The following is a 57,266-nucleotide window of genomic DNA, read 5'->3' on the forward strand; positions in this document are numbered from 1 at the left end:
AGCACAACCTGACGCCGCTCGTATTGGAATACCGGTATGGACAACTGAACGAGGATTTTGCGCAACGGCTGATTGATCAGGGCTTTTTGCTTTATGTGCGCAGCAACAACAGGGCTTATTTCGGACTGGGATCGCAATATGTATATACACTGAATGCCGTGCGGCTGTCCCGGTTGGAAGATTTTGTCTATTTCCGTGGTGCGCTGGATTTAAGTGGCAATCTATTGGGCTTAGCCAGCCAAGTAATTGATTTTAGGCAGAATGTGGATGGCGAAAAAGAAGTGTTGGGTGTGCCCTACCTACAATATGCCAAAGTGGAAACGGATTTGCGGTATTACCGGTATTTGGGGGGCGATAGGCAACTGATCGTCCGGCTTAATCCGGGAGTAGCGGTGCCTTATGGCAACAATTCCAGCTTATTAATTTTTGAGAAAAGTCTTTTCGGGGGCGGGATGAACGGCATCAGGGCTTGGCAGGCTCGTACGCTGGGGCCGGGCAATTACAATCGCCGGGTGCTCGATCCCGACCTGCGCCTCAACCTGCGCAACCTTGATCAGCTGGGGGAAGTGAAGCTGGAAGGGAACGTGGAATATCGCTTCAGGGTGCTCAACGATGTGTTTGGTGCAAAGCTGAAAGCGGCTACGTTTGCTGATTTCGGCAATGTGTGGCGGATTAGGGAAAATGAATTGAATCCGGAAGGCGAGTTTAAATTTGATAAGTTTTTGGGACAACTGGCGATTGGAACGGGAGTGGGGCTGCGGTTTGACCGGGGCTATTTCGTCATCCGGCTGGATGCTGGAATAAAAGTCCGGGATCCGCAATTCGAGGGGGCGAGCCAGTGGGTAATTACCGAATTTTTCAACAGTAAGGAGTTTAAAGAACAATACCGCATCACCAACGCGCCCGACCGCTACAATTTTGTACAATATAATTTCGGTATTGGGATGCCGTTTTAAGTCGGGTGCACGACAAATTTCCGCTTATATTTTCTGCTTGTTGTTTGCAGGCCTAATGGCGTGAGCGAAGTGAGCGTTATAGCCGAAAAACAACAAGCAGAAAACAAGGTTGATTTCAGAAACCGGAAATTTGTCGTGCACCCTTTTAAGTCGTTACATCCAATCTTTGATGCCGTGTACAATCGTTTCCACGATGTTTTCTACATCTAATCCCTTGCTGTAGTTAAAAATAAACAGGCCTATCAAAATCACGATGGCCAAGATAACCATCCGCTTGAATAGGTAAGCCACCAATAGGATGACTGCTGGAATGAGGATGAGGTAGTACCAGTTGATGGCAATCGGATTGAGCCCTTTGTCGTTTTTCAGCACATAATATAATCGGCCATGGGATCCTTGCTGGTTGCGGTGCTTGATGAATACAAAGGCTGATGATTCAATCGCATGCGGCGTAATGGCTACCCCTTCATTGAAGGATAACTCCTGCTTAAAGCCATTGATGGTGAATTGATAAGTGCCCGAGATGGATTCCTTCGGATTTTCGTCCGCATCGGTGGCAATGATGGCAAGCTTACCGTTTTTTATCAGGTTCTCCTTGATGATAAAATGATCAATATTGCCTTCTTGTTGCGCATGCAGCAGCAATGAAATAGACACGATCATCATGGAGCAAAAGAGTTTTCGCATGCTTTCTGCTGAATATTGGATGGTGCAATGTTAAGGAAAAAACGGAAAAGTTAGGTATTTTTCTATATTTGTGGACACGAATGTACTTTGCTTCATTTTTCCAATTATAGCTTGCAACATTAATGGATTATATCATTGGCGTGGATATCGGCACTTCGGGCACCAAGGCGGTTGCATTCAGCACGGGTGGCGAAGTAATTGCCGAGCACCGTATAACCTATTCCATCTTGAACCCACAACCCGGCTATTTCGAACAGGATCCCGAAACGCTTTTTACGGCCGTCGTGCAATCCATCTCGGGGGTAGTACAGGCGGTAGGCGATGCGTTTGCTGAGAGCCGTGTGTTAGGCGTGGGGTTTAGTAGTGCTATGCATGGCCTTATCGTGATGGATGAGGGGAATAGGCTACTGACAAATTGCATCATCTGGGCCGACACGCGGAGCGAGGCATTTGCAACCCAACTGAAGGCAACAGCTACTGGTCTTGATATTTACCTAAAGACCGGAACACCCATTCACCCGATGGCGCCACTGAGCAAGCTGGGATGGATGCGCGAACACCTTCCTGCCGTCTTTAATCGGGCATCGAAATTTATATCCATCAAGGAATATGTGTTCTTTAAGCTCTTTGGCTGTTATGTGGTGGACGAGTCCATCGCTTCCGCCACGGGCCTCCTCGATATTGAACAGTTGGATTGGTATGCACCGGCTTTAGCGTTGGTGGGTGTTTCCGCGACGCAACTGTCTGCACTTGTGCCTATTACGCATACGTTGGTTGGCTTGGATAAACAAGCCGCTGCGGACATGTGCCTTCCGGTGGATACACCGTTTACCGTGGGCGGAAGTGACGGCTGCCTCGCCAATTTGGGGGCACATGCGGTCATGCCGGGAGATGCGGCAGTGACTATTGGCACGAGCGGTGCTATCCGGATGATGTCCGGCTTGCCTAAAACCGATCGGCAGGCACGCACATTCAGCTACGTGCTGACCAAGGACTTGTTTGTACTGGGAGGTGCAGTAAATAACGGCGGTGTGGTATTGCGCTGGTATAACGACAATTTTGGCTCCACGGGGAAAGCCGAAGAAGAAGGGTATCAACGGCTTGCTGAAGAGGCTGCTACCGTTGCGGCAGGGGCCGAAGGGCTTGTTTTTTTGCCCTACCTGACCGGTGAGCGTGCACCCCATTGGGATGCCAATGCCAAAGGACTGTTTTTCGGGGTACAGCTGCACCACCGCAAAGCCCACTTCACGCGGGCGGTATTTGAGGGGATTGTATATGGCGTCTATAGCGTAGGGAAGGTGCTGGAGGAAATCGCAGGGCCTATCCACGTCATCCATGCCAACGGGGGCTTCGCCCGCTCGTCCTGGTGGGTACAGCTGCTGGCTGATGTGTTTAATAAGCCGGTGCTTGTGAAAGAAAACGTAGAGGGCGCAGCCAAGGGCGCATTTATCGTTGCCCTGAAAGCGCTGGGAATGATTGCCGATTTCAAGGATATCATGGAAGATACGGTCATCGCTAGTTATCAGCCGGACCTTCGTAACCATCAGCGCTACCAGGAAAATTTCAACCTGTTTGAACGACTATACAGCAGGGTCAAAGATGAATTTTTGTCACTCACATAATTAAACCAATTTGAACTATGGTGCCTATTCTTATTGTTGTAGCCGGTGTGTTGTTGCTCTTGTTGCTCGTTATTGTGTTGAAGCTCAGTGCTTTTTTTTCACTTATTATCACGTCATTGGCCGTGGGTATTGCACTGGGGATGCCCATTTCGGATGTGATTGGCTCCATAGAGCGCGGAATGGGAAGCACCTTGGGTTCATTGACGATGATCTTGGGATTCGGGGTGATGCTGGGCAAACTCATCGCAGATGGCGGTGGTGTACATCGGATTTCAACCGGACTGATTCGTACGTTTGGAATGAAAAATGTGCAATGGGCCGTTGTACTTATCGGCTTTGCCGTAGGTATTCCCATGTTTTACAATGTCGGTTTTGTCATTTTGGTGCCCTTTGTTTTTGCGATTGCGGCCCAAACCGGACTGCCGCTTATTTATGTGGGGTTGCCGATGCTGGCCTCGCTATCGGTGACGCATGGTTATTTGCCCCCTCATCCGGGGCCTACGGCTATCGGTACGTTGTATAACGCAGATATGGGGCTTACGCTGATTTATGGAATCGTTGTTGCGATTCCGGCAGTCATCCTTGGGGGGGTACTTTTTTCATGGACATTGAAAGGTATCCGGCCCAATCCGCCTGCGCAGTTTATGCAGGTGGATATGCCGGCAGATGAAGCGGTTCCGGGGTTTTGGGTTAGCCTATTGACCGGGTTGTTGCCGGTATTGCTCATCGCGCTTGCATCAGGCCTGTCATTTGTGCTTCCTGCCGGATCGGATGCAGCTACCGCTGTGACTTTCGTTGGCAATCCCATTATTGCCTTGTTGATTTCGGTATTTGTAGCCATCTTTACAATGGGTATCGCCCGCGGAAAAACCATGAAGGCCGTGATGCTAAGCTTAGAGGATGCAGTGCGTAGCATTGCCATGATTTTGTTTATCATCGGTGCTGCTGGTTCGTTTAAGGAAGTATTGGTAGATAGCGGCGTGGGCGATCATATTGCAACCTGGGCAAGTGATCTTTCCTTTTCGCCTTTGATATTGGTGTGGGCCATTGCGGCAGCCATCCGTGTAGCGCTTGGCTCCGCAACGGTAGCAGGCTTGATGGCCGGAGGCATAGCATTGCCACTCATTGAATCTACGCAGGTGAGCGCTGAATTGATGGTCTTGGCGACAGGTGCAGGCTCGCTGATGTTCTCCCATGTCAATGACACGGGCTTTTGGATGTTTAAAGAATATTTTGGCCTAAGTATCCGTGACACCATCTTATCGTGGTCCTTGATGGAAAGCATTGTCTCCATCGTTGGGCTCATTGGTGTATTGCTGTTAGATATTTATATTTAACCCGATAGCCTGTACAGCCTGTCCATTCCGTAAAAAAAGTGATACAGCTATAAAATACTTAATGTTTGCCGTAGTTTTGACGGATAAAAAGATGTAAATTTATGTCTTTTTGAGGTAGGGCGTGAGCCTACACCAATATTTTCAGATACTAAAATGAAGAAAAAATACCTATATATTGCGATAGCTATCGTTGCTGTGGCCTTTGTAAGTTATCGTTTGACCCGAAGTGACAAAGCAAGGATAGCGCCACCGGAATCGACAGAGGGAGGAAGTCCAATGGAAGTCAATGGCATCATCGTGACACCCCGGGAGTTTGCCAATATCATTACCCTATCGGGATCTATCGAGGCTAACGAACAGGTGCAAATACGCTGTGAAGTACCCGGTATCGTGAGAAACCTAGCCTTCCGTGAAGGGTCGATGGTGCAGAAAGGCCAACTGCTGCTCCGTATAGATGACTCCGAATTGCAGGCACAGCTGACACAGGCGCAGAGCCGTGAAAAGTTGGCTGAAGACAATGAAAACCGTGCCCGTTTGTTATTGGAAAAAGAAGCCATCAGCCAGCAAGAGTATGACGTGGCGCATGCGGATTACGAATCGGCTAAAGCCCAAACTGCGTTAATTCGCGCTCAGATAGCAAAAACAGCCATACATGCCCCCTTCAGTGGTAAGATAGGCCTCCGTTCAATTTCCGAAGGTGAGTACCTTACTCCAACCACTGTGGTGGCCAGTTTAATGAGTATCAATCCGGTTAAGATTTTATTTTCCGTCCCTGAGAAATACAGTAGCCAAATCCATGTAGGCCAAGGATTGAAATTCAGCGTCAGTGGATCAGAAACGATGTATTACGCGGAAATTTATGCCATTGAGCCGGGTGTGGATGCCGCAACGCGGACCATCAGTATTCGGGCGCTGGCCGAAAACCCCAATGAGCAGCTTTTCCCCGGTTCGTTTGCACGCATAGAACTGTCGTTGAGCCGTATGGAAAATGCCGTGTTGATACCTACTGAAGCCATTATACCGATTCAGAATGGCAAACAGGTGTTTTTGTATAAGAATGATACCGCTAGGGCTGCCCAAGTAGAGGCGGAGAACCGTACGCAGAGCGATGTATTGGTAAACAAGGGTGTAGTTGTAGGAGATACCGTACTGATATCGGGTATTATGTCGCTCAAAGACGGTATGCCTGTGCGTGTCAAAATTGTTGAATAAGATTTAAACGGAAAAGAGATGAGCTTGTCCACTACTAGTATCAAAAGGCCGGTTCTTACCATTGTAATGAACTTGATGCTCATTTTGTTTGGTGTAATTGGGTATACCTTTTTGGGTGTTCGTGAATTTCCATCGATAGATCCACCGATTGTATCGGTGCGGACGAGCTACGCCGGAGCAAACCCGGATATCATCGAATCCCAAATCACGGAGCCCTTGGAGCGCGCCATCAATCAGATCGACGGTATACGGAATATTTCTTCGTCGAGCAACCAAGGTTCAAGCAATGTCAACATTGAATTTGTATTGGGAAAGGATTTGGAGGAGGCAGCCAATGATGTGCGAGACAAGGTATCCCAAGCCATGCGTAGCCTGCCCCAGGATATCGATGCACCGCCTGTCGTATCTAAAGCGGATGCGGATTCGGAACCTATTGTGACGCTGACCATGCGAAGCGAAACACGTAATTCGCTGGACTTGAATGATATCGCAGATAATGTGGTGGCTCAGCGGCTACAGACCATTCCGGGTGTCAGCGCAGTGCAGATATGGGGGCAAAAGCGATATGCCATGCGCCTCTGGATAGATCCGATGCGTTTAGCGGCTTATGGTCTTACGCCGCTTGATGTGCGCAATGCACTCAATCGGCAGAATGTAGAACTTCCCTCGGGGAAAATTACCGGGAAGAATACGGAATTGGCTATAAAAACGATTGGTAACTTAACGACGGAAGATGATTTCAATAACCTCATTATCCGCTCGGAAGGCGACCGGATTATCCGTTTCAGCGATGTGGGGCAGGCTGTACTGGCCGCTGAAAATTTGGAAACGGATATCCGGGAATCACTGACGCCGATGGTGGCCCTTGCTGTTATCCCGCAACCGGGAACCAACTACATCGAGATCGCGGAAGCATTCTACGCGCGCGTAGAGCAGCTTCGAAACGAGGTGCCGGCAGACATCGAGTTGAATGTAGCCATCGACAATACACTATTTATCAAGAAGTCGGTCATGGAGGTAGCTGAAACCATCCTGATTGCCTTGGTATTGGTGGTCTTGATCATTTACCTCTTCTTTAGAAACTGGAGCATTGCCTTCAGGCCTTTAATCGATATTCCGGTGTCCCTTATTGCCACCTTCTTCATCATGTATCTATGCGGGTTTTCGATCAACGTGCTCACGTTGCTAGCGATCGTACTGGCTACGGGTTTAGTGGTGGATGACGGCATTGTGGTGACCGAAAATATCTATAAAAAGATTGAGGAGGGCATGTCGCCTATACAGGCGGCCATTAAGGGCGCCAATGAGATTTTCTTTGCCGTCATATCGATTTCTGTCACATTGGCTGCCGTGTTCTTACCGGTGATGTTCATGGAGGGATTTGTGGGGCGCTTATTCCGCGAATTTGGCGTGGTCATTGCTTCGGCTGTATTGATTTCTGCTTTCGTGGCGCTGACGCTAACACCCATGCTCAACGCTTACCTGATGCGCAGTGGTGGGCCAAAGCATTCTAAATTTTATCATTTTACCGAACCGTATTTTGTAAAAATGACTACGGGCTATGCCAATTCCCTGCGCCGTTTCATGCATGCGAAGTGGGTGAGTTTCCCCATCTTGGCGATATGTTTTGGTTTAATCGCATGGTTTTGGACAAATCTCCGGAAGGAGACAGCGCCTTATGAAGATAGGAGTTTGATCAGTGCTAATGTAACGGCACCGGAAGGGAGTTCGTTTGAGTATATGGATCGGTTCATGTTGGAATTGGCTCAGTTGGTGAATGATTCTGTGCCGGAGAAAATGGTGAATATTATAAATACGTCACCAGGATTTGGAGGTAGCGGTGCAACCAACAATGGCCGGATGCGTATCGGGCTGGTTCCACCGGATGAGCGGGAGCGTTCGCAGGAGGAGATTGTCGAAGCCTTGACACGGCAGACCCGGCGCTACACGGAGGCGCGTACCTTTGTATCACAACAACCCACGATTTCGGTAAACCGTCGGGGAGGGATGCCTATTCAATACATTATCCAGGCTGTCAATTTTCAGGCACTTGAAGAAAAAATGCCAGAATTCACGGCGAAAGCGATGGCCGATCCTACGTTTGTTAATGTGGACGTGAACCTAAAATTCAATAGACCAGAACTCAACATCAGCATCGACCGTGAAAAGGCCCAAAGCCTTGGGGTATCGGTACTGGATGTGGCGCAAACCTTGCAATTATCACTCAGTGGCCAACGGTTTGCCTATTTCTTGATGAATGGCAAGCAATATCAGGTCATCGGGCAATTTATGGATCAAGACCGGAGTTCACCATTGGATCTCGCCAGCGTGAGCGTGCGCAGTACAAATGGTGGTTTGGTGCAATTGGATAATTTGGTGACCATGGTGGAGCGCAGTAGCCCGCCACAGTTGTACCACAACAATCGATTTATGTCCGCTACGGTTTCGGCCTCATTGGCGCGGGGAAAAACAATCGATGATGGTATCAATGCTATGGATAGGATTGCCAGTGAAGTTTTAGACGATAGTTTTTCTACGGATTTGGGGGGCGAATCACGCGACTTTAAGGAAAGCAGCTCCAATACAGTGTTTGCTTTTGGCCTTGCGTTGTTATTGGTATACCTGATCTTGGCAGCGCAATTCGAAAGTTTTCTGGATCCATTCATCATTATCCTTACGGTACCGATGGCCGTGGCAGGTGCAATGCTATCACTCTGGATTACCGGCGAATCGTGGAATATTTTCAGCCAAATCGGTACGGTCATGCTCATTGGGCTAGTCACCAAAAATGGTATCCTCATCGTCGAGTTTGCCAACCAATTGAAGGAGCAGGGGAAACCGGTACACCAAGCCATTTTAGAAGCTGCGGAAGCCCGTTTGCGTCCTATTTTGATGACCAGTTTAGCCATCGCATTGGGCGCACTGCCGATTGCAGTTGCATTCGGAGCGGCGGCAACCAGCCGTATCGGGATGGGTGTCGTGATTGTAGGGGGAACGCTTTTCTCCTTGGTACTTACACTGTATATTATTCCCGCAGTGTATGCGATGTGGTCTCGTGAACACAAAGGGAATCCCGAATTGGAAGAAGCCAAACGTATAGAAGAAGAAGTGATGGCTGGCGTGCATTAACGTGGTCGGTGTGCATTAATTATGAAGAAACTTATTTATATTCTATTTGCTGTCATTCCTTATTTCGGAGTCGCTCAACCAGAACTTACCTTAGAAGAGGCCATTGTGCTTGCGTTGAACAACAACTATGATATTCGCTTAGTGGCGAAGGACGTAGCAATTGCAGAAAACAATGTCCATGTTGGAAATGCGGGTATGCTGCCTGTGGTCAGTGGCGACGTGTCGTCGAGCGCGAGTATCCAGAATACCGAGCAGACCTTATTGAGCGGGGAAACCCGATCGTTGCGGGGAGCCAAAAACCGATCCACGGCTTATGGTGCCAGCCTTGACTGGACGATATTTGATGGATTGCAGATGTTTACCCGTTACGAACAGCTGAAGGAGCTGAAGGCATTAGGTGATGCCAACCTGAAGTCCGCCATCTTGACGACGGTATTTGATGTGATGAGTGCCTATTTTGATTTGGTGCAACAACAGCAGCTCATCAATGCTACCCAAACGGCGTTGGAGCTATCGGCCTTTCGCTATCAAACAGCGGAGAACCGGTACCAGATTGGCCGTGCTTCGAAATTGGATGTGCTGGCGGCGAGTGTAGACATGAATACCGACACGACGAACCTATTGAGGCAGCGTGATCAGTACCGGAGCACACAGATCCGGCTTAATGAATTGTTGGCACGTGACGTGAATATCGATTTTGGGGTGACGGATACCATTATCATTGCTCATGATCTGAATTATGAAACGCTCGCGAGATGGGCAAAACAATTGAATCCAACCTTACAATCGGCCATCGTGAGCCATCGAATCAGCGAATTGGAACTGAAACGTGTGAAAGGCGAGCGTTACCCCGTGGTTAGCGTGTCATCGTCCTATACCCGTTCGCAATCCAGGGCGGCGCTTGGCTTTTCAACCCGATCGCGAAACAATGGGTTTAACTACGGCATTGCGGCTTCGATGAATATCTTTAATGGGTTTATGCAACGCCGCAACGAACAAAATGCGGAGTTTTCTATGGAGGCTGCAGAAATAGAGGTGGATAGGATAAGTAAAAATATAGAAGCGCAATTACTTGCTGCGTATCAAACTTATTTGATGAACCTGGAACTCGTGCGGCTTGAGGAAAGGAATAAGCTTATCGCGCAGGAAAACATGGACATCACGCTTGAGAAATTCAAACTGGGTAGCATCGCTCCCTTAGAGTTTCGCGAAGCACAGCGTAATTTTGTGGATGCAAGCACACGGTATAGCACCGCCCAATTTCAAGCAAAACTGGCAGAAATAACACTCAACCAGATTGCGGGGACACTCAAAACGGAGTAATACCTACGAAAATACTTGTAAAAAAAACCAATTTTAGCTAAGTTTGATATCCTGAAGAAAAGGAAGCTAACATATAACGGTTATATGGAATGATATTAGTAGCAGATAGTGGTTCCTCGCAATCGGATTGGATATTGGCACTGCCTGATGGTAAGCGGCTGGCGTTTACAACCAAAGGATTGAATCCTTTTTTTGTGAATGAGAAGGATATCGCTAAAATCATCCAGAACGTGCCGGAAATTTTACCCTATGCAGACCGTGTAAGCGAAGTGTATTTTTTTGGGTCGGGGTGTACGAGCCCAGATAGGCGTGAAATGGTTTCCAATGCGTTGTCGCAACTTTTTCATCACGCGTTCATTTCGGTGGAAACCGATCTGGTCGGCGCAGCATATGCAGCATGTGGCAACCGCAAGGGGTATATCGCTACGCTGGGCACCGGATCCGACATCAGCTTCTTCGATGGGCAGGACGTGCTTCCTACACGACAAGGGATTGGCTATGTGTTGGGTGACGAAGGTTCTGGCGTATGGTTTGGAAAACAGCTTGTGACACAATTTTTATACGGCACCATGCCTGCAGATCTGTCGGATAGGTTTCGATCAAGATATCGGATTAATAAAGAAATCGTCATTAAAAATGTCTATCAACGGGCTTCGCCAAATGCTTATTTAGCTTCCTTTGCTGTTTTCATGGGCGAGCACATCCATCATCCATTTGTGGATGAATTGCTGAAGGACGGATTTAGGGAGTTTATTACGACAAATATCGAGTTGTTTTCCGATTACCGGGATTATGTATGCCACTTTGTGGGATCCATTGCCTTCCATTTCAAGGATCAATTGCGGGAAGTATGCGAACAACAAGGGGTGGAGATTGGTAAAATATTGAGACGACCGATTGAGGAATTGTTTGATTATATCATTCAACGGGAGAAAAATTATGAAATACAGCTCTAGGCCATTACATAACAGTTGAAGTTAAACTTAAAAAAGATAAAAATGAAAACGATGGTATTATTAGTAATTTCGATGATATTGACGTCATCATCCAATGATGTGTATCAGTTTACCTTTACGTCCATAGACGGTAAGCAGGTAAATCTTGCTCAGTTCAAGGGCAAAAAGTTGCTGATTGTGAATACGGCTTCGGAATGTGGGTTTACCAAACAGTATGCCGGCTTGCAAGAATTGGCAGAAAAATATGGGGATAAAGTGGTGGTGATCGGTTTCCCAGCCAATAATTTCGGTGGCCAAGAACCCGGAAGCAATGAAGAAATTAAAGGTTTTTGTGAGAAAAACTTTGGCGTGACGTTTCTGTTGGCCGAGAAAAGCAGTGTGAAAGGCGATGATATCTCACCGCTCTTTAAATACCTGACGGATACTGAAAATGCTGATTTCACTGGAGAGGTTAAATGGAATTTTGAGAAATTTCTTATTGACGAGCAGGGTAATCTGGTCCATCGTTTTCGGTCAAAAGTAGAACCAATGAGCGACGAGCTGCTCAGCAAATTGTAATGCTATTCGTTATTGCGGTAAAAACACGCACGGCACCTGGGTTCATAACTTTCTTTTTCGCCCAATAATAGCTTTTGCTTGTCTTTAGCAATGCGGTACGAATAATTTGCCGGCGCTCCGCAGCGCATACATACCGCATGCACCTTGGTGACATGCTCGGCAATGGCCATTAAAGCAGGAATCGGGCCGAAAGGGCGTCCCTTAAAATCCATGTCCAAGCCAGCGATGATTACCCGGATTCCACGGTTGGCCAGTGTATTGCACGTGTTAGGTAATTCATCATCAAAAAATTGGGCTTCATCGATGCCGACAACACGGGTACTGCTGCTCAATAATAAGATTGCCGAAGAATGGTCAACAGGCGTGGATGGGATGTGGTTGCTATCATGCGATATAATATCCGTCTGATGATAACGTGTATCCATCGTTGGTTTGAAGATTTCCACATCAAGTTTGGCAAATTGAGCTCGCCGCATCCTGCGGATGAGCTCCTCCGTTTTGCCAGAAAACATCGAACCACAAATCACTTCAATGCTCCCGTATGATGCATCGCGCTGCACAAATCGATCTTCTGAAAATAGCATGTTCGTATCGTCTTATTCCACTTGGATCACTTGAATTATCTGCTGCCAAGAAGTGCTAATATCAGAATTTAATGTTAATTTTGACTCATCTTTCGTTTGTAATATAACTCACTTGACGATCAAATGAAGTGGTTGCAACGTAATAAGTAAGCGTTTTTTATCCCAACAGTATGGCGACGAAACAGCAAGTTTTAGCACGAATAACAGCATTACTGAAAGACATCAACGACCAATATGAACAATTGAGCGGTGATGTAACGACAAATCATGCATTAAAAGGAGAACTCTTTGAATCCACTGCGAGCTACTTTGCCGCACTCGCGGCATTATACAACAAATTGCTGAAAACGGATGAGCGCAATTTGCCGGCGGCATCAGCTGTATTGGAGGAACAGCCTGATCAAATTGCATTTGCAGCAGCGCATGAAAAGGATGAGACCCTTGATGAGGAAGTGCTCGCTGAAACGGAATCGCAAGACGAGACTTTTTTCACCCCTACCATTGGTGCAGAGACTGAGCAGGCCATTCATGCGGCACAATTTGAAGATGTACGGGAAAATAAGGAGGCGGACGTGGCCGATGAATCCGAACCAACTGATGAAGGCCAAAACAGCATCACGGAAAAAAGTGATGACGATGAGGTTGCTGAAAACGTGGTCAACGAAGTCACCATCGCGGAAAAAGAGGTAAGTCTGGGCGCTTCCGATCTGCCTGCTGCGCCTGTCAGCGAGCCGGAGAAAGCTGCCCGCCCGCTGACACTGAATGAGCTAATTTCAGCGCAACGGAAGGCAGGGACTACCGGTGCCAATTCGCTCTTTGCAGCGCGCCGGGGAGGGGATAGCGAACGAATTACAGACATTAAATCGGCTATCAGCCTTAATGACAAATTGCTGTTCATTAAGGATCTTTTCAACGGCTATAGCCTGGCATATAGCGAAGCGATCGAATTGCTCAACCGGTATGATGATTTTGCTTCGGCGGATGCTTTCCTGCAAACCAATTATGCGGAGAAGAATAGGTGGTCAGAAAAACAGCCCACGGTGGATAAACTGTATGCCATCCTGAGGAAACGATTTGGCTAAACCCTCATTTCAAACTCACTGCCCCATAGCGTGAACTGATGCTTATTGAGCTATTGACGGCCTTATTCCAATAACCGGTGTAACTCTTTGATGTATTACCCTCGGATTTGCTTTCTATGTTTATGCGGTTGTGATCATAATCAAATCCACCATAACTGATCGCCACGTTAAAGTTGAACGCGGCATCATCTGCGGGCTTGATATGGATACTTGAATAAGAAGCTGCGACATTAGCTTTTTGTATGGCTGGGCCGATCCCCATCTCAAATCCACCACTATAACGCAGGCTGATGTCTGCCTCCCGATTGACTTTGCCAATATAGCCGCCGCTGGAGATATTCATGGCTAAGGAGATCTTTTCGGTTTCAGACAGGGTGAACCCACCATAACGGACGGACACGTCGCCTTCGTTGAGGTATTGTACATCGGCTTTAGAATAGGCCACGGCCAACGAATTATCCGGACCGTTGAGACGACCAGCCTGCAGGCTACCGTAGCTTACCGAGATGGCCACTTTGCCGTCCCTGTCATCCAATTCAATAGCTCCGTAACGATTGGCCAACGCCAATTCATTTTCCTTCGGCATATAGACCTCATAGTCTATCTGCAATGCACGATGTGCGGTACCACTGGTCAATGAAGACCACCAGCCGGATTCGTCCGAAGAAGCAATATTGGTCTTGAAAGATATGCTATTTGCTGATTTTGATTCGTCGATATTTACCCGATCAAAGGCAGATTCAGCCCTCTTTTCTGAATTTTCAGCGGTGCGGATTTTTATCGTCACTTTTATTTCGTTGCGGTTCCAATTGTGGAGTGTGATTTTGCCATACCGGTTGTCAATGCTAACCTTCGTATGATGGTTGATTGGATAAACTTTCTCAATGACCTTCTCCTTTTGAAAGCCCAAAGGGCTAGTCATGTCGTATGGGTTCCCAAATTGCTCCCAATCAATGCCGGCGATTTCTAAGGCAGCTTGCTCGGCTTTTGCTTCCGAAAGCGCAGCAATTTCTTCTATGTCATCAGCCAGGGTCTCAAAATCGATATCTTCCAGGGCGTCCAGCATCTCCAGGCCGATTTTCGAGATCAATTCCCTGATGGTTTCTACCGTTGTATTCAGCGTCGTTTCTTTCTGGATATGCCGATCGGATTGAGCGAATGCTCCCAGGTGAAACAATGAGCATAGGATGAGTAGTAATGTAAATGTATTAAATCTGTTCATTTTTGGTTTGGTTTTTCGTATTGTTGATGTAATTCAGTATTTCCATTTGCTGGCTTAGTACTTCAATTTGTGCTTGAAGATTGCGTATCATGGCCTCCAATGTCAGTTCTTTATTGGGGCTTTTCACAAATTCCTGTTTCAGCATTTCATAATTGGCTTCCATTTGATGGAGCACTTTCGAAAACTCCCCGTACAATGCCGGATCGGATGTTGCGATATATGCAATGGAGTCTTTTTTCTGTGTGACCAACCGAGCATACACCTGTTGTTCTGCGGCGAGATGCGGATTTACCTGGCTGTAATCGTCATAGGCGTGTTTCCTTCCGTAAAAGTAGATAACGATGCCCGCTGTGCCGATCAAAAATGTGATAGCTGCCACTTTCAGTACCTGTATCACCCAGGGTTTGCCGGTCATGGGGCTATCATGACGTGATTGCTCTTGCTGGTCCAAATTGCTGGCTATGCGTTGCCACAGATCTGCGGGCGGATTAGCATCATCAAATGCTGCCTTGTTTTCCGCTATGAATGTTTTTAGATCCTTTTTCATTTCTTCTCCTTTTATAACGCCATCAATTCACTAAATAATCCAATAGTTTACGCTTTCCCCTAAGGAATTGGCTCCGTGAAGTCGCTTCACTGATGCGTAATATATGCGCAATTTCTTCATGGTCATATCCTTCAAGCAAATATAAGGTAAGTACCAATCGATAGCCATCGGGTAATTTACGGATGGCATCTTTAATGGCACCGACTTTCAATTCGATGTCGTTTTCTTCTATCTCCTCTTCGGCGATCTCGTCTCCTTCTTCGAGTGATTGTAACTGTAATTTTCGTTTGCGCAGGGTGGATATGGATTTGTTTATCACGATTTGTTTTATCCAAAGCCCGAAGGTACTTTCCTGACGGAAACTATCCAACCGTGTAAATGCGTCAATAAATGCTTCTTGCAATACATCAGCAGCCTCAGCTTCATCCTGTACGATGCGTAAAGCCGTATTATACATGGCTTTTGCATACAGGTTGTATAATTTAAATTGGGATTGGCGGTCACCTTGTTTACAGGCCACGACCAATTCATAATGCTTATCATTGAATGAGGCTTCCAATTAGTTGCGTGCTATGATTCAAAAAATGTGTTATTACACCGCGTTCTGCTATCATTCCCAACCTGCTTTTGCTTAATAGACGCATATAAGGATACGTGTGTTGCATCCCTTGCATAAAAAAGAACAAGCATGGGGTAAAAGGTGTTTTTCAGGTGTGGTGGATAACTTGTGTATAAACGGCAAGTTAGTTAAGTTTGCGGCAGATGCATATCATTAAACTCAAAAAAGGCAAAGACAAAGCCGCCCGCCAACTACATCCGTGGGTTTTTTCCGGCGCTATAGCAGATGTGGAAAAGAACCTTCATGATGGGGACACCGTGCAGGTGATCGATCAGTCGGGCGAATTTATCGCTTATGGCTTATTCAACAGCCAGTCGCGCGTAGCAATCCGGCTACTAACGTGGGATAGCAAACAGCTTCCGGATGAATCCTGGTGGAGAAACCGGATACAACAATCGATAGCGGCGCGGAAACACCTATTGAATACACGTGATACCGATACATTACGACTTATTTTTGCCGAAGCAGACTTTTTGCCGGGATTGATAGTGGACAAGTATGGCGATTTTCTGGTGATCCAGGTACACGCTGCTGGTATGGAGCGTATAAAACCAATTATCGTAGATGAACTGACCCGTTTGCTGGCTCCGCGCGGTATCTACGAACGCAGCGATGCCAATGCCCGTATGCATGAGGGACTGCCCTTGACCAATGGTGTGCTTGGCGGCATCCATCCACCCGAATGGGTAGAAGTCTCTGAAAACGGTATCCGTTACCGGGTGAATATTGTAGAAGGCCAAAAATCGGGTTTTTACTGTGATCAGCGGGTCAATCGGCTACTTACATCCGAATATGCAGCAGGGAAAAGGGTGTTGGATTGTTTCTGCTATTCAGGTGGATTTTCGTTGAATGTATTGGCTCATGGGGCCAAGGAGGTCGTCAGTGTAGACAGTTCTGCTTTAGCCATCGAAACGTTGAACGCGAATATGATATTGAATGGCTTGAACGGAAGCAAGCAGCAAGCTATCCAAGCCGATGTAAATAAGCAACTTCGGGCATTTGCAGCGAGCGGCGAACGATTTGACTTGATTATCCTCGATCCACCTAAATATGCGCCTTCACGTTCAAGCCTTGACAAAGCAGCCCGGGCATATAAAGATTTGAACCGAAGGGGACTGCTGCTGTTGGAACCTGGAGGTTTGTTAGCTACTTTTTCCTGCTCTGCAGCAATGGATATGGCTACCTTTAAGCAAGTATTAGCCTGGGCAGCTTTGGATGCGGGCAAGGAGATTCAATTTATCCGCCAGTTTACCCAACCCGAAGACCATCCCATACGAGCGTCCTTTCCCGAAGGGGAGTACCTGAAAGGATTGTTGTGCAGGGTTAACTGATTTCGTGTTGTAGCGCATTGAGAATCACTTGGCATGACATTGCTATCTCTTCATCATTGATGGTAAGTGGAGGGGCAATACGCAAGGCTGTTTCGCAATGAAGAAACCAGTCAATAATGACACCGTGTGCTGCGCAGTAGTTGCTGATACGTGCTACCTGACTGAAGCTGTCCATTTGCAGGCACAACATTAGTCCTTTGCCCCGGATTTCACGGATGGCAGGATGTTGGAGATGCCGGCGGAATAGCTGGGCTTTGCGTTCGACGTCTTCCACCAACTGTTCATCCAAGATGACGTTGAGTGATGCCAATGCTGCGGCGGAGCTCACCGGATGCCCACCAAACGTGGTGATGTGCCCTAAGATTGGGTTGTCTTTGATAACATCCATTATCGCTTTGTTGGCTACAAAAGCACCGATGGGCATACCACCGCCCATACCCTTGGCCAGCAAGAGAATATCTGGTTCAATGCCATAATGTTCAAAAGCAAAGAGTTTCCCTGTACGGCCAAAACCGGTTTGTATTTCATCAAAGATAAGTAAGGATCCCGTATCGTCACAGCGCTTGCGGACAGCGCGGATATAACCCACGTCGGGTACGCGGATACCAGCTTCGCCCTGTATGGCTTCTAAGATGACCGCTGCCGTACCTGTGGTGATGTGGTGGAGATCTTCCGGTACGTTATAACGAATAAACTTAATTTCCGGCAGGAGGGGTGCATAGGCCTTATGGTATTCAGGATTGCCAATGAGGCTCAGCGCACCCTGTGTGCTGCCGTGATAGGCGTTATGAGCGGCGATGATTTCACGGCGTCCGGTAAACTTCTTCGCGATTTTCATTGCACCTTCGGTAGCTTCAGCTCCGGAATTGGTAAAATATACCGTATCAAATCGTTTGGGAAGTACAGCCAGGAGTTTAGTAGCCAGTGCTACCTGGGGAGCTTGTACAAACTCGCCATATACCGTCACATGCAAGTATTTACCCAATTGATCGGTGATTGCTTTAAGTACCTTTGGGTGCCGGTGCCCGATATTGCTTACCGCAAAACCGGATACCAAATCGACGTATTTTTCACCATTGGGGCCATACAAATAAATGCCCTCAGCGCGATCAATCTCAATAAGCCGTGGAGAATGAGAGGTTTGGGCTGTATTCAGTAAAAAAAGTTGCCGATTAGTGAGCATGCATTCCCGTATTTACTCGTGTTCTTTATCACGGCGCCGGTATTGTAGCTCACGAAGCAGGTAGTTGCGGAATTCTTCTTCAACTTCAAAAAACCGGGAGGCGCGGGCTTCCCCAACGACGTTGGCAAAACGTTTCCGGTATATTTTCTTTAATTCCAATTCCTTGGCATCAAAGGCAAGGACATCACGGTCGGTGGCTGGATTAAGGGTATTGCCGGGTAATTTTTGGCTTTGTAAATTTGATCGTCCCTGCAAGCCCCCGCCACGCCGCTCGTGCTTTAGCTTCGATATTTCCTTGTAATATTGATTATACACCGGAAAAAATTTTTGGGCCTCTTGCGGGGTGAGGTTGAGTTCCTTGGTGATGAATGCTATTTTCTCCGCTTCGATCCGTTCAAACCGCTGTGCCCTGCTTTCCTGCGCCAATAGGCAAGTGGCGGAAAGCAGCAACATCATTGCGATAAGATTCAACTGTTTTAATACGGCCATTTCTACAGCGTATGATTAAGGTATGCTTCTATATCCTCTTCGCTCAGTCCTTCACCGATATAACCTCCATCGAAATCATCCAAATGTTCCGAAATATAGACCACGTCGCCTGCCGTACCATAAAGTTCGAGGTAATTGAGGATGTCCTGATCAGATACCGAAGCCAATGGGCCGGCGATCGGTTGGCTATCATCAGCCAATCTAAAGAGCCCAGCGATACTTATCATTAAGGCGACACACGCTGCAGCGGCATAAAACATCCATCGCGGTCGGCTGATTTTCCTTATGGGGATTATTTCCTCCCGAGTGGTGGTCTGACGGGATATACTGTTTTGCAGGGTACCAAAATAAGACGAAGGAACGGTAAATCCTGTTTCTGACACGTGTTCATTGAGCTTTTGGGTAGCCAGCAACCGTTCCGTTAAATCGACAAAATAAGCTGGAGGTACTGAAAGGCCGGGATCAGCAACTACGGCCTTCAGTTTTTGCTCGATAAGTTTTGCTACCGTGCTATTTTCCAATTGCTCAAAATAACCTTCAGGAACTACAAATGCCGCTTGGGAATCTTCGATATGGCGGCACCTTTGCAATATACGTTGTTGCAGATCTTCGAAATAACCTTCAGGCAGGATATAGGAATTCACACGCAAGACTTCGGGAAGTGTATCCGATGCGTCTACATGCTTATGAGTGTGTTTATCCTTCATGGTACTCCTTAGATGTTTTTGTTACGTAAAGGTTTAATCGTTCGCCTCGAAAAATTGCGCTATTTTCTTTACGGCCAAGTGATAGGAGGCTTTCAATGCACCTACGCTGGTACCCAATACGTCTGATATCTCCTCGTATTTTAAATCATCAAAGTATTTCATATTGAATACCATCCGCTGCTTGTCGGGCAGCGTCAGCAAAGCCTGTTGCAATTTTAGCTGCGCTTGGTTGCCATTGAAATAAGCTGTTTCTGTGAGCGAATCTGCTAAGTAAGCCGAACTCTCATCATCCAATGAAACGTTTTGCCGTTGTTTTTTCTTATTCAGAAACGTGATGCATTCATTCGTAGCAATGCGATAAAGCCATGTATAAAGCTGGGCATCTTCCCGAAAATTCTCCAGGTTTTTCCAAACTTTGATAAATATGTCCTGTACTAAATCATCTGCGTCATCGTGATCAACAACCAAGCGCCTTACATGCCAATAGATTTTTTGCTGGTATTTTTTTAGCAATAATGCAAACGCCTCGTCCCGCGTACGTTTATCTGCAAATTTTTCCAATATCTGGGCGTCTTCCATCATCTGCTGGCTTATGCCTCACCCTCCGTTATTTGCGTTTGATCACTCGTTGGGCAGCTGCTACAATATTGGCCGCGTTCAATCCATATTTTTCCATCAGCTGCGCTGGGGTACCGCTTTCGCCGAAGCTATCGTCTACTGCTACATATTCCTGTGGAGCTGGGCGGTTTTTTACCAACACTTGCGCAATGCTGTCGCCCAGGCCACCGAGCCGATTATGTTCCTCCGCCGTGACCACACAACCTGTTTTGGCCACTGATTTTAAAACCGCTTCCTCATCCAATGGTTTTATCGTATGGATGTTGATGATTTCGGCATCGATACCCAGTTCGGCCAACTGTTCACCCGCTTGAATAGCTTCCCATACCAGGTGGCCTGTGGCAAAGATGCTGACATCGCTGCCTTCATTAACCATCCATGCTTTGCCAATTTCGAATTTTTGGTCGGCATCGGTAAAAATAGGGACTACCGGACGGCCAAAACGCAGGTATACCGGCCCCTTGTGATCGGCAATTGCAATGGTCGCCGCCTTGGTCTGGTTATAATCGCAGGGATTGATGACGGTCATTCCCGGCAACATTTTCATCAAGCCAATATCTTCCAGGATTTGATGTGTCGCACCGTCTTCTCCCAAGGTAAGGCCAGCGTGGGATGCACATATCTTTACATTTTTCCCGGAATAAGCGATTGACTGCCGGATTTGATCATAAACACGCCCAGTAGAAAAGTTGGCAAATGTGCCTGTATAAGGAATTTTTCCACCTATGGTAAGCCCTGCCGCGATGCCCATCATGTTGGCCTCGGCGATGCCCACTTGGAAAAAACGCTCAGGAAATTCCTTAATAAAATCATTCATTTTCAGCGAACCGACCAAGTCGGCACAAAGCGCCACGATATTATCGTTTTTACGGCCCACTTCCAACAGTCCGGCTCCGAACCCCGAGCGGGTGTCTTTTTTATCTGTATAGGTGTATTTTTTCATTGTTTGTTAAGCTATTAGACATCAGACACTAAACATTAGACGTCAGATTTCAGTCTCGTGTCGGTTGTCTCGTGGTCTATTGTCTATAAACGATTAATAATCCCCGAGTGTTTCCTCCAATTGGGAAAGTGCAGTGGCCAATTGCTCATCATTAGGTGCTACACCATGCCACTTGTGCGATCCCATCATGAAATCCACGCCATTGCCCATCTCTGTTTTCATCAGGATCAGTACCGGCTTGCCTTTCCCTGTGCGCGATTTCGCTTCAGCCAATCCGGCTAATACCTCTTGCATCACATTGCCATTCATTTCGATCACATCCCAGCCAAACGCTTCCCACTTGGCTTTGAGGTTGCCGAGCGACAACACTTCCTCAGTAGCGCCGTCGATTTGCTGGCCATTGTAATCGATGGTGGCTATCAGGTTGTCCACTTTATTGTATGGAGCATACATGGCAGCCTCCCAAATCTGGCCTTCTTGTTGTTCGCCATCACCCATCAGCACGTATACAAGGTGATTGTCTTGGTTAAGCTTTTTTGCGCGGGCTGCACCAATAGCTACCGATAGCCCCTGGCCCAATGATCCGGAAGCTATACGTATACCGGGTAACCCTTCATGGGTAGTTGGGTGCCCTTGGAGACGTGAGTTAATCTTGCGGAACGTGGCTAATTCGCTAACATCGAAATAGCCTGCACGAGCCAGCGTGCTGTAAAATACCGGAGAGATATGCCCATTGGAGAGAAAGAAAATATCTTCTCCGAGGCCATCTATGTCGAATCCGGTTTTTCGCTCCATGGCGTTAAAATACAAGGCTACAAAAAAATCGGTACAACCTAATGATCCGCCGGGGTGACCGGATTGGCACGCATGAACCATCCGCACGATGTCTCGCCTGACCTGGGATGCAATGCGCTCTAATTTGTTGATGTCTTCACTCATTACAATGTTGGTTACTATTGATTTGGTGCTAAAGTTAAGGATTTTACTGATGATAATTGAACGTTGGTCTGGAAAGTTGCGCTGATCAAAGCAGCGGCAGCAATACCTTCCATACATTTTCAGCTAGTATACGGTGGCCTTCTTCGGTGGGATGGATCCCGTCCCGTTGATTTAACTCGCTTTCACCGGCTACTCCTTCCAATAAGAAAGGGACATAAGCCATATCATTTTCTTTGGCTAAAGCCGGGAAAATAGCCATGAATGCACTGCCGTAGTTGCCGCCCATATTTGGTGGCACCATCATTCCCGTAAGTACCAGTTTACAGTCGGGGTATTTAGCGGTGACTTTGTCGATGATACGCTGTAGATTTTTGTGAGTTTCTTCGGTAGGTATTCCCCGTAGGCCATCATTTGCACCCAATTCCAGTACAAATAGGTCTATCTTTTCATTGAGTAGCCAATCGATGCGCTCGTTGCCAGCGGCCGTTGTTTCGCCACTTAGCCCGGCGTTGATAACACGGTAGGGAAGGGCTAACGAATCGATGCGCTGTTGGATAAGGCCCGGAAAGGCGAGCTCTTGACCTTCCAATCCATAACCTGCCGTGAGGCTATTCCCAAAGAATAGAATGGTTTTCGTCTCCGCTAAGGCAGACGCTGTATCCTGTTGTTGGTTTTCCGAATCGCCCCCTTCCGCGCCGCCCGGTGAATTGCTGCAAGCAACGGCAAAGAATAATCCGAGTATGGGGATAAAAAAACGGTTGAAAAACATAGCTGAGCTTACATTGCTTCGGCTACCACTTCCTGTACTTCAGGTACCATCCGCTTAAGCAAGCCTTCGATGCCCGCTTTGAGTGTGATGGTAGAAGATGGGCAGCCACTGCATGATCCACGCAATTCAACGAATACCGTCCCTTCTTCAAATGATCGGTAGTTGATGGCCCCGCCGTCTTGTTCAACTGCCGGGCGAACGTAATCATGTAAGATTTGTTGTATTTTGATTTCAGTCTCCGAACCTTCAAAGGTTACGTCTTCGTCTTTTGCAATTTCCTGTATCTTGAGTTCGGATTCTACGGCACCTTTTACAAAGTCCTTCAGAATCGCTTCAATGTCTTCCCATTCCGCATCTTCGCTTTTGGTAATGGTCACAAAATTACTGGCGAAGAACACCCCGTTTACGAAGTTGAACTTGAAGAGTTCACGGGCAAATGGCGAAGCTTGTGCCTTTTCCCTGTCGGGGAAATCCAAGCTTCCATTAACGAGCAACTTATTGACCAGAAATTTCATGGTCGCGGGGTTGGGTGTATATTCGGTATAGACGTTTATCGTTGCCATTTCTTTGTCATTTTCTGCAAAGGTATTAATATTCCCCTAAAATTAGGGTCAATGTATCGTCAGATTACACGCCCGTGTAATTCCAAGGCGTGATGGCTTTCAATTCTGCTTTCACCGTAGCGCTGACATTAAGGGTATCTACAAAAGCTGCAATGGTGGCTTGCGTGATGGCTTCATTGGTACGGGTCAATTCTTTGAGCGCTTCGTAAGGTTTTGGATAGCCTTCGCGCCGCAAGATGGTTTGGATGGCTTCTGCCACCACGGCCCAATTTTGTTCCAAATCAGCTTTTAGGGCAGCCTCATTCAAGATGAGTTTGTTTAGTCCTTTTAGCGTAGATTTAGCAGCAATGAGCGTATGTGCCAGGGGCATTCCAATATTGCGGAGTACGGTAGAATCTGTCAGATCACGTTGGAGACGCGATATTGGCAGTTTCGCCGCCAAGTGTTCGAAGAGTGCATTGGCTATGCCCAGGTTGCCTTCGGCATTTTCAAAGTCTATGGGATTAACTTTATGGGGCATGGCAGACGACCCAATCTGGCCCTTGGTGATTTTCTGCTTAAAGTAATCCATGGAAATATATGTCCAGACGTCCCGGCATAAGTCAATCAAAATGTTGTTGATGCGTTTCAACGCATCGCATTGTGCGGCAAACTGATCATAGTGCTCAATTTGTGTCGTGGTTTGCGAACGATGTAGCCCCAAGGTTTCATTCACGAACCTATTGCCAAAGGCGACCCAATCCATTTGGGGGTAAGCCACTTTATGCGCATTGAAATTGCCCGTGGCCCCGCCGAATTTTGCCGCGTAGGGTATGGATTCGAGGAGTTGCAACTGATTGGACAATCGTTCGACAAATACGTGAATTTCCTTGCCCAAGCGGGTAGGGGAAGCCGGCTGTCCATGTGTGCGGGCAAGCATCGGTATGGCGGCCCATTCCGTGGCCAGTTGTTGCAGCGTACTGATGAGGGTATTGAGCTGGGGAATGTAAACATTCGTCAACGCCTCCTTCCATGAATAGGGAATGGCGGTATTGTTAATGTCTTGTGAGGTGAGGCCGAAGTGGATAAATTCCAGCGAGTCTACCAATCCCAATGTCTCAAACTGATCTTTTAAGAAATATTCAACCGCCTTTACATCGTGGTTAGTTTCTTTTTCCTTGTCTTTAATCCATTGGGCATTCTCCAAGGAGAAGTGCCTATAAATATCCCTTAGCTTATCATTAAGGGTGCCATCGAAGTGTTGCAACTGCGGTATGCCAAATCCGCATAAACTAATAAAGTATTCAACCTCCACAAATACACGGTATTTAATAAGGGCATATTCGGAGAAAAAAGCTGACAACTCATGAGTCACGTGATGATAACGGCCATCTACAGGGGACACAGCCGTAAGTGGTGATAACGCCATATTAAAATCTAGTTTCCCGCAAAAGTAGGGATTTTTAGGGAAAAGAAGGGCTTGCTAGCGAATCAGACGTGGCGGTGGTATCTCCCCAAGTTGCTGAATCGTTTGCCGCCGAATCAATGAACAGGGAGTCTGCCCCATCCGTGTCATTCTCGTTTTCTCTCGGATTTCCGCATGAAGCTATACCTATCAGTAAGCCACATGCCAATAATAATCTAAACATTTTCATGCGTATGGTTTTAACGTAAAAAAATCAGATGGTAATGCGCCCGCCGGTGACCGGAAGTGTAGCACCAGAGATATAGTTGGCTTCATCGGAAGCTAAGAATACATATGCAGGAGCCACCTCTACGGGTTGGCCGGGGCGCTCAAACGGTGTGTTTTCACCAAAATGCTCATGATCCGGGATAGTAGAGGGGATAAGCGGCGTCCATATTGGCCCCGGAGCTACCGCATTTACGCGGATTCCTTTGCCCTGTTCCAGCAAGATTTGGCTCAGATTGGCCGTGAAATTCTGGATAGCCGCCTTGGTAGCCGCATAAGGAAGCAAGGTGGGATTGGGTTCATATGCATTGACCGATGTGGTGTTGATGATACTTGAACCAGGGGGCATATGCGGTTCGGCTGCCTTGCAGAGGTAAAACATGCTGTGTATATTGACCGCAAACGTTTTTTCCCATTCCCATGCGGGAATATCCTGCAAAGTCTCCCTGGACATTTGATAGGCAGCATTGTTGACCAAGATATCGATTTTGCCAAATTCCTTTATTGCGGTTTCCACGATTTTCCAGCAGTGTTGCTCAGCGCTGATGTCCCCTTTTACTTGGACGGCTTTCCTGCCGGCTTCTTCGATATACTTGATCGTATCCTCGGCATCCCGTTCTTCGACGTCATCCAAATAACTGATTAATACATCTGCGCCTTCCCTTGCAAAAGCAATGGCTACCGCCTTTCCTATGCCCGAGTCGCCGCCCGTGATGATCGCCGCTTTGCCTACCAACCTGCCTTTTCCACGATACGATTGTTCGCCGTGGTCGGCCTGTGGATCCATGGCACTTTCTGTACCGGGCACTTCCTGTGGCTTTTTTGGGAAGGGCGGCTTCGGATACTTGTTGGCTGGGTCTTCATGCGATTGCGATTCCTGATCAACATGTTTGCGCGATGTCATAAGTGCTCGTATTATGTTATTGCTAATTTACTATACTCTGCCTAACAATCCGGTTCGTCGTTGGTTTGGTTTTTATAAACATTCCGGGGATGTGATTGTAAGTATATTAATAGCAATCAAGTAAGCAAACAAATCCACTACATTATGGCCATAAAGAAAGAAAGTGCGCAAGTCTCGGCTGATAGTAAGCGACTGCGTGATAAAAAAGGGGACGACTTGATCCGTGCAAGGCACGATTTGAAGGAAAAAAAACAACAGAAAAACTATGAAGCCGGTATTGACCCGCAAGATGAACAGTTTAATACCATGCCGGATGTTAATACCATGCCGGATGGTACAGGCGAAAGCCGTGGCGATAAAAAATAGTGAAACATACCCCGGTAGGCAAACATTTCAGCTGTTTATTTGTACACCTTCTTATATTGACTTAACTTTAGTTATTCAACGCACGGCTTCATTAATCAAGTAGTTTAATCTGCAGCTATCAGAATCACAGGGCATTTTTAACTACTTGTAACGTTAACAAGTATAGATTTAATGAAAAAGAAAATTTTGTATATTGAGGACGATCCAGATATGGCCGATATTGTTGCAGAAATCATGCAATATGAAGCTTATGAGGTGATCATAGATAGCGGAAAATCAATGTACAAGCTCTTAAAAGACAATGACATCGGATTGATTTTGATGGATGAAGGATTAAGATGGTGCTGGGGCAGCAACTTGTGCAAGGAATTGCGGTTGAATGAAGAGACTGCAACGATTCCAATCATCATGATTTCGGCCGTCCGCGATATCGATAATATCGCCCAGCATTGTGGGGCTAATGCCTATATCCGGAAACCATTTGAGATTTATGACGTCATCGACGTCGTAAATGAGCACTATCCGAGCAATGATACGGGTTTATGAACGCGAACAAACCAATATAACTGCAATGAAAAGGAGTAAAGTAAGTCGGGTGGCAGCGCCTACAGCCGCGCCATATCAACGTTCCCTTCCTGTCCATGGGGTCATTGAAAATGATGAATATTCCAACGAAATGTTGGGCGTCAGAATGTTCGAAAACATGAAAATGGCGTTGTTTTTCAGTTGGATACAAGGCCAGATGAATAAGGATAAACGGGATCAGAAGCCATAAAACGCAGGGACTTGACTTGAAACGGAAAGGTTCAAAACTTCGTTACTTACCGGACGTTGAACGTGGTTACACACGCGTGAAACGAGGGCGGGGATATTATTTTATGGATCCGGAAGGCAACCGGGTGACGGATACCCGCAAGCTGGAACGTTTCCGTGCATTGGTGATCCCGCCGGCGTGGAAAAATGTTTGGATTAGCCCCAGTAAGCGGGGCCATCTGCAAGCCACAGGGCTCGACGAAGAGGGGAGGAAGCAATACCTCTACCATCCGGACTGGACGACGGAAAGGCAGCGGGCGAAATTGTCGCGGATGGTCGATTTTGGCCATGCATTGCCACAGATCAGAAAACATATCGCAAAGGATTTGCGCTATCAGGTACTTAGGAAAGAAAAAGTCATAGCGATAGCGTTGAAAGTTACTGAGGAAACGCTGATTCGGATAGGCAATGAACAATACCTTCGCAAGTATGGCAGCCGTGGGTTGACCACGTTGAAGAAAAAAAATGTAGACGTATCGGACAATGAAGCGGTATTCCGGTTTCGTGGTAAAAAGGGGGTGCGGCAACAGATTACGGTACGTAATGCCCGTCTAGCTGCGCATTTATTGGAATTGGCCCGCTTGCCAGGTGCGTATCTATTCCAATACCTGAATGAAGATGGAAAACGATATCGGCTTAGCGCGGCTGATATTAATGCCTATATCCAACGCTTCACCAATCGGGCTTTTACTTCAAAAGACTACCGTACCTGGTATGCCGGGCTTTGGGCATTTCGCTTGTTTGCGCGGTGTCTTGACTATGGCAATGAAAAAGAATGCCAAGCCAATGTGCTGTCCGTGCTGGATGCCGTATCCCGGCGCCTGGGAAATACAAGAGCGGTCTGCAAACAGTATTACGTGCCGGACAGCTTAGTGAGCGCTTATACCGACGGATCGCTATTGCCGTATTTGAACCAGAGCTTAAGCGGTAGCGGCCAGCCTATGGCTAAGGAGACGGAGAAGCAGCTCTTGGTTTTTTTGCAACAAGCAACCCAGGGATAGGTCATTTTCGCTGCAGTCTTCTTTTAAACGATTGCAGCATTGAAACCGTGTTTTTTTTCGTGTTTACGGGGCCAATAAGCGCTCCATAGGCCTGAAGTTCGGGAATATTATCGCAAATAATTTTGATGATGCCTATCAAGGGTATGGCCAATGCCATGCCGGCTACCCCCCACAGCAACTCCCCAGCGACCAATCCCATGATGGTAAACAACGGATTGATATTCACCTGTTGGCCGACAACAAGGGGTTCGAGTATATACGTTTGCAAAAACTGTACGGTTAAATAAACCAGCACGATGCTGAATACCATACGCGCGTCGCCGCCCTGCGCCAATGCGCCTAAGATAGCGATCAGGTTGCCGACGAAATTGCCGAAGAACGGGACAATCTCCAATATGCCGCAGACAATGGCGAATAATATGGCGCCCTCCAGCCCCACGATACTGAAACCTATACTGTACATGATCCAAAGGACAACAACCATTTTAAAAAGACCAATCAGGTATTGGCCTGAAACAGCCACGGACTTGAGTACGATGTTATTGGCATTTTGCCTTTTGCCTTCAGGCACAATGCCAAGGATAAATTTTTTCAGATGCGACCGGTAAAAGATAAGCAGGTACGTGTAGACAATGATTAAAACGCCATCTACCGCAATACCAGCCAAGGTGTTGACGAAACTGAAAAACATCGCGCCTGCTTGGTTGGCCGTCTCTTTCTCGTTTCCATTGAGCATTTTTGCCTGCTCTTCCATCGGGATGCCAAAGGTTTCGCTTACCCATTCCCGAAGGGTGTCCACTTTGGCGGTCACTTCTTCTTTCATCTTATCGAAGTCGTCCGTCATGCGACTTAGCTGCCATGAAAGAACAACGGCAAGCAACGCAATTATTCCTATGACCAACAATACCGGTATAAGTGCAGCTAACGCCCGGTTGAGCCCCTTTTTTTCCAGTGATTCACTCACTCGATTGAGCACCATAGCAAGCAATGCTGCCAGAACCACAGGAATGAGAAAGGGGGCAGCAACGTATAAGCTCGCAACCGATAACGTTGAAATGATAATGATGTTGGCGATGCGTGCGGTCTTTGCGGGCATTGATTCAGGCGTTATTTTTCATGCCAGCAGGATTAGTTTTCCGTGGAGTAGGGCTTGAGTTTTTTCTTCAATTGCTGTCTGGCCACATGAATCCGGGTTTTTACCGTTCCGATAGGAATCCGGAAGTGATCGGCTATTTCATGATATTTATAGCCTTCATAATACATCGAAAATGGATAATAATATTCGGCTGATAATTTAGACAAGGCATGTTCGATGTCTTCCATCACAAATTTTCCTTCCGCCGTATTACGTAGGGAACTTTTGAATAAATCCGATGATGAAATGGTGTTGGATTTAAGTATGATGGCATTGGTTTTGACCTTCCGTCTATAGTAATTGATAAATGTGTTTTTCAGTATGGTGTAAAGCCATGCCTGCAAATTGGTGCCTTCTTTAAATTTATTATAGTATGAAAAGGCTTTTAGCAGGGTATCCTGTACCAAATCATTGGCATTTTCTTCGTCGCGTGTGAAATAAAAAGCGTAATTGCTTAGGGAGTTAGCTTCTTGTACAACTTTCGTGTTAAACTCAATCTTATTCATAACCTATTGAATTAATCGTTTAAAGTATATTGTACGTTAGTTTTGTGCCAGCCACGAAGCGTAATCGTTGGTCTTACGTGAATGCATCATCATGACGAAACAATATGGAACCGTAAGCCAGTAGAAAATTATTCGTTTGTTTATAGATAGTTTCTGTTTACGCTATGATATACGCAACAGCATTTTTTTTGTTTGAATTATTTTTAAGTAGCTGTTATTGTATGCTCCTATAAAGCTACTATTTTTAATGCGTACTCGCATGTGATTTCATTATTGTAATTAATTTGTTACTAATAGGTGTTATTGGGGCAAACGTGTTTGATGTGCAATCTATTATTTTCGGATAGCTGCCTTCTTGCTGGTATCAGCGGGCGGGATATGATCCACCTCTTTTTCGGTTTCCCGTTCTTCTACATGTACTGCAAATTCGGCTGGAGCAATGCGAGACCCAACATATTCGGCATATGCCCTGGTAAATGAAGCACCGATATAAAGGATAGCCGCTGTGTAATAAACCCATAGGAGGAGCACAATCACGGAGGCAGCGGCACCATAGGTAGATTCCGGGCCTGTAGTCTGAATGTAAAAACCAATTATAAAACGGCCTATCATGAATAATATCGCTGTAAAAAAAGCACCGGCTTTTACATCTTTCCACTGGATGCGGACATCGGGCAAAAATTTAAAAATGACGCCGAATAAGATGCTGATGACGACAAAATTAGTAATTGTTTCGATGGTGAGTGATAGATAAACCGCCAAATCAGAAAATAGCCGTCTTACATAATCCATAAATATCACCAGCAGCCCATTGATAATTAGTGATACGATGAGCAAGAAGCCCAAGGACAGGACAAGCGATGAGGAGAGCAAGCGATCTGTAATCAGTTTTACCCATCCCCGTTTGGGTTTTGGCTTGATCTCCCAAATCTTATTGATGGAATGTTGCATATCCCCAAACACGGTGGTGGCACCCAAGAGTAGCGTGCCGATACCGATAATTAAGGCTAATGTATTGTCTTCCTTGAGTTGGACATTTTTGAGAATCTCCTGTATCTGCGCAGCGGTACTATTGCCCACTAACCCATTAATTTCTTCGAAAACCTTTCCTTCAGCCGCTTCCTGACCAAAAAATAACGCGGCCAAGGAGATGGTTAATACCAGTAATGGGGCGAGCGAAAATATTGTATAATAGGCCAGGGAAGCACTGAACTTGAGTCCTTTCACATCCATGAATATGTTGAAGGTGTTTTTTAGGATAGTAAACCAACGTTTAATAAAGCCCTTTGATTTCATAAGCCGTAATTGAATTACCAGTTAGTATGTAAATCGCTAAATTCAATAACAGGCGAAGACGTTTTTTAGTTTAGACGAAGTGGAAAATGACAGGTTTTCTCCCGTTTTTCATTTTGTGCCAACAGTTGACTGTCCGGTTTGTTGTGCAGCATATACGCACTTATCGTTGATAAACATATGGCTCTGAAACCCCAACAAGAATTGACGGAAGGAGATTTGAAGCGCGGGCTGAAGATGGTGATTTGGGATGGCTTGGCTTCCGAAGTGGTGATTTCGCTTACCGGGGGGGCATTTTTGGTAGCCATGGCATTGCTGCTTGGCGCTAATAATGTCCAAATCGGGTTGTTAGCTGCATTGCCGATGATCACCAACATTTTTCAATTACTTTCCGTCATGCTGGTCAGGAAGTACCAGAATAGGCGAGCCATATCGGTCATTTGTATCGCATTAGCGAGGATTCCGCTGGCCATTATCGGTATTGTGGTGCTTCTTTGGCAAGGTGGATCCATCAACATGCTCATCTTCTTCCTTTTTTTCCATTTTTTCTTTAGCTCCGTATCCGGATTAAGCTGGAATTCATGGATGAAAGATATGATTCCCGAAAAAATGCTGGGTGAGTATTTCTCGCGAAGAAGCCGGTATACGCAGACACTGAACGTAGCGCTGAGTATTATTCTTGCCTTACTTCTCGATTTTGTCCGGAGCCGATATCCCGCATACGAGCTCACTACATTTGCAGTGTTTTTCGTCATAGCAGGCGCTATTGGTGTGATAGGTGCTTATTTATTATCGAGAGCACCCGAACCACAATCCTATTTGTCCAACGCTAGGTTGTTTACACTGTTGCGCATGCCGCTGAAAAACGAGAATTTCAGACGGTTGCTGGTCTTTAATTCGGCCTGGGTTTTTGCACTGAATATCGCAACGCCCTTTTTTACGGTATTTATGCTGCAAGGGATGGGCTTGCCGCTTTCTTATATTATTATATTGACCATTATCAGTCAGCTCGCCAGCATCATGACTTTGCGGATGTGGGGGACATTTTCGGATCGGTATAGCAATAAAAGCATTATCGCCATAAGTGCACCATTGTATATCCTTTGCATTATCGCCTGGTCGTTTGTGGGCATTTATTCGCGGCTATATGTCAACCTCGGATTGCTCGTGCTCATCCATGTTTTCAGCGGCATATCCACAGCGGGGATCAATCTTTCACTGACGAATATCGGACTGAAGCTTGCTCCGAAAGAAGATGCGATTGTCTACCTTTCGGTCAAAAACATCGTGACCGCTGTATTTTCGGCGCTTGGCCCACTGGTGGGCGGTGTCTTGGCCGACTATTTTGCGGATAAAAATCTGGAAATCACATTTGAATGGAATAGCCCGAATTTCGATAAGGCACTCAAATTGGTTTCCCTTCACCAATGGAATTTTCTGTTTTTGATTGGTGCATTTCTCGCGTTATGTGCGTTGGAATTGCTACCGCGGGTGAAAGAAACAGGCGAGGTGGAGAAGGACGTGGTCAAACGTATCATGCGTACCCGTCTCAAGAGCAACATGAAAGATGCGATTATTATTGGCAACCTTATCACTTGGAACAATCAGTTGAGAGCCATTTTGAATCGGAGAAAAAAACGGCCAGTTACCTCTTCCTCCTCGTCCGGTAGATGACATACGTCAGTATGCCGATGAAGAAAATAACTCCGAATAGTAGCGAAAGAAACATCGTGACAACGTATTAAATCGTTCGTTATTTCCTAATTCTACAATGGAGTTGTGATTTTAGTTTTATTTTTTTAACATTGCTACCTCGCGTGACCTTAACCATGCAACTGTAAAATCGTTTTTTATGAATCACATCCTGAACCGCCTCCAAATTGTGGATATGATACGGGGATTAGCCCTTTTAGGTATCTTGATTTTTAATATTCAAACCTACGCGTTATTTGCATTCCTGCGGCCTGAGCAGGTGTATGTGCTTGGATTGGATGCGCCCTCCACTTATCTTCCTGTACAGCTGCTCATACAGCTTTTTGTGCGGGGGCAATTTTATACACTGTATAGTTTTCTCTTTGGATTCGGATTTTACATGATCATGAACCGTAATCTTGCACGGGGGTGGGAAGGGCAGCGTATTTTCAGGCGAAGGATGTGGATCTTGTTGTTATTTGGCGTAATCCATGCAACCGTTTTTTGGTTTGGCGATATTTTGCACAAGTATGCAATACTTGGTTTTACCCTGCCTTATTTCTATGCAAAATCGCCGAGACAGATCATCAATTGGATTGGGGGTATTGCAGGGGCAACCATACTCATCAGCATCGTCCGAACGGTGTTGTTTGGTTCGAATGAAGGGAATAGCCAAGAGATGGATGCGGTCATTGACCAAGTCGTGCAAACTTGGCAACACGGCTCTTTTTTTGACGTGCTGAATATGCAGAAGCTGGGTGTCGCCATGCTTTGGTTCATGGATGCTCAGCACGGCTTCACCGGACTTGCCCATTACGAAATCATGTTTTTGCTGGGCCTGTTAGCGGGTAAAGGGGAAGTATTTCTTCGGATTCCTGAACTGAAAGGAATATTGCGGACGTGGACATTTCGTCTTCTTCTGGTGGCCTTCCTGTTTAAATTGGTAGCCAGTGCGGAAGTACTGCGATTGCATTGGCTGCCGGACAGCTTGCATCATTATGAGACGTTAATTTATTCATTGAGCAGGTTCATTGGCACTCCGCTGCTTACCATAGGCTATTTGATGTTGTTTATCCTGCTTGCTGGAAATTCGTCGTCGGCCCTCGCACGATGGATAGCCAATGCCGGGCGTCTTGGTTTGACCAATTATTTGATGCAGACCTTACTGTGTATGCTACTCTTTTATGGTTATGGCGTTGGCTTGTCTGGATCGCTTACCCTGCTGGAAGCCGTGGGTGTTGCCTTCCTCATCTATATATTTCAACTCGTGTACAGCACCATTTGGCTGAGGTATTACGAAATGGGGCCCATGGAAGGTCTTTGGAGGCGGCTGACTTATCCACGGAAATCTGTGTAGCTATGCCTTACGCTTATCGGCGTATCCAACCGCGCAAAGGACTTTCGATAAGCAGGAAATCCTGGTATTCCGCAAGGACATGAGTCTGGCCGCCTGTTTCCAAGTCGGTTATCTTTGCTGCTAAGGTGTCTGGCTGGGCATATAGTGTATGTTGCCGAACGAGTTGCATCGGGCGCAGGCGGGTTAAGGGTGCCAACTGCTTTTGTGTCACAAAATGTCGGCTCAAATCCGGCAGCACCACGCGATATCCATTGCGATAAGTCGCTTCTACGAACACGGGCGTATGGCGCGGGATGCTGGGAAGCAGTGGCACGGTGGTACGCAAGGTATCGCCCATCCGAGCCGTGTCGGCTACGATTTTTGGGGGCGTCGACTTTCCCGGGCGTACAAAGGGCAGCGGATCCACCGCTCCACCCATTCCATAGACGCCAAAGTGCAAATGTGGCGGCGTAGTCTGCGCATTTCCGGTATTTCCCATTAGACCAAGCGTGTCACCCATGTTTACGGACTGTCCGGCGGTAACCAATTGGCTGTCAAGATGGGCATAATACAGATTCAATGGCCTGCCTTTTGGTCGGAGCCATATGACTTTACCTCCCAACCGATTGTCTCCCACGCGGCCCACAATACCATCGGCAGCTGCAACAACGGGAGTGTAACGCGCCGCAAAAATATCTATCCCTTCATGTTTGCGGCTTCCGCCATCCCGCGTATCGCCAAACACACTTCCAATGTGCTGCTTGGCGTTTGGTGTTACGGGGTTGGCCAAGGAAGCTTCGGCGGTGAGCCGAAGCCTGAACGAAAGTTCAGCGAGCAACTCCGGCTGCACGCGCAGCATGTACTGTCCATCGCGCCTAATGTCCCAACTGAGCATAGCGGCACCGGTATCTGCCGAAATGAGGTGTTTAGGGGCGGCAGTGGTAGCTTGTACGGCTTCAAAAAGGTCGACAAACAATAGTACGCTGTCTGCGCTGTTTATCGATATATCGGCATGTAGGCGTTCTCCCTGCCGTGCCGTAAACGTGTAAGCAATAGCAGTAGGCTTGTCGCGTGCGATATAAGCGGACTCCTGGTGGGGGATGGTGATAATAGCGGGATCGGCAAGGCTTTGTACCGATGCTTGAAACCATTGTCGGTACAATGTGCTGCCTTCGAGGCCCGCATCACGCAGCTGTTTCAGATAACGCTGGTGTGGGGACTGGCTTTTGAAAAGCGTCCCTGTAAGTTGGTCGCTGCATGCGGCAAAAAGCCCTATGAGCAGGACGGAGATATATCGGATGTTACCACAATAGCTGTTCATATGTTATAGTTACAAGCATGTCGATTCATTTGTTTGTTTATGTAACAATTCGAATGTTGGTTTGTATCTTATAAAAACAACATCAAAAATGGGAGAACTAACAGTAGCTATCATTGGTTGTGGGGACGCCTTCGGGAGTGGTGGGCAATTGCATACCTGTTTTTATATCAAGGCACCGCATTCTAGCCTATTGCTTGACTGTGGCGCGACCGCATACTACGGGATAAAGAAACAAGGGATAAATATGGATGACATTGATACCATCGTCATATCCCATTTCCATGGCGATCACTATGGTGGCGTGCCTTTTCTGTTACTGGAAGAGGCTGTCCGGCGCCGGGAGAAGCCCTTGACCATCATCAGTCCGCCAACGGGGAAAGATCGGATTACTAAACTCCTGGAGCAGCTTTATCCGGGCAGCGACGTGTTGGGCAGACTCAACCTGCTGTTTAAGACCTATATGCCAGACGGTGTATTACAAGCTGATCATTTGGAAATAACCGCGCTTCCCGTGGTACATGCACCGGATACATTGCCCCATGGACTGCGCATCGGAATAGGGGGAAAGGTTATCAGTTTTTCCGGCGATACCGAGTGGACACCGATATTGATCGCATTAGCGAGAGACGCTGATTTATTCATCTGCGAATGCAATTATTACCATTCGGAGGTGAAAGGACATATGAATTATCAGACGTTGCTGGCCTATGATGACCAGCTGACATACAAGCAGGTGCTGCTTACGCACTTTGGCGATGAAATGATTCAAAATCGTGGTCGTATCCATCATCCATATGCACAGGATGAGCTTCGGGTAGCTTTATAGCTAACTAACTTACCCGTTTGCTATTGATGGCTTGCACCCATTCGTGGTGATCGCAGCGGCTGCAGTGATGGCTGCCGGGTGCCAGTTGTTGTAATGTACCGCAATAGATACATGCATATAGACCTTCTTGTTTGATGTGGTCTACATGCTCTCGGTAGGCGCGCGGTAAAATCGGTAATCCATATTTGACCTCGTCTTCCGGATAGAAAAAAACACTCATGCTTCCATTAGTCTCCAAAATGGCAGCCCGGACTTGGCCAAGGTGCTCGACGCCTTTGTCTCGCAATTCGGCAAAGAACTCGTCTTTCGAGAGACTATCTTTAGCATCGTCCTTGATAATCAGGACACTATCCTCTACAATATATACGGGCTGACCTTCCAGCAGCCGCTCAAACCGCTCGTCTTTCGTCATTAACCAAGTAATCAGGCGGTATAGGCCAATGGCCGTGGCACAGACCAGCACGGTAGGGACGATCGCTACATCATCATAGAACATGGGATCACCGGCCGCAGAACCTAAACTCAGGATGATTGCCAGCTCAAAGACCGACAGTTGCCGCACACCCCGCTTTCCAGACAGCCGGAGAACGGCCATGACGACGATAAACATAATGGTCGTGCGTAAAACGACTTCGAGGGCAAATTGACCGTCTACATCGTACAGAAAGATACGTTCCCAATCCATGGTTTACACCAGTTACATCAGCTGACAAACATCAAGTTTCTTGGAATATACAATTCATTGGGATGAAATGTTTTATCGTAAAATATCCAACAATTAGCGGCGATGGCTGTTTAATATAATAAAGAAAGCAGTCACGTTTGACTACACGATATTGGTGGAACGCTTAAAGAAAAAAATTATGGCAACGTTAACCGAAAAACAACTCGATACACTGATGGGATATCATGAGGCCCCTGTTTTTTCCGTGTATATGCCTACCCATCGTACACATCCTGACAACGTGCAGGATCCACACCTATTCAAGGAATTGGTCCAGCAATTTAGGTCGGTAAAGGCCGAATATGATCGGGATAAAGACATACAGCATATTTTTTCCAAATTTGAGGCATTAGCCGATGACTACCGGTTTTGGCAACATGCCAAAGAAGGACTGGCGGTGTTTGCGACGCGGGAGTCATTCGATGTATACCGGCTGCGTAGGCCGGTGCAGCCCCTGGCCATTGTGGCAGACAGCGCCCATACCAAGCCGTTATTGAAATACCTGCAAAGCGGCGACCGCTACCACGTATTGGTGCTCAGTACGAATACCGCACAACTGTTTGAAGGCGATCGGTACCAGCTGGATGAAATCGATTTGTCGCAGGAAAACGTGCCCGAGTCGATGATTGATGCGCTGGATCACGAGCTGCGCGATCTGCACGCTACCTTGGCAGCCTATCGTACAGCCACCGGCGAAAAATGGGATGTCGCGCAAAATCACGGGCTGAAAAAAACGGATGTCGACAATGACATGGAGCAATTTTTTAGGGCGGTTGACCGGGCGGTCATGGCCAGGTACTCCATCCCTACGCGGCTTCCACTCATCCTGGCATCGCTTCCGGAACACCAGCACCTTTTCAGGCAGGTAAGCCGCAACAGGCAGCTGATGGAAGAAGGGATAAAAATCAACGCAGGGGCATTATCCAATGAAGCCTTGCGGGAAGCTGCTTGGAACGTGTTCGAGCCCTATTATAATAAACGACTGAATGATATCATTGGGGAGTACCGGCATGCTACCACTAAACGGCTCGGTACTGATCAGCTTGATGAGCTTGTAAAAGATGCGTTTGACGGTAAAGTGGCAACCTTACTGCTTGAGGAAGACCGCATCATCCGTGGCCGCATCGTGGATAGGAATAATGTGCTTTACCACGCGGATAATACGGATAACCTGGTTGACGATGTGCTGGACGATCTCGCGGAACTTGTATTGCATTTTGGCGGTGAAGTATGGATTGTGCCCAAAGGCAAGATGCCTTCAACCACGGGCGCAGCTTCCGTCAACCGATTTTAACGGTTTCTTATTCGGTACATGAGTTCTTTCTTACAAACAACTATTCGCCCTATTTGTTGAGCAGGATGCATGGATGCTGATAAACCAACGATGCCAACTAATAACACACTGAATCGCCGAGACTATTTCCCAAATCATAACGTAAGGTTGCTTACCGGCGGCAAAACGTTTTTTTCCTTATTGATTCAACTCATTGAACACGCGCAAGCGTGTATCCACTTACAGGTATACATCTACGAGGCGGACGAGACGGGCCAATTGGTTGCTGATGCATTGATAGCCGCGGCGAAGCGGGGAGTGGCTGTTTACGTGCTGGTCGATGGATATGGTTCGCAGGGGTTGAAACGGACGTTTACTTCCCAGTTTGCTGAAAACGGTGTCCACTTCCGCGTTTTCGAGCCGTTGTTCAGAAGCAAACATTTCTACATCGGTCGCAGGATGCATCAAAAAGTGTTGGTTGTAGATGCCCGTTATGCGGTGGTAACGGGGGCAAACATCGGTGACCGGTACAATGACAAGCCGGGGAAACCCGCTTGGTTGGATTTTGCCCTATGCGTATCAGGTGAAATTGCCGTAAATCTATGCGAACTATGCTGGACGATGTGGAAGAATTTACAGCGTGTTAAACCTATGCCGGAGCGATGCAAGCCAACTGCTGCCCAGTTAGACTTTGGCCATGAGGGCACCTGTGCTGTCCGTATGCGTCGCAACGATTGGGTGCGTCACAAATACGATATCACCCGCACGTACAGGGAAATTTTCCGCAAAGCCAATAAACGGGTCATCCTATTGTCCAGCTATTTTTTGCCAGGTACTGTTGTCCGGCGGGATATTAGCGCAGCGGTAAAGCGTGGTGTGACCATACAACTGATCGTCTGTAGCCGCATGGATGTCCCCTTGGTAAAGGATGCCGAACGATCCATGTACGAGTGGCTTTTGCAGCATCAGGTCGAAATATACGAATATACAGGAAGCATGCTCCATGGCAAACTCGCTACCTGCGATGATGAATGGATGACCATTGGTTCGTTCAATGTGAATGATCTCAGCGCACGCGTGAGTGTGGAGCTAAATCTTGATGTGCGGGGAAAAGCTTTTGTACAACGGACTGTTCAAGAGCTGGTCGCTATCATGGAAAATCATTGCCAGCGGGTACAGGCCGACGATTTTGCGGCGAAAAGCTCGCTGCTAAACCGGCTCATCCGTTGGCTGGCATTTAAAGTTTTGCGTGTTGTTTTCTTTCTGGGTACATTTTACATGAAACAGGAAAAGTACCGCAGGAGCTGAAGCCCACAGTCATCTCCGCTGTACTAAAAAAGCGACTCGATGTACAGAAAAGGCAATTCGTTCTTCAAAATGGCCTACGGAACGGACGGCCAACAATCTAATGACATTTATTTTGGCCAACTGGAATGGTTATCGTTCCTCAATTACATCAGTTAATTTTATGAAATCATGAAGCGAATTACGGTAAAAGAACCTATCACGGGAGAAATACTCTCCTTGCTGGCCCAACCTGAAGACTACAACGGCGAACAAGGATGGCGTATCATTGGATCAGCAAGGGATTCTTTTGTGATCTTAGAGAAAAACGGCTCATGGCAAGTGGTCGATGACGATATTCATCCAGCGATTGTGTCGGCCATTGGCAGGGCATTGCGTACCTACGCGCGATATAATTCGTAAGGCCCAAAGATTGCGAAAATTTTTTCAAACAATAGCGATTATTGATTGTCAACACCGTAGAAGAGGCCAAGTAACGGCCAAAATCAAGCTATCTACTAAAGAAAGGAGAAACAAAATGGAAGATTTGAAGAAAACGGCAGAAGTACTGAACGATTTGATTAAAATAAATAATGATAGAATAGCGGGTTATCAAAAGGCAATCGCTGAATTGCCGGTTGCCGACGTCGATCTCAAAGCATTGTTCAGCAGTTTGATAGAACAAAGCGAACGACTAAAAGTGGAATTGCAGCAACACATCAGTGCCTGGGAAAATCGGGCAGATGATCAGACCACGGCCTCAGGTAAGATTTACCGGGCATGGATGGATATCCGGCAAGCCTTCGCTGTAGATGACCGGCGGGCTGTATTGGAGAGTTGCGAATATGGTGAAGATGCAGCGCAAAAAGCCTACCGGCAAGCTGGGCAAGAGGAGGATGTGTCCATTGCCGCAAAAGCACTTATTTCTAGTCAGAAAACACAATTGTTGGCTTCACACGACCAAATCAAACAATTGAGAGACCGGGAAAAGGCCATGGGATAAACAAGCATAAAAATAATCAACACAATAATGGAAAACCTAAAAACAACAGTGGAATGCCTCCGGGATTTGGTGGCATTCCATAGCGAACGAATAAACGGTTATGAAACCTTACTCAACAGGCTTACCACAGAAGAGCAGCACCTGGTCACGTTATTTGAGGCTTTCATCAAGCAGAGCATGATGATGAAGCAGGAATTGCTTGATATCGGGGCGCAACTGGGATTAGCGGAGACCCGATTGATAACGGGAGGTAAGTTTGGCCTGGCTTGGTCCGTTGTAAAAGCGGTTTTTTCGAGCAGAATGCCGAGTTATTCTTTGGACAAATGTAAGTCCGGAGAAAATGCCCTGCTCATCGCATATCATAGTGTAGAAGGTACGGAAGGCCTACAGTCTTCATTGAGGTTAATCATCAACCGGCAAAAACGGGAAGTGATAGCTGCACGGGACTGGATAACACACTTCGGTGCACTTCAGGGGCAAGCCGTGCAACATCAGTTGGCAGCCGTCTCGTGAAAAAAAGATGTTAAAAACGTATGGCCAATGCGACATGAATCAGCTGAAAAAAACATTGGAAGTGCTCAATGACTTGATAGAAGTGAATGGGCAACGCATTTGGAGTTACCAAGCCGTGCTTGAAGGACCTGCTGATAAGGCCGATGCGGAATTGAACATGGTATTCGAGCAGATTATTGGACAGGGACAACGTCTACAAGAAGATTTGGAGCTGGAATTTGTGGCCTTGGCCCACGACCTTCCAGTGAAGGGCAATCCTTCAGGCACCATCCTTAGGACTTGGAATATCGTCAAATCCACTTTTGCCGAGAAGGACGCCTTGTCTATAAGTGAATTTTTTAACACCGGTGAGCGGGCATTACTTAAAGCTTACCAATATGCAGAAAAACAGACCGGTATAGTACCGTCTTCTAAAGACCTAATTACCCGGCAAAAAAATGAACTGTCAATGTTCTATCGCCAATACAAGCAATTGTATAAAACGCATCAATTTGCTTAACAAACATTCCCAGGAATGGTAGCTATTATCATCATTGTGATATAATTAACATACCAAAGTATTGGGATATCTTAAAACAATCGTACTTTTGCTATAACATGGGAGAACGTGTCGGTTAACTATTGAGGTTATTTTCTTCCATGAAAACTACCTTTCTGGATGAAAAAAGTGCGTAAAGAAGTTGACAACCAGATCTTTAGGGAATTGTTTTTTGCCTCGCCAATAGCAGGTTATCTCTGTGATAAAGACGGATTCTTAAAAGCATATAACCCTGCCGCAATATCGCTTTGGGAGCGGCAACCGGAAATCGGCAAAGAAAGGTGGTCCGGAGCATTTGCAATTTTTTATGTTGATGGGCGGCCGATGCCCGCTGAAAAATCTCCGATGGCTATGGTACTTGCCGGCAAAGAAGATAGAACCGGTGAAGAGCTTGTCATTCAACGTCCTGATGGCACGCAACGGATTGTACTGGTGTTTCCTAAACTTATATACGCAGCCACGGGCGATCTTATCGGTGTGTACACTGCCTTGGTCGATATCACCGAATATAAGCAATATGAAGAAAAGCAAGCCATGCTTTCCGAAATTGTGCAATCATCCGATGATGCAATTGTAAGCAAAAACCTGGAAGGAATCATTATGAGCTGGAATACCGGGGCAGAGCGAATTTTCGGCTATAGCGAGCAGGAAATCATTGGCAAGTCCATCAATACACTTATCCCCAACTATCTTCGTACAGAAGAAGAAACTATTATTCGCGAAATCAAGGCGGGCAGAAAAGTCGATCATTACCAAACTATCAGACGTACCAAGTCTGGCAAAGAGATACCCATCTCGCTCACGATATCTCCCATGCGCAATAAGCAAGGCCAGGTTATCGGTGCATCCAAGATTGCGAGGGATATTTCCGACAAAATTCAACGGGAGCAAACCATACAGTTTCATGCACAGAAACTGGAAACGCTCCACGCGATTGGAAAGGTGATCTCTGAAAAGCTTGACACCCCTTCCATTATCCAAACGGTCATCGACTCTACTACCCATCTTGCTTCGGCCGATGTGGGGCTTTGTTTCTATCGGGTTTCGGACGAATTGGGGTCGTCGAAGCTCTCCGTTTCAGTGGCGGCGCATGGAAATGGGGGCGACTATGATAACCTGCATTTGGATGAGGGTATTATCCACACCATATTTGCAGGGGAGAATGTTGTGAAATTTGACGACGTATGCGAGGCCGCACATATTCTTTCACTTTTTAACACGAAAGAAGGCGCCAAAGCTCCCCGCATACGGCACTGCTTGGCCATCCCTATCCGGGCTGCTGACAAGTTGTTAATTGGAGCCATGTTTTTTGGTTATGCGCAAGCTGAGGTTTTCAAGACCGCAGACGAAGACATGATGCGGAATATCGCTTCGCTGGTTGCTGTGACCCTGGATAACGCCCGTTTGTTTGAAGAAGTGAACGCGTTAAACCTCAAGAAAAATGAATTTATCGCATTGGCGAGCCATGAACTTAAAACACCTTTGACCACGATCAAGGGATATCTCCAAATATTGGAACGGTCTGAAATAGACCAGGTGGGGCGCCGGTTTCTTACCAAGGCCCTGAAACAATTGGAACGGATCAACGCGCTTATTGCCGAATTACTGGATATCTCTAAAATCGAGGCAGGCAAATTGAGTTTTCATTTTGAACGTTTTGACATGAGTGAGATGGTGCTCGATGTGGTGGAAACGTTCCATTTCAGCAGCCAGACACATACCATTTTTGTCAATAATATCCATGGTGACTATACGGTCATCGCCGATCGGCAACGCATGGAACAGGTCATCATTAACTTGATTACGAATGCCATCAAATACTCGCCGAATGCAAATAACGTCTATGTGACGCTTGAGTCTTCTCTCCGCGAAGTAAGTGTACAGGTCAAGGACGAAGGTATGGGAATGAGCCGTGATCAACAGGAGAAAGTATTTACCCGGTTTTACCAAGTAGAGGGAACCTCGAAAATGACGGGTTTGGGACTTGGTTTATACTTGAGTAAAGAAATTATTGAACGCCATGGCGGCCATATAGGCGTCAATAGCCAATTGGGGCAAGGGTCTACCTTTTATTTTTCCATCCCCCGGGAACAAGAATTATGATCAAGTTGTAATTAATAGCCAATTTTTTTAACTTGCGGGGCATGAAAAAAGCAGTCCATGTCTTAGAGGACGACATCGATATTGGCGAACTTATTGTTTTCCTCTTGACTGAACAAGGTTATGATGTAGTCGTGTTTAGCAATATCGCATCTTTTAGGCAACACGGTGGCCAACTGCCTGATTTGTTGGTTATTGATGTGATGCTGCCGGATGGCAATGGTTTGGATATCTGCCGGGAGTGGAAAGCCGATGAAGCTACCCGCTATATTCCCGTGTTGCTGATGTCTGCGTATGAGGATTACAAACATGATGCTAAGGCAAGCAAAGCCGATGGATTCATTAGCAAACCCTTTGATATCAAAACTTTCCTTAACGAAGTAGCGCGACAGTTAAGTTGAGTAAAAAGCCCCGCTTTGCGTAATGAGCAAAGGGGGCGGGGAACGTGGGTTTTCTTATTTGCAAAAGCATCATTGCGATACATTTGCTTCTTCCATGGCGATTTCCGTCAGTTTTACATCCGTATCTTTCTCTTCTTCCAACGTTTGGCTCAACAAATCGGCTGCTTCTCGGTGGTCCATTAAGTTGGCATACGTGACCAAGCATCCATAGCTGGCTATTTCATAATGCTCCACTTTCTGGGCCGCCGCAATCAGCGCAGCATCCAATACGTCGGCGTCCTCAAAATTTTCCATGATTTCTTCGGCTTCTGCTAAGAGGCCTTCCATCGCTTTGCACGTTTTGGCCCTCGGTGATAGGTCTACCGATGCAAATACTTTTTTCAACCGCTCAATATGCTGTTCGGTCTGTGCATGGTGTTCCTCAAATGCTGATCTTAACCCCTCACTATTTGCTTTTGTAGCCATTTTCTTCAAGCCTTTAAGCAAAAGCTTTTCGGCACCTAAGATATCCCTCAGTTCGTCTACAAATAATTCATGAAGATGCGCATTGGGCATGTTCGATTGATTTCTTGCTTTGTTTGCCATGATGTTTAATTCATTTGGTTTCGTTGGTGTATAGTTCATTTTTTATGCCGATACCGGCAGTATTTCGGCTACTTATCACCAATAGCTGTTTTTACAGCCGTTAAGCGGATGTGTAGCTCAATGAGGTCGCAAATAGGTGTCCTATTTCATGGTATAGATGTCTGTTTCTACCGACTCTCGGTCTTCATTTTAATCCGCATAGCTTAGCATGGGGCGTGCATTCCTTATCCCTGAAGTTTGGCAATATATTTTTTATTGACAAAAAGGTAAGTTGGACATATCCTAATGGAAAAAGAGATAAACTCATTGGTAGATTACATGCTTTTTATAAAAGCCTTGAAGCAGAAATACCAAGTAGAAAGCATGACGCGCAGCTTTTTATATCGTGGCCAGGCAACTGATACACCGCTTATTCCCAAAATTTTAAGACTGGTGCCGCGCAATGGGGATTTATTGGCGATAGAACAAGCCTTATTGGGTGAGTTCAAGCGAGCCAATCCGTTGCTCATCGATCCTTTTCAAGTAAAGAATGATTGGGATTATCTGACATTGGGCCAGCATTATGGGCTTCCCACGCGGTTTTTAGATTGGACAGATAATGCATTAGCCGCCCTTTGGTTTGCGACGAGCTCGGCCCTTGCGGAGGAGCGCTCCGGATTGTATGCTGTAGTATGGGTATTTATAGCCGAAACGGGCGACTTCTTGCCCAACACAGGTGATCAGCACCCGTTTGATGTCAGTGAGAGCAAATTATTCAGACCACGTATTATTAAGCAGCGCATCAACAATCAGTCCGGCGTATTTTCTGTATATTCGACCGAAGCGCTTAAACGTAAGCAACGGTTTGAAGAGATGGCAGACTACCGGGCCAAAATGATCAAGATAAAAGTACCTGAAGCAGCAGTGGAAACTATGGTAGATGACTTGCACAGTTTGGGCATAGATGCGTTCAGCATCTTTCCGGAGCTGGAAGGGCTTTGTGCCTATTTGCAATGGAAGTTTTTCAATAATTAGGCGGTCGTCAATTAGGTGGTCATCGCTTTCAATGTTTGCGCATTGGCCGGCGCATTGGCATGTTGGTCGTTGTCAAAATAGCAAAACACATCAATGCCGGCTTCCTGCCATGTGCGGCAATGCGCCGCCCATTCCGATAGGGTGCCATCGCTATATTTTCCCTGGTATTTACCCTGCGGTCCATGCAACCGGATGTATGCAAAATCAGCCGTTATTACTATTGGTGATAAGTGGCCCGCCAATTCATAGATACAGAAGGCGCAATTATGCCGCTCCAAGATTTCATAGACGTTCTGGTGGTACCAACTTGGATTCCTAAATTCGAAAGTGTAGCGAGGTCCTTTGGGCAACTCCGCCAAGAAGCTTGCCAACAGGTGGGCGTCTTCTTTCAGAAAAGGGGGCAATTGAAACAAAACGGGGCCCAGCTTTTTGCCCAAAATTGATGCACGCTGTACAAAACCGACCGTATATTCCTTTACCTCGTGAAGTTTTTTAACATGTGTAATGTAGCGGTTTGCTTTGACCGCAAAAAGGAACTTATCCGGAGCTGTTGCTTTCCAATTGTGAAATGTCCGCTCGATAGGTAGCCGATAAAATGAACTATTCAGCTCTACCGTATCGAATAGTTGTGCATAATAAGACAGTTGGCCGCTATCTTTCAGCCCTTCGGGATAAAAAGTAGCTTTCCAATGCTTATAACTCCAGCCTGAAGTGCCAATATGAATGGTGCCTGCTGCCAACCCAATTTGATTTTATTCGCCCTGGTTATAATGGGCAATAGCCTCTCCAAGGCGTTGCACGGTATCGGGCTGCAAATCACCCCAAAGCTGTGTCCACTCCCCGGAGGTCTCCTGCCGCAACTGGCTGATGGAGGTCTCTTTCGTGTAGCAATGGTAGATAGGCACGCCATCCGTAGTCTGCTCAGGCCGTATCGTGAGCGGCCTGTCTCCAAATTGCCCATCCGCAAGCCTGACTTCAAAGAGCTCGTCCGATTTTTCCATGATCAACTTTGTTTTCAACACCAGCTTTCGTTAATTCAGTACCCCCTGTTGAAGCGCGATGCGGATGACCGTGCCAATGTCTGGAGCTCCTGTTTTCTGAAGCAGGCTTTCGCGGTATTTGAGAATCGTGCGTTTGTTGGTAAAGAGTTGATAGGCAATTTCTTGATTAGAATAACCTTCTAATATGAGCTTGAGGATTTGCTCCTCTCGTGGAGAAAATGCAACAGCTTGGCCTTTTCTCCCAAAGTCCACAGCTGCCATGGATTCCAGTACCTTCAGGTATAATGCTGTACAGATATAGGTATTGCCTGAGAGGATGTGCTTGATGGCAAAGACCAATTCATCCTTGTTGGCTTCGTTCACGATATAGCCATCTGCGCCGGATTTCATCAAACTCAGGATATCCTCATCGTATTCAATTCCCGATAAGACCAGAACCTTGATGTGTGGGGCGATTTTTTTCAACGTAGCCAGATACTTTTGATCATCTTCCAAAAAAACATGGTCGATGACCAACAGGTTTGTTGCCGGCCTGGTTGACAGCGCTGGTATAATATCCTCCCGTTTGGAAACAATTTCCGCAAAAGTAAAATCGGGCTCTTGATCCAAAAGTGCGATAATGCCGTCACGGGCGAGTGTCTGAGGTGAGGCCCAAATGATTTTTGCTGAATTTTCCATAATCTTAACCTTCAATCTTTTAAACTTGGTTTAAACCTTCTTCTTAATCGTAGAGGTATACGTTTCAACCGTTGGAAAGGTTTTAGTTTTTTTAACATACTTTCCCATAGCCGACAGGAAGTATGCTTTTTAGTACATCGGAGAATGGCGAACTAAACTATCCCAAAAACAAGCCAAGCGTTTTCAGACGTTGGTCTGATGCTTATAATGACGATGGTTGTTTGTAGTAACGTGCAGTATTTAAGTGTGTTGCTGATTAATGAACTGATAAGTATGAAAAAACTATGGCCATAAATGGTGGCATGGTATGCCGCTTGAGTCGTGTACGCTGTTGGATTTTGATTATCCTTCATCTTATGTATGCAATATCGTACGGTGTTCGCAAAGGGGTAATACATACAAGTGTTTCCAGGTACAAGTGTTCTGAAAGGTTTAACGGAAAAAAGCAAATGAATAAAAGCAAGAGGCGATTACGGATTTTTACATGGCATATACACGGAAGCTACTTGTATTACTTATCGCAAGGAAATTATGACCTCTATATTCCGGTAAATGATGGACGCACAGCAGGGTATTGCGGGCGGGGTACCACGTTTCCGTTTGGTCTGAATGTGCATGAAGTGGATATTGAAGAGGTGCAGACGCTTGATCTCGATCTCATTCTGTTCCAGACGATAAACAATTATGAGCGGGACCAATACGAAGTGTTGTCAACCGACCAGCGCAAATTACCGAAAATCTTTCTTCAACATGATCCGCCCTGGGGGCATCCCACGGATAGTAAACACGTCGCTTATGGAAGTGATGTCACCTTGGTGCATGTGACCCACTTCAATAAGCTGATGTGGGACAATGGCAAGCTGGACACACGCGTTATTGAACACGGCGTCGTTGATCAGGGGCATACGTACAGTGGCGGGCTGAGAAAGGGCTTGGTGGTCATCAACAACCTGCCCAAGCGCGGCCGCATGCTGGGTTTCGATCTTTTTCTCGAATTGCGCAAGTACGTTCCGCTTGATTTGGTGGGGATGGGTACCGAGCCATATGGACTATCCGAAGTGTTGCATACCCAATTGCCGGCTTTCGCGGGCAGATACCGGTTTTTTTTCAACCCAATCCGTTACACCAGCATGGGATTGGCCGTATGTGAGGCCATGACCTACGGAATGCCCATCATCGGCCTAGCCACCACGGAAATGGGGCGGCATGTCCGGGATGGATTTAACGGTTTTTTGGATCTTGATCCCCTACAACTGGTAGACAAGATGAGATTTTTGCTGGAAAACCAAGATTTCGCGAAAACGATGGGCACCAATGCCCGGCGCTATGCGCTGGAACGGTTCGGTATTCAGCGGTTTGTACAAGAATGGGCGACGCTGTTTCACCAAGTCGCCGAAAGGCGTGTATTCACAAAAACATATAGCTACTAAAAAACGCATCATGAACAAGACTATCGCATTAATCAGTGAACACGCCTCACCGCTGGCCATGCTCGGCGGTGTGGATAGTGGCGGGCAGAATATTTACGTAGGCGAACTTGCACGGCAACTGGCGACTCTGGGGTATACCGTTGATGTTTTCACCAGAAGGGATGACCCAAAGCTACCCATTGAAGTGCAATGGCTTCCAGATGTGCGGATCGTGCACATCGAAGCGGGGCCGCCCAAGCAATTGCCAAAAGAAACACTGTTTCAATATATGGATGCCTTTACGGAATCGATGGAAGCCTTCATGACGAGACAGCCAAAGCGGTACACCTTGTTGCACGCTAATTTCTGGATGTCGGGCTATGTGGCCATGAAACTCAAGGAACGCTTGGGCATTCCCTTTGTTGTTACCTTCCATGCCTTGGGCAAGGTAAGGCTGATGCACCAGCGGGAAACGGACAAATTTCCGGTGGAACGCTGCGATGTGGAATCCCAAATCATGCAAGCCGCAGATGGCATCATTGCCGAATGCCCGCAAGATGAAGCGGATTTGATCCAATTGTACCAAGCTGACGCAGACAAAATTACCATGGTACCCTGTGGCTTTAGTCCGCATGAATTCCACCCGATAGACAAGGCATATGCCCGGATGTTGTTGGATTTGCATCCCACGCGTAAGATCATTCTGCAATTGGGCAGGATGGTGCCTCGCAAAGGCATTGATACCGTTATCCAGGCATTAGCCCAATTGCGGGGAAGCGCTATAGATGCCCAACTGGTCATTGTGGGGGGCGAATATGAGAAGCCGCATCTCCATGCAGACGTAGAGTACAGGCGGCTGATGGAGATGGCCAGCGTGTTGGACGTAGCGGACGCCATATCATTTGAGGGCCGGAAAAACAGGGAACAACTAAAATATTTTTATTCCGCGGCCGACGTATTTGTCTCTACACCTTGGTATGAACCTTTTGGCATCACGCCGCTGGAAGCCATGGCGTGTGGTACGCCGGTAATTGGTGCCAAGGTGGGTGGAATCCAATACAGTGTAGCCAATGGCAAGACCGGTTTTTTGGTGAGGCCTAAAGATCCGGAGGCCCTTGCCCGCAAACTCGAACTCGTGCTCAAAAACGACGACTTGCGGATATACATGCAGCACAATGCAATAAAACGTGTGAATGAATGCTTTACGTGGAAGAAGGTAGCACAGCAGATGGATGAAGTCTACCGGGGTCTCACCGCAGCGCAGTTGGACAATGCCAATGACGACAAGCAGGTCATTGCCGGGGCCTTTCAGGAGGCAGCTGATATTTTCCGGCTGTCGGCAGATAGTCTTACGGATACTGTATTGCGTGCAGGAAAAATGTTGGCAAAAACGTTTGCAAAAGGCGGTAAAGTGCTGGTCTGCGGCAATGGCGGCAGTGCAGCTGAAAGCCTTCATTTCTCCGCGGAATTGTTGGGGCGGTTTGAGTTGCCGAATCGCGTGGGGCTGCCTGTCATTTCCTTGATGGCCGACGCTGCGATGCTTACGGCGTGGTCCAACGACGTCGGCTTTGACGATATCTTTGCCCGCGAGGTGGAGGCATACGGCCGTCCGGGTGATGTCTTGATGTGCCTGAGCACCAGCGGCAACTCACCCAATATTTTGGAGGCGATGGACAAGGCTAAGCAATTGGGAATGGTTTGCGTAGCACTCCTGGGTAACGATGGCGGCCGGGCCGCGGCCAAGGGCGACATCAACCTCGTCGTGCCTTCCAGCAGCACCCAACGGATTCAAGAACTGCACCTTCATATCATCCACCTGCTTTGCACCATCGTGGAGCAAAAGCTGGAGGATTATTCGGCAAAGCACCAAGCTTCCGGATTGTCGTCATTGATCCAAGCCGTCGATTTGCCTTATCAGCAAAATGGAAAAGCAAAACACCATGCCAAACAAAAAAGCCATATTTTTGGATAAGGATGGAACCTTGATACGGGACGTCCCTTATAATGCCGATCCCAGCAAAATGGAGCTGTTGGCCGGTGTGGCAGACGGTCTGCGGCAGCTTAGTACCCTGGGTTATACCTTTTTTGTCGTGACCAATCAGGCCGGGGTAGCAAAAGGTTATTTCAGGGAGGAAGCACTCGCCGGTGTGGAGGACAGATTGCAGCAACTGCTCAGCGACAGTGGCGTGACATTAGCAGGCTTCTACTATTGCCCCCATCATCCCGAGGGCGCTGTACAGGCATACACAAAGCGATGTCATTGTCGCAAGCCGATGCCTGGCCTGCTATTGGAGGCCGCAGTCATGTACGGTATCAGCCTTGGTGACTCTTGGATGGTGGGCGATATCCTCGATGATGTAGAAGCAGGCAACCGGGCAGGCTGCAAAACGGTGCTCATTGACGAACTCCGGCATGAGCGGAAAAAGCCGTTAGACGGATACCGCCATCCTGCATATATCGCTGATAATTTCAGCGAAGCAGCAAATTTAATCCTAAAAAACACCTGACATGGAAACCCATAACTGGCAGTTCGCCGCACAATTTGAGCAGAAGACAATTCTGGTGATTGGCGATTTTATCATTGATAAATACATCGCAGGAGGCAGTACACGGCTATCGCCTGAAGCGCCGGTACCGGTGGTAGATATTCAATCCGACCGATGGGTGCTGGGCGGTGCGGCTAATGTAGCTGCAAACCTTAGTGCGCTGGGTGCGCAAGTGATTTTTTGTTCGGTGATTGGTGATGACGCAGATGCCGACCGTGCATGTGCCTTGGCATCCGAAAGCGGAGTTTCGCCCGATTGCCTTATCCGGGAAAAGGCCCGATCTACATTGGTCAAAACCCGGATATTGGCCGATGGCCATCCATTGGTCCGGCTTGATAGGGGCGATGATACAGCGATTTCCCAATCGTCGGCGCGACAGCTTATCGATCATTTGCAACGGCATTTTGATGCGTGCGACGGCGTGGTTATCGCCGATTACCACAAGGGAGTGGTGACACCTGCTATCATCGACAGCCTTATTCAACTGAAGCAAAAGCAGCCTAAATTCATCGCGGTGGATTCCAAGCGGCTACCGCTTTTTCGGGAATTGGTGCCTACTTTGGTGAAGCCCAACTATGCGGAAGCGGTGCAGCTTCTTGGCCACGAAAGCAGTACAAAAGACCGGAGGGTTTTGCTCGAAGCATGCGGCGATGACCTCTATCAAAAAACCGGCGCACAGTGGACGGTACTCACGTTGGATAAGGACGGCTCGCTCTGGTTTGAAAACGGAAAACTGGTTTTCCACATCGGCGCGATTCCGGTAGCTACCCCGCATGTATGCGGGGCCGGGGATACGTTTGTCAGTGCCTGTACCCTGGCGTTGCTCTCCGGCGCCGATGCCAGGAGGGCCGGGGCCTTGGCTACTGCGGCGGCCACCGTGGCGATTGAAAAGGAAGCCACATCGCTATGCACGCGCCTGGAACTTTTGGCCAAGCTGGACAACGAACAGAAGCTGGTGACTTCAATGAAGCACCTGCAGGAAATCCGCGCTTACTACAAAAGCATGGGGCGTCGTATCGTGTTTACCAACGGTTGTTTTGATATCCTGCACAGCGGCCATGTCAATTACCTGAAACAAGCAAAAAAACTTGGCGATATACTCATCGTCGGGGTCAATGACGACGATAGCATCCGAAGACTCAAAGGCCCGGAAAGACCTATCAATGGGGTCGCCGATCGGCTGTCTGTCTTAGCGGGCCTGGGTTGTATAGACCATTTAGTCGTCTTCGGGAATCCGGAAGATGATACGCCTGCTGCGCTTATTGGGGTGTTGGCTCCTGATGTTTTCGTCAAAGGTGGCGATTATCAAGTAGCAGAGTTGCCGGAAGCAAAGTTGGTGGAGTCACTCGGTGGTGTGGTACAATTGATTCCACTGACGGCCGACCGATCGACCACGCAACTGATTCGGCGCATCTATGAACATACGCATGTAAAAAGTGCTATCATATGACGGCTCATGAATAATTGGAACAACTGTAAAAACCTGCTGGTCGTGCGTCCGGACAATATCGGCGATGTGCTGATGAGCAGTCCGGCGATTCGTGCGATAAAGCGGAACTTTGGAAGCAAGATTACCTTGCTAACGTCCGAAGCAGGCGCGGCGGGCGCAACGCTATTGCCCGAAGTGGACGAGACGCTGGTGGCCAACTTTCCCTGGGTGAAGCACACTTCATCTATCTCGCCAGCCTACCTGGATAAGTTGGCCTTACAACTGAAAAAGGCCGCCTTTGACGGCTGCATCATCTTTACCGTATACAGCCAGAATCCATTGCCTACGGCCATGCTGGCCTGGGCGGCAGGCATTCCGCGCAGGCTAGCCTATTGCCGCGAAAATCCCTATCAACTGCTGACGCAATGGGTGCCCGATGACGAGCCTTACTCCCGAGTCAGGCATCAGGTCGTACGGGATTTGGATTTAGTGGAGCGGATAGGCGCTTATTCCAATGACGATCGGATCACCATTGCCGTGCCTACAGGGGCCGACAGCCTGGTAATGGCCAAGCTGGCCCATATTGGTGTGGATGTAAGGCGTCCATTTGTGATTTTCCATGCTGGAGTGAGTGAGCCCAAAAGGGCCTTCCCGACCGAACGCTGGGCGGTGCTGGCACAACGTTTTCTGGCTACGCATCCTACACAGCAAATTTTATTTACAGGCAGCGCCGGAGAGCGAACGCTGACCGATCACTTGCACCAGGCTTGCGGAGCAGGTACATTTTCCGTCGGCGGCTTGCTGGATATCGTGGAATTTGCGGCCGCCATCCGGCAGGCAGCCCTTGTCGTATCCGTCAATACGGCCACCATCCATTTGGCGGCAGCTTTGGGAAGGCCACTGGTTGTATTGTATGCGTGTACCAATCCGCAGCATACGCCATGGCGTTGCTTGCATACGCTATTCTCCTATAGCATTACGGATGATGGCCTCCGGAGCCGGAATGAAGTGATACGTTATGTGGATCGTTCCTTATACCGTGAGCAGGTAAACCTGCCCACCATTGACGACATCTTAAACGCTATCGAGGTAATGCTCGATAGCCAAGGGGAGCGTCAGCTTGCTTACTAAGGTGTCTTCCACCAGTCGCAGGTCGGGCGTCTGAATCCAGTCAATCGTCACCAAAGCAGACTTATTTATCGGCCGCCACCGGCTCGGCTCCCCATCCATGCTGATGATGACGCCTGGCGTTCCTAAGGCTGAAGCCAAGTGTGATGTCCCCGTGCAATTTGATAAGATGGCTTTGGCCTGTTTGATGAGTACGGCCAATGCACCTAATGATGTCTTTCCTGCCGCAATAATCGGTGTATAATGCATCAGCTGTGCCACTTGTGTGACGGTGGGTATCTCGTCGGCCGTGCCAGTGATGACTACTTCATAGCCAAGTGCTGCACACTTATCGGCCATATTGGCAAAAGCCACCGGGGGCCACTGCCGCCACGCCGCCCTGCTCCCCGGATGGATACAGACATACTCGCCGGGCTGTATCGGTAGACCAAGGGTTTCAAAAGCTGCATAATCCTCCTCGGTAACGGGAAATTCCAAGTCCAGCCCTTGGTGTGGAATGCCAAGGTGCTGCATCAGCAACAAATGCCGGCACACTTCATGCACATGCGAGGGGTAAGGAATGAAGAACTCACCGGGCGGGCGGTAGCTGGCCTCGGTATAAAATCCTGCGGTATATGTGGCACCAAACAGCTCGACCAGGGGATTGACCAGTGTGCCGTCGCCTTGCATCTGCAGTGCCAAATCGAATTTCCCGGCTTGCATGCGTGCAAGGAAATGAGGCATATCCTGTACAGTATAAGGCTGTTCGGGAAGACCGGGATAGCCGGGAAAGCGCTCAAACGCATCAAAATACATCGGAAAGCGTTGCACCAGTTGCTCTGCCCAAGGCAGTCCCACGAGCGTAATGGATGCTTGCGGCAGGTGACGACGCAGGGCCCGTATGGCCGGTATGAAGCACAGGAGGTCACCCAATTGCAGGGCGCGGAAAATTGCTATTTTATTGATTTTTTCAAGTTGCATAGCTGTTAGGGATTAAAATAACAGTACCCGGTATTTGATCGCGCCGTACCATTGCCAATAGATAGCAATGAAGGGAATCAATAGGGATGTCACGGTCATCTCGGCAATGTGGCTTGCTGATTTGCTGGTCATGCGCAACCGCTTGCAGGTAAAAACAGCCACACAGAGCAACCAGCCGATAAGTGCCAGTTGAAACCATGGCGTCCAATCCAATACCAGTGCAGTGCACATCGCTGCAAACAGCAGTACGGTGGCATAATAATGCCAGACAGGGTGTCGCTGGATTTTTTGACGGAAAAGGCGGGGGTATTTTTTGTAAAGCAGCGCATTGTATTGCCCCTTTTTTTGTTCGCGGAGACTTACGCCCCAAGGAGCAGCACGTACGGGATGCCGCACGCGGGCAGCCTCAACGTGTACAATCGGAATGCCCTGTATCATCAACTTGAATTGCAATTCGCTATCTTCGCGCCATGCCATGCCGAATGCTTCGTCAAAGCCGCCGACAATGAGCAACGCATCTTTTGTGCAGCAGCAGTTGGCCGTCACAAACTCCGCCTCCTGTAGCTGGGCCGTATTCCATTCAAAATCGGTAGGCCGGGGCGATAGTGGCACCTGTACACCACCCGTCATAGCGATATGCGGCTCGCCGCGGTAATGCCGGCAGAATGCCTCCAGCCAATCGGACGCAGGGAGGCAGTCATCATCCGTAAAGGCGATGAGTGGAGCCGATGCAGCTATCGACCCCGCATTGCGGGCGGCCGCCGGCCCTTGTTTACCCGGTGTGGATAGATAACGGCAGTTTATCCCTGAATTTGCCGCATGCCATTGGGCGACGGCCTCACCGGTTGCCGTATCCGGACCATCACTTACCACAATGATTTCAAAATTTGTATTATCGAGGGTTTGACTTGCAAGCGCCTCCAGGCAGTTAACCAAAAGCTGTGGCCGCCTGTACGTGGGAATGACCACGGATATCCTTGTCTCCATATTGCTTTGCTATTAAAAAGGAACCCATAACCAATACATCAAATGGCGATGTCCAAAAACATTCCAGTGCATCCCGGGGACTACAAACGATAGGACGGCCTACCGTATTGAATGAGGTGTTGATCAATACCGGTATACCGGTAATCCGTTCGAAGGCCTTCAGCAAATCGTAATACAATGGGTTTTGTTCGCGGTTTATCGTTTGTATGCGTGCAGTGCCATCCACATGCTTCACCGCAGGTATGCGGGCCGCCTTATCCGGAACTACCTGATTTACAAAAAGCATGAAGGGCGATTGCTGCGCATCAATAAACCATAGTGCTGCGTCTTCTTCGGTTACGACCGGTGCTACCGGACGGAAATCCTCGCGGTCTTTTACTTCATTGAGCCATGCCTGCATTTCCGGCAGCATGGGCGAGGCAAGGATGGATCGGCTGCCCAGCGCACGTGGTCCATATTCCATCGCACCTTGGAACCATCCGATGATACGGTTGTCCGCAAGTAATTGGGCTGTTTCCTCGGCAACATTTTCCATCCGTGTATAGGGCACCTTGGCTTTATCCAAAAAATCGGCTATTGCGTCATCCCCGTAGGATGGCCCCCAATAAGCATGGTCCATCACGAACGTCTTTTCATGTTCGTCCCGTAGCTTGGCATCTGCCCACAGTGCAGCTCCCAATGCGGTACCCGAATCGCCTGCTGCTGGTTGTATCCACACCTTTTCAAATGGTCCGTCATCCCGAATACGGGCATTGAGCACGCAATTGAGCGCTACGCCCCCAGCCATGGCTAAGTGGCGTTGTTTGGTTTCGCCATACAGCCACAGTGCCAGCTCCAGTACGGTTTCTTCCAATACATACTGAAGCGACCGGGCAATATCGAAGTGATGATTAGTAAGTGGTGCATGCCGGAGCCGGGCGGGCCCGAAGCGTGCTTCGAGTTGTGTTTGCTGGATGTGGTATTGGCCCTGTTCGCCAAGCCATACCATGTCCCTGAAATCTTTTATATAGGTCGGTTTGCCGTATGATGCCAACGCCATCACCTTATATTCGTCTGAAGAACGCAAGAAACCCAAGTAGCTGGTTACTTCTTCATACAGCAAACCCAGTGAATGAGGGAGGTCTACCTGCCCAATCCGGGTGAGGCTTTGTTGCTGGCCCACATGGTAGGAAGTGGTAGCCACCTCGCCACGCCCATCAAGTACCATCACGGCCGCATCCCTGAATGGAGCAGGTAGGTAGGCACTGGCAGCATGGGAAAGGTGGTGCTCGATGAAATGCCATTCCCAGTCGGCCTGATTAGCTTCTTTAAAACGTTTTTGAAGGTGATGGGGGTAGCCATCAACGAGCTGGGCAGGAGCGTTGATAATGGATGATAAAAACAGCCCTTCCCAAGGTTGCGGGTCGACCGGGTTCCAATCCTTAAGGTGGAAAGGGATGGAAATGTCCGGATTAG

Annotated in this window: 59 protein-coding genes (2 of these 59 cut by a window edge); 31 read left to right on the top strand and 28 right to left on the bottom strand. The window is 47.6% G+C overall.

The features are described from left to right. Positions 1–956, top strand: the 3' end of a protein-coding gene (gene tamL / locus BMW65_RS11765; protein ID WP_090605620.1) for a translocation and assembly module lipoprotein TamL. Its footprint begins 1,393 nt before the window's first position; 956 of the gene's 2,349 nt are visible here — the last part of the coding sequence; its start codon lies beyond the left edge, outside the window; it ends in the stop codon at positions 954–956. Between the two features lie 153 nt (positions 957–1,109). Here tamL and BMW65_RS11770 read toward each other — a convergent pair whose 3' ends face one another. Beyond that, positions 1,110–1,622 (bottom strand): hypothetical protein, encoded by a 513-nt coding sequence (locus tag BMW65_RS11770; RefSeq protein ID WP_245747621.1) that lies wholly within the window; start codon positions 1,620–1,622, stop codon positions 1,110–1,112. 143 nt (positions 1,623–1,765) lie between these two features. Here BMW65_RS11770 and BMW65_RS11775 point away from each other — a divergent pair, with 143 nt between their 5' ends. From BMW65_RS11775 to BMW65_RS11805, 7 genes are all read left to right on the top strand, one after another. Beyond that, a complete protein-coding gene (locus tag BMW65_RS11775; protein ID WP_090605623.1) occupies positions 1,766–3,265 on the top strand; it encodes a gluconokinase in 1,500 nt (499 codons plus the stop codon). Positions 3,266–3,282: 17 nt separating this feature from the next. Then, complete coding sequence (locus BMW65_RS11780) at positions 3,283–4,602, top strand: gluconate:H+ symporter (protein WP_245747622.1); 1,320 nt, start codon at positions 3,283–3,285, stop codon at positions 4,600–4,602. A gap of 153 nt (positions 4,603–4,755) precedes the next feature. Then, positions 4,756–5,814, top strand: a complete 1,059-nt coding sequence (locus BMW65_RS11785; protein WP_090605624.1) for an efflux RND transporter periplasmic adaptor subunit — start codon at positions 4,756–4,758, stop codon at positions 5,812–5,814. An 18-nt stretch (positions 5,815–5,832) separates the two neighbouring features. Beyond that, positions 5,833–8,943 carry an efflux RND transporter permease subunit gene (locus BMW65_RS11790; protein WP_090605626.1) on the top strand — a complete coding sequence of 1,037 codons (3,111 nt, stop codon included), beginning with the start codon at positions 5,833–5,835 and terminating at the stop codon, positions 8,941–8,943. A 21-nt stretch (positions 8,944–8,964) separates the two neighbouring features. Further along, entirely contained in the window at positions 8,965–10,266 is a 1,302-nt protein-coding gene (locus tag BMW65_RS11795; RefSeq protein ID WP_090605627.1) for a TolC family protein, read from the top strand. A gap of 89 nt (positions 10,267–10,355) precedes the next feature. Further along, positions 10,356–11,222: an N-acetylglucosamine kinase gene (locus BMW65_RS11800; protein ID WP_090605628.1), complete on the top strand. Its 867-nt coding sequence runs from the start codon at positions 10,356–10,358 to the stop codon at positions 11,220–11,222. 42 nt (positions 11,223–11,264) lie between these two features. Beyond that, positions 11,265–11,780, top strand: a complete 516-nt coding sequence (locus BMW65_RS11805; RefSeq protein ID WP_090605630.1) for a glutathione peroxidase — start codon at positions 11,265–11,267, stop codon at positions 11,778–11,780. Positions 11,781–11,782: 2 nt separating this feature from the next. On the opposite strand, the gene BMW65_RS11810 is transcribed toward BMW65_RS11805, so the two are convergent. Then, on the bottom strand, positions 11,783–12,364 hold the full coding sequence (locus tag BMW65_RS11810; RefSeq protein WP_090605632.1) for a thymidine kinase: 582 nt from the start codon (positions 12,362–12,364) through the stop codon (positions 11,783–11,785). A gap of 170 nt (positions 12,365–12,534) precedes the next feature. Here BMW65_RS11810 and BMW65_RS11815 point away from each other — a divergent pair, with 170 nt between their 5' ends. Beyond that, positions 12,535–13,446 carry a hypothetical protein gene (locus BMW65_RS11815; protein WP_090605634.1) on the top strand — a complete coding sequence of 304 codons (912 nt, stop codon included), beginning with the start codon at positions 12,535–12,537 and terminating at the stop codon, positions 13,444–13,446. Positions 13,447–13,450: 4 nt separating this feature from the next. Here the strand turns inward: BMW65_RS11815 and BMW65_RS11820 are convergent, their stop codons facing one another. Genes BMW65_RS11820 through BMW65_RS11830 form a run of 3 tightly spaced genes read right to left on the bottom strand, consistent with a single transcriptional unit; the run spans position 13,451 to position 15,774 of the window. Then, complete coding sequence (locus tag BMW65_RS11820; protein WP_143053869.1) at positions 13,451–14,668, bottom strand: hypothetical protein; 1,218 nt, start codon at positions 14,666–14,668, stop codon at positions 13,451–13,453. Further along, entirely contained in the window at positions 14,655–15,215 is a 561-nt protein-coding gene (locus BMW65_RS11825) for a hypothetical protein (RefSeq protein ID WP_090605637.1), read from the bottom strand. The genes BMW65_RS11820 and BMW65_RS11825 overlap by 14 nt, the downstream gene beginning before the upstream one ends. Positions 15,216–15,237: 22 nt before the next feature. Beyond that, on the bottom strand, positions 15,238–15,774 hold the full coding sequence (locus BMW65_RS11830) for an RNA polymerase sigma factor (protein ID WP_090605638.1): 537 nt from the start codon (positions 15,772–15,774) through the stop codon (positions 15,238–15,240). A gap of 203 nt (positions 15,775–15,977) precedes the next feature. On the opposite strand from BMW65_RS11830, the gene BMW65_RS11835 reads away from it, so the two are divergent. Further along, positions 15,978–17,165, top strand: a complete 1,188-nt coding sequence (locus tag BMW65_RS11835; protein ID WP_090605640.1) for a class I SAM-dependent rRNA methyltransferase — start codon at positions 15,978–15,980, stop codon at positions 17,163–17,165. Here BMW65_RS11835 and BMW65_RS11840 read toward each other — a convergent pair. The 11 genes from BMW65_RS11840 to BMW65_RS11885 form a co-directional block, all read right to left on the bottom strand. Beyond that, positions 17,158–18,348, bottom strand: a complete 1,191-nt coding sequence (locus BMW65_RS11840) for an aspartate aminotransferase family protein (protein WP_090605642.1) — start codon at positions 18,346–18,348, stop codon at positions 17,158–17,160. The two genes, BMW65_RS11835 and BMW65_RS11840, sit on opposite strands and share 8 nt — an antisense overlap. Positions 18,349–18,360: 12 nt before the next feature. Next, entirely contained in the window at positions 18,361–18,837 is a 477-nt protein-coding gene (locus BMW65_RS11845; protein ID WP_090605644.1) for a hypothetical protein, read from the bottom strand. Positions 18,838–18,839: 2 nt separating this feature from the next. After that, complete coding sequence (locus tag BMW65_RS11850; protein ID WP_090605645.1) at positions 18,840–19,544, bottom strand: hypothetical protein; 705 nt, start codon at positions 19,542–19,544, stop codon at positions 18,840–18,842. A gap of 33 nt (positions 19,545–19,577) precedes the next feature. Continuing rightward, positions 19,578–20,123 carry an RNA polymerase sigma factor gene (locus tag BMW65_RS11855; protein WP_090606006.1) on the bottom strand — a complete coding sequence of 182 codons (546 nt, stop codon included), beginning with the start codon at positions 20,121–20,123 and terminating at the stop codon, positions 19,578–19,580. 28 nt (positions 20,124–20,151) lie between these two features. Next, the gene (locus BMW65_RS11860) at positions 20,152–21,105 is read right to left on the bottom strand and encodes a transketolase family protein (protein ID WP_090605647.1); all 954 of its coding nucleotides are present in this window, start codon (positions 21,103–21,105) and stop codon (positions 20,152–20,154) included. 93 nt (positions 21,106–21,198) lie between these two features. Next, positions 21,199–22,044, bottom strand: a complete 846-nt coding sequence (locus BMW65_RS11865) for a transketolase (protein WP_090605648.1) — start codon at positions 22,042–22,044, stop codon at positions 21,199–21,201. 85 nt (positions 22,045–22,129) lie between these two features. Next, complete coding sequence (locus tag BMW65_RS11870) at positions 22,130–22,813, bottom strand: arylesterase (protein ID WP_090605650.1); 684 nt, start codon at positions 22,811–22,813, stop codon at positions 22,130–22,132. 8 nt (positions 22,814–22,821) lie between these two features. Continuing rightward, positions 22,822–23,376, bottom strand: coding sequence for a NifU family protein (locus BMW65_RS11875; protein WP_090605651.1), 555 nt, complete (start codon positions 23,374–23,376; stop codon positions 22,822–22,824). 64 nt (positions 23,377–23,440) lie between these two features. Next, positions 23,441–24,784 carry an adenylosuccinate lyase gene (gene purB, locus BMW65_RS11880; protein ID WP_090605653.1) on the bottom strand — a complete coding sequence of 448 codons (1,344 nt, stop codon included), beginning with the start codon at positions 24,782–24,784 and terminating at the stop codon, positions 23,441–23,443. A gap of 34 nt (positions 24,785–24,818) precedes the next feature. Next, positions 24,819–25,010 carry a hypothetical protein gene (locus BMW65_RS23900; protein ID WP_143053870.1) on the bottom strand — a complete coding sequence of 64 codons (192 nt, stop codon included), beginning with the start codon at positions 25,008–25,010 and terminating at the stop codon, positions 24,819–24,821. 24 nt (positions 25,011–25,034) lie between these two features. After that, positions 25,035–25,949 (bottom strand): SDR family oxidoreductase, encoded by a 915-nt coding sequence (locus tag BMW65_RS11885; protein ID WP_090605654.1) that lies wholly within the window; start codon positions 25,947–25,949, stop codon positions 25,035–25,037. A gap of 144 nt (positions 25,950–26,093) precedes the next feature. Between BMW65_RS11885 and BMW65_RS11890 the strand changes: the two genes are divergently transcribed. The 4 genes from BMW65_RS11890 to BMW65_RS11905 all read left to right on the top strand — a co-directional run bounded on the left by BMW65_RS11890 (position 26,094) and on the right by BMW65_RS11905 (position 28,129). Further along, entirely contained in the window at positions 26,094–26,315 is a 222-nt protein-coding gene (locus tag BMW65_RS11890) for a hypothetical protein (RefSeq protein ID WP_090605656.1), read from the top strand. Positions 26,316–26,486: 171 nt separating this feature from the next. Further along, positions 26,487–26,861 (top strand): response regulator, encoded by a 375-nt coding sequence (locus BMW65_RS11895; RefSeq protein ID WP_090605657.1) that lies wholly within the window; start codon positions 26,487–26,489, stop codon positions 26,859–26,861. A 25-nt stretch (positions 26,862–26,886) separates the two neighbouring features. Then, positions 26,887–27,090, top strand: coding sequence for a hypothetical protein (locus BMW65_RS11900; RefSeq protein ID WP_090605658.1), 204 nt, complete (start codon positions 26,887–26,889; stop codon positions 27,088–27,090). A 16-nt stretch (positions 27,091–27,106) separates the two neighbouring features. Then, positions 27,107–28,129, top strand: a complete 1,023-nt coding sequence (locus tag BMW65_RS11905) for a DNA topoisomerase IB (RefSeq protein ID WP_143053871.1) — start codon at positions 27,107–27,109, stop codon at positions 28,127–28,129. A 1-nt stretch (position 28,130) separates the two neighbouring features. Here BMW65_RS11905 and BMW65_RS11910 read toward each other — a convergent pair whose 3' ends face one another. From BMW65_RS11910 to BMW65_RS11920, 3 genes are all read right to left on the bottom strand, one after another. Then, the gene (locus tag BMW65_RS11910; protein WP_090605661.1) at positions 28,131–29,225 is read right to left on the bottom strand and encodes an AI-2E family transporter; all 1,095 of its coding nucleotides are present in this window, start codon (positions 29,223–29,225) and stop codon (positions 28,131–28,133) included. A gap of 32 nt (positions 29,226–29,257) precedes the next feature. After that, positions 29,258–29,770 (bottom strand): RNA polymerase sigma factor, encoded by a 513-nt coding sequence (locus BMW65_RS11915; RefSeq protein WP_090605663.1) that lies wholly within the window; start codon positions 29,768–29,770, stop codon positions 29,258–29,260. Positions 29,771–30,103: 333 nt separating this feature from the next. After that, complete coding sequence (locus tag BMW65_RS11920; RefSeq protein ID WP_090605664.1) at positions 30,104–31,066, bottom strand: YihY/virulence factor BrkB family protein; 963 nt, start codon at positions 31,064–31,066, stop codon at positions 30,104–30,106. A 177-nt stretch (positions 31,067–31,243) separates the two neighbouring features. Between BMW65_RS11920 and BMW65_RS11925 the strand changes: the two genes are divergently transcribed. Both BMW65_RS11925 and BMW65_RS11930 read left to right on the top strand, forming a co-directional pair. Continuing rightward, positions 31,244–32,737: an MFS transporter gene (locus BMW65_RS11925; protein ID WP_090605666.1), complete on the top strand. Its 1,494-nt coding sequence runs from the start codon at positions 31,244–31,246 to the stop codon at positions 32,735–32,737. Positions 32,738–32,915: 178 nt separating this feature from the next. Beyond that, the gene (locus tag BMW65_RS11930; protein WP_090605668.1) at positions 32,916–34,112 is read left to right on the top strand and encodes a DUF418 domain-containing protein; all 1,197 of its coding nucleotides are present in this window, start codon (positions 32,916–32,918) and stop codon (positions 34,110–34,112) included. A 13-nt stretch (positions 34,113–34,125) separates the two neighbouring features. On the opposite strand, the gene BMW65_RS11935 is transcribed toward BMW65_RS11930, so the two are convergent. Continuing rightward, positions 34,126–35,412: a M23 family metallopeptidase gene (locus BMW65_RS11935; protein ID WP_090605669.1), complete on the bottom strand. Its 1,287-nt coding sequence runs from the start codon at positions 35,410–35,412 to the stop codon at positions 34,126–34,128. 88 nt (positions 35,413–35,500) lie between these two features. Here BMW65_RS11935 and BMW65_RS11940 point away from each other — a divergent pair, with 88 nt between their 5' ends. Continuing rightward, entirely contained in the window at positions 35,501–36,238 is a 738-nt protein-coding gene (locus BMW65_RS11940) for an MBL fold metallo-hydrolase (protein WP_090605671.1), read from the top strand. A gap of 4 nt (positions 36,239–36,242) precedes the next feature. On the opposite strand, the gene BMW65_RS11945 is transcribed toward BMW65_RS11940, so the two are convergent. Then, entirely contained in the window at positions 36,243–36,923 is a 681-nt protein-coding gene (locus tag BMW65_RS11945; RefSeq protein ID WP_090605672.1) for a DUF421 domain-containing protein, read from the bottom strand. 178 nt (positions 36,924–37,101) lie between these two features. Here BMW65_RS11945 and BMW65_RS11950 point away from each other — a divergent pair, with 178 nt between their 5' ends. The 8 genes from BMW65_RS11950 to BMW65_RS11985 all read left to right on the top strand — a co-directional run bounded on the left by BMW65_RS11950 (position 37,102) and on the right by BMW65_RS11985 (position 44,074). Continuing rightward, a complete protein-coding gene (locus BMW65_RS11950; protein WP_090605674.1) occupies positions 37,102–38,256 on the top strand; it encodes a baeRF3 domain-containing protein in 1,155 nt (384 codons plus the stop codon). Positions 38,257–38,346: 90 nt separating this feature from the next. Further along, on the top strand, positions 38,347–39,543 hold the full coding sequence (locus tag BMW65_RS11955; RefSeq protein ID WP_177181101.1) for a phospholipase D-like domain-containing protein: 1,197 nt from the start codon (positions 38,347–38,349) through the stop codon (positions 39,541–39,543). 168 nt (positions 39,544–39,711) lie between these two features. After that, a complete protein-coding gene (locus tag BMW65_RS11960; RefSeq protein WP_090605677.1) occupies positions 39,712–39,942 on the top strand; it encodes a hypothetical protein in 231 nt (76 codons plus the stop codon). Positions 39,943–40,057: 115 nt separating this feature from the next. Beyond that, positions 40,058–40,522 carry a PA2169 family four-helix-bundle protein gene (locus tag BMW65_RS11965; protein WP_090605678.1) on the top strand — a complete coding sequence of 155 codons (465 nt, stop codon included), beginning with the start codon at positions 40,058–40,060 and terminating at the stop codon, positions 40,520–40,522. A gap of 27 nt (positions 40,523–40,549) precedes the next feature. Continuing rightward, the gene (locus BMW65_RS11970; protein ID WP_090605680.1) at positions 40,550–41,035 is read left to right on the top strand and encodes a ferritin family protein; all 486 of its coding nucleotides are present in this window, start codon (positions 40,550–40,552) and stop codon (positions 41,033–41,035) included. A gap of 34 nt (positions 41,036–41,069) precedes the next feature. Further along, complete coding sequence (locus tag BMW65_RS11975; protein ID WP_177181102.1) at positions 41,070–41,534, top strand: DUF2383 domain-containing protein; 465 nt, start codon at positions 41,070–41,072, stop codon at positions 41,532–41,534. 159 nt (positions 41,535–41,693) lie between these two features. Then, a complete protein-coding gene (locus BMW65_RS11980; RefSeq protein WP_090605683.1) occupies positions 41,694–43,676 on the top strand; it encodes a PAS domain-containing sensor histidine kinase in 1,983 nt (660 codons plus the stop codon). Positions 43,677–43,717: 41 nt separating this feature from the next. After that, entirely contained in the window at positions 43,718–44,074 is a 357-nt protein-coding gene (locus BMW65_RS11985) for a response regulator transcription factor (RefSeq protein WP_090605684.1), read from the top strand. 69 nt (positions 44,075–44,143) lie between these two features. Here BMW65_RS11985 and BMW65_RS11990 read toward each other — a convergent pair whose 3' ends face one another. Continuing rightward, the gene (locus BMW65_RS11990; protein ID WP_090606007.1) at positions 44,144–44,659 is read right to left on the bottom strand and encodes a ferritin-like domain-containing protein; all 516 of its coding nucleotides are present in this window, start codon (positions 44,657–44,659) and stop codon (positions 44,144–44,146) included. A 285-nt stretch (positions 44,660–44,944) separates the two neighbouring features. Here BMW65_RS11990 and BMW65_RS11995 point away from each other — a divergent pair, with 285 nt between their 5' ends. Next, positions 44,945–45,673: an FRG domain-containing protein gene (locus tag BMW65_RS11995; protein ID WP_143053872.1), complete on the top strand. Its 729-nt coding sequence runs from the start codon at positions 44,945–44,947 to the stop codon at positions 45,671–45,673. Between the two features lie 11 nt (positions 45,674–45,684). On the opposite strand, the gene BMW65_RS12000 is transcribed toward BMW65_RS11995, so the two are convergent. From BMW65_RS12000 to BMW65_RS12010, 3 genes are read right to left on the bottom strand one after another with little or no spacing between them, the layout of a single operon-like run. Then, on the bottom strand, positions 45,685–46,413 hold the full coding sequence (locus BMW65_RS12000; RefSeq protein ID WP_090605686.1) for a DUF72 domain-containing protein: 729 nt from the start codon (positions 46,411–46,413) through the stop codon (positions 45,685–45,687). Between the two features lie 12 nt (positions 46,414–46,425). Further along, positions 46,426–46,692 carry a hypothetical protein gene (locus BMW65_RS12005; protein ID WP_177181103.1) on the bottom strand — a complete coding sequence of 89 codons (267 nt, stop codon included), beginning with the start codon at positions 46,690–46,692 and terminating at the stop codon, positions 46,426–46,428. Positions 46,693–46,704: 12 nt separating this feature from the next. Then, positions 46,705–47,352, bottom strand: coding sequence for a LuxR C-terminal-related transcriptional regulator (locus BMW65_RS12010; protein ID WP_090605689.1), 648 nt, complete (start codon positions 47,350–47,352; stop codon positions 46,705–46,707). Between the two features lie 449 nt (positions 47,353–47,801). Here BMW65_RS12010 and BMW65_RS12015 point away from each other — a divergent pair, with 449 nt between their 5' ends. From BMW65_RS12015 to BMW65_RS12035, 5 genes are read left to right on the top strand one after another with little or no spacing between them, the layout of a single operon-like run. After that, the gene (locus BMW65_RS12015; protein WP_090605690.1) at positions 47,802–48,782 is read left to right on the top strand and encodes a glycosyltransferase; all 981 of its coding nucleotides are present in this window, start codon (positions 47,802–47,804) and stop codon (positions 48,780–48,782) included. A gap of 10 nt (positions 48,783–48,792) precedes the next feature. Further along, positions 48,793–50,733 carry a glycosyltransferase gene (locus tag BMW65_RS12020; protein ID WP_090605692.1) on the top strand — a complete coding sequence of 647 codons (1,941 nt, stop codon included), beginning with the start codon at positions 48,793–48,795 and terminating at the stop codon, positions 50,731–50,733. Next, positions 50,702–51,268, top strand: a complete 567-nt coding sequence (locus tag BMW65_RS12025) for a D-glycero-alpha-D-manno-heptose-1,7-bisphosphate 7-phosphatase (RefSeq protein ID WP_090606011.1) — start codon at positions 50,702–50,704, stop codon at positions 51,266–51,268. The genes BMW65_RS12020 and BMW65_RS12025 overlap by 32 nt, the downstream gene beginning before the upstream one ends. A gap of 1 nt (position 51,269) precedes the next feature. Beyond that, the gene (gene rfaE2, locus BMW65_RS12030) at positions 51,270–52,757 is read left to right on the top strand and encodes a D-glycero-beta-D-manno-heptose 1-phosphate adenylyltransferase (protein WP_090605694.1); all 1,488 of its coding nucleotides are present in this window, start codon (positions 51,270–51,272) and stop codon (positions 52,755–52,757) included. Positions 52,758–52,763: 6 nt separating this feature from the next. Beyond that, a complete protein-coding gene (locus BMW65_RS12035) occupies positions 52,764–53,867 on the top strand; it encodes a glycosyltransferase family 9 protein (RefSeq protein WP_090605696.1) in 1,104 nt (367 codons plus the stop codon). Here BMW65_RS12035 and BMW65_RS12040 read toward each other — a convergent pair. The 3 genes in view from BMW65_RS12040 to BMW65_RS12050 are tightly spaced (at most 12 nt apart) and all read right to left on the bottom strand, a layout consistent with a single transcriptional unit that may run on beyond the window. Beyond that, the gene (locus BMW65_RS12040; protein ID WP_090605697.1) at positions 53,811–54,824 is read right to left on the bottom strand and encodes a glycosyltransferase family 9 protein; all 1,014 of its coding nucleotides are present in this window, start codon (positions 54,822–54,824) and stop codon (positions 53,811–53,813) included. The genes BMW65_RS12035 and BMW65_RS12040 overlap by 57 nt on opposite strands. A 12-nt stretch (positions 54,825–54,836) precedes the next feature. Next, entirely contained in the window at positions 54,837–55,811 is a 975-nt protein-coding gene (locus BMW65_RS12045; RefSeq protein ID WP_090605699.1) for a glycosyltransferase family 2 protein, read from the bottom strand. Next, positions 55,753–57,266 carry the 3' portion of a carbamoyltransferase family protein gene (locus BMW65_RS12050; RefSeq protein ID WP_090605701.1) on the bottom strand. It continues 259 nt past the right edge of the window, so only the last 1,514 of its 1,773 coding nucleotides appear in the window; its start codon lies beyond the right edge, outside the window; the stop codon is at positions 55,753–55,755. Before BMW65_RS12050 ends, BMW65_RS12045 begins: the two co-directional genes overlap by 59 nt.

Origin of the sequence: Parapedobacter koreensis (genome assembly GCF_900109365.1) — a bacterium.
GTDB lineage: Bacteria > Bacteroidota > Bacteroidia > Sphingobacteriales > Sphingobacteriaceae > Parapedobacter > Parapedobacter koreensis.

Coding starts and splice junctions, on each gene's coding strand:
- BMW65_RS11915 (WP_090605663.1), bottom strand. CDS start 29,770: ATGAATAAGATTGAGTTTAACACGAAAGTTGTACAAGAAGCTAACTCC.
- BMW65_RS11890 (WP_090605656.1), top strand. CDS start 26,094: ATGGCCATAAAGAAAGAAAGTGCGCAAGTCTCGGCTGATAGTAAGCGA.
- BMW65_RS11790 (WP_090605626.1), top strand. CDS start 5,833: ATGAGCTTGTCCACTACTAGTATCAAAAGGCCGGTTCTTACCATTGTA.
- BMW65_RS11855 (WP_090606006.1), bottom strand. CDS start 20,123: ATGGAAGACGCCCAGATATTGGAAAAATTTGCAGATAAACGTACGCGG.
- BMW65_RS12015 (WP_090605690.1), top strand. CDS start 47,802: ATGAATAAAAGCAAGAGGCGATTACGGATTTTTACATGGCATATACAC.
- BMW65_RS12035 (WP_090605696.1), top strand. CDS start 52,764: ATGAATAATTGGAACAACTGTAAAAACCTGCTGGTCGTGCGTCCGGAC.
- BMW65_RS11940 (WP_090605671.1), top strand. CDS start 35,501: ATGGGAGAACTAACAGTAGCTATCATTGGTTGTGGGGACGCCTTCGGG.
- BMW65_RS12020 (WP_090605692.1), top strand. CDS start 48,793: ATGAACAAGACTATCGCATTAATCAGTGAACACGCCTCACCGCTGGCC.
- BMW65_RS11925 (WP_090605666.1), top strand. CDS start 31,244: ATGGCTCTGAAACCCCAACAAGAATTGACGGAAGGAGATTTGAAGCGC.
- BMW65_RS12040 (WP_090605697.1), bottom strand. CDS start 54,824: ATGCAACTTGAAAAAATCAATAAAATAGCAATTTTCCGCGCCCTGCAA.
- BMW65_RS11780 (WP_245747622.1), top strand. CDS start 3,283: ATGGTGCCTATTCTTATTGTTGTAGCCGGTGTGTTGTTGCTCTTGTTG.
- BMW65_RS11775 (WP_090605623.1), top strand. CDS start 1,766: ATGGATTATATCATTGGCGTGGATATCGGCACTTCGGGCACCAAGGCG.
- BMW65_RS11920 (WP_090605664.1), bottom strand. CDS start 31,066: ATGAAATCAAAGGGCTTTATTAAACGTTGGTTTACTATCCTAAAAAAC.
- BMW65_RS11885 (WP_090605654.1), bottom strand. CDS start 25,949: ATGACATCGCGCAAACATGTTGATCAGGAATCGCAATCGCATGAAGAC.
- BMW65_RS11795 (WP_090605627.1), top strand. CDS start 8,965: ATGAAGAAACTTATTTATATTCTATTTGCTGTCATTCCTTATTTCGGA.
- BMW65_RS11770 (WP_245747621.1), bottom strand. CDS start 1,622: ATGATGATCGTGTCTATTTCATTGCTGCTGCATGCGCAACAAGAAGGC.
- BMW65_RS12045 (WP_090605699.1), bottom strand. CDS start 55,811: ATGGAGACAAGGATATCCGTGGTCATTCCCACGTACAGGCGGCCACAG.
- BMW65_RS11975 (WP_177181102.1), top strand. CDS start 41,070: ATGAATCAGCTGAAAAAAACATTGGAAGTGCTCAATGACTTGATAGAA.
- BMW65_RS23900 (WP_143053870.1), bottom strand. CDS start 25,010: ATGAAAATGTTTAGATTATTATTGGCATGTGGCTTACTGATAGGTATA.
- BMW65_RS11980 (WP_090605683.1), top strand. CDS start 41,694: ATGAAAAAAGTGCGTAAAGAAGTTGACAACCAGATCTTTAGGGAATTG.
- BMW65_RS11965 (WP_090605678.1), top strand. CDS start 40,058: ATGGAAGATTTGAAGAAAACGGCAGAAGTACTGAACGATTTGATTAAA.
- BMW65_RS11785 (WP_090605624.1), top strand. CDS start 4,756: ATGAAGAAAAAATACCTATATATTGCGATAGCTATCGTTGCTGTGGCC.
- BMW65_RS11895 (WP_090605657.1), top strand. CDS start 26,487: ATGAAAAAGAAAATTTTGTATATTGAGGACGATCCAGATATGGCCGAT.
- BMW65_RS11835 (WP_090605640.1), top strand. CDS start 15,978: ATGCATATCATTAAACTCAAAAAAGGCAAAGACAAAGCCGCCCGCCAA.
- BMW65_RS11865 (WP_090605648.1), bottom strand. CDS start 22,044: ATGAGTGAAGACATCAACAAATTAGAGCGCATTGCATCCCAGGTCAGG.
- BMW65_RS11950 (WP_090605674.1), top strand. CDS start 37,102: ATGGCAACGTTAACCGAAAAACAACTCGATACACTGATGGGATATCAT.
- BMW65_RS11970 (WP_090605680.1), top strand. CDS start 40,550: ATGGAAAACCTAAAAACAACAGTGGAATGCCTCCGGGATTTGGTGGCA.
- BMW65_RS11990 (WP_090606007.1), bottom strand. CDS start 44,659: ATGGCAAACAAAGCAAGAAATCAATCGAACATGCCCAATGCGCATCTT.
- BMW65_RS12025 (WP_090606011.1), top strand. CDS start 50,702: ATGCCAAACAAAAAAGCCATATTTTTGGATAAGGATGGAACCTTGATA.
- purB (WP_090605653.1), bottom strand. CDS start 24,784: ATGGCGTTATCACCACTTACGGCTGTGTCCCCTGTAGATGGCCGTTAT.
- BMW65_RS11995 (WP_143053872.1), top strand. CDS start 44,945: ATGGAAAAAGAGATAAACTCATTGGTAGATTACATGCTTTTTATAAAA.
- BMW65_RS11900 (WP_090605658.1), top strand. CDS start 26,887: ATGAAAAGGAGTAAAGTAAGTCGGGTGGCAGCGCCTACAGCCGCGCCA.
- BMW65_RS11960 (WP_090605677.1), top strand. CDS start 39,712: ATGAAGCGAATTACGGTAAAAGAACCTATCACGGGAGAAATACTCTCC.
- BMW65_RS11800 (WP_090605628.1), top strand. CDS start 10,356: ATGATATTAGTAGCAGATAGTGGTTCCTCGCAATCGGATTGGATATTG.
- BMW65_RS11935 (WP_090605669.1), bottom strand. CDS start 35,412: ATGAACAGCTATTGTGGTAACATCCGATATATCTCCGTCCTGCTCATA.
- BMW65_RS11955 (WP_177181101.1), top strand. CDS start 38,347: ATGCCAACTAATAACACACTGAATCGCCGAGACTATTTCCCAAATCAT.
- rfaE2 (WP_090605694.1), top strand. CDS start 51,270: ATGGAAACCCATAACTGGCAGTTCGCCGCACAATTTGAGCAGAAGACA.
- BMW65_RS11870 (WP_090605650.1), bottom strand. CDS start 22,813: ATGTTTTTCAACCGTTTTTTTATCCCCATACTCGGATTATTCTTTGCC.
- BMW65_RS11820 (WP_143053869.1), bottom strand. CDS start 14,668: ATGAACAGATTTAATACATTTACATTACTACTCATCCTATGCTCATTG.
- BMW65_RS11815 (WP_090605634.1), top strand. CDS start 12,535: ATGGCGACGAAACAGCAAGTTTTAGCACGAATAACAGCATTACTGAAA.
- BMW65_RS11840 (WP_090605642.1), bottom strand. CDS start 18,348: ATGCTCACTAATCGGCAACTTTTTTTACTGAATACAGCCCAAACCTCT.
- BMW65_RS12010 (WP_090605689.1), bottom strand. CDS start 47,352: ATGGAAAATTCAGCAAAAATCATTTGGGCCTCACCTCAGACACTCGCC.
- BMW65_RS11985 (WP_090605684.1), top strand. CDS start 43,718: ATGAAAAAAGCAGTCCATGTCTTAGAGGACGACATCGATATTGGCGAA.
- BMW65_RS11930 (WP_090605668.1), top strand. CDS start 32,916: ATGAATCACATCCTGAACCGCCTCCAAATTGTGGATATGATACGGGGA.
- BMW65_RS11945 (WP_090605672.1), bottom strand. CDS start 36,923: ATGGATTGGGAACGTATCTTTCTGTACGATGTAGACGGTCAATTTGCC.
- BMW65_RS11825 (WP_090605637.1), bottom strand. CDS start 15,215: ATGAAAAAGGATCTAAAAACATTCATAGCGGAAAACAAGGCAGCATTT.
- BMW65_RS11850 (WP_090605645.1), bottom strand. CDS start 19,544: ATGAAGGATAAACACACTCATAAGCATGTAGACGCATCGGATACACTT.
- BMW65_RS11875 (WP_090605651.1), bottom strand. CDS start 23,376: ATGGCAACGATAAACGTCTATACCGAATATACACCCAACCCCGCGACC.
- BMW65_RS11810 (WP_090605632.1), bottom strand. CDS start 12,364: ATGCTATTTTCAGAAGATCGATTTGTGCAGCGCGATGCATCATACGGG.
- BMW65_RS11860 (WP_090605647.1), bottom strand. CDS start 21,105: ATGAAAAAATACACCTATACAGATAAAAAAGACACCCGCTCGGGGTTC.
- BMW65_RS11805 (WP_090605630.1), top strand. CDS start 11,265: ATGAAAACGATGGTATTATTAGTAATTTCGATGATATTGACGTCATCA.
- BMW65_RS11845 (WP_090605644.1), bottom strand. CDS start 18,837: ATGGCCGTATTAAAACAGTTGAATCTTATCGCAATGATGTTGCTGCTT.
- BMW65_RS11910 (WP_090605661.1), bottom strand. CDS start 29,225: ATGCCCGCAAAGACCGCACGCATCGCCAACATCATTATCATTTCAACG.